Here is a 55,025-nt window from a genome sequence, read left to right on the forward strand (position 1 = left end):
TAGTGTGGGGTTACCCATGTGAGAGTAAGTCATCGCCAGCTCATTATTCTAAACACCCCCTTCAATACAAGGGGGTGTTTTTTTATATATAAAAATTGAATTTGAAAATAATTAAACCCTTGTAATTAAATAAGAAGCTCCATTCAGTTAATTTATGCCAAAAGATTGATGATTCTTGCAATTAAAAAAACAACAATAAATGTCAGTATGCCTATGAGGATTTAAATAATTTCAGGGACATAGTTGATGCAATACAATCCGATCTATTACACAGATGAACACTTTGCATTTGCAGATGCAGTAAAAAAATTTGTAGAAAAAGAAATTATTCCCTATGTAAATGAGTGGGATGAAGCCGAATCTTTTCCACGAGAACTCTACAAAAAAGCTGCAGAAGTTGGATTGATGGCATCAGGTTTTGATGAAAAATACGGTGGTATCCCTGATACAGATGCATTCTATACTTTATTGGGGTGTGTGGAGTTGGCAAAGGCTGCATCAGGAGGGTTAATCGCTTCATTACTTTCACATATGATCGGTGCACCGCCAATCAATAGCTTTGCAAGTGAAGAGGTGAAAGCAGAGGTTTTGCCACAAATCTTATCAGGTGAGAAGATTTCGGCATTAGCAATAACAGAACCGGGAGGGGGGTCTGATGTTGCAGCACTTAAAACAAAAGCAGTAAAAGAAGGTAATTACTATGTAGTCAGTGGCGAAAAAACCTTTATTACTTCTGGTATTCGCGCTGATTACTATACCGTTGCCGTTCGAACTGATCCTGAAGGAAAAGGACCCAATGGTATCTCAATGCTACTGATTGATGCCCATACACCAGGTATTACAAAAACGAAGTTAGATAAAATGGGATGGTGGGCTTCTGATACCGCTCATCTACACTTCGATCAAGTTAAAGTGCCTGCAAGAAATTTGATTGGTCCTGAGAATATGGGTTTCTTTGTTATCATGAATAACTTCAATATGGAGCGTTTTTTCTTGGCTGCGAGTAGTTATGGTTATGCAAAAGTTTGTTATGAAGAAGCTCTAGATTGGGCTCAACAGCGACGTACTTTTGGTAAACGCTTGGTAGATCATCAAGTTGTTCGTCATAAATTGGTAGATATGGCAACACGTTTACAAACGACTCGCGCTTTACTTGAAGATACGGCATATAAAATGGGGCGTCCTGAACTTCAAGGGAATGAAATGATTGCACAAATTTGTATGCTCAAAAACGTAGCAACGCAAACTATGCAATTCTGTGCTGATGCAGCCGTTCAAACACTAGGTGGCATGGGCTTTATGCGTGGCATGAAATCTGAACGTATATATCGCGAAGTTAAAGTGAATATGATAGGCGGTGGAGCTGAGGAAATTATGAAAGATTTGGCAAGCCGACAGCTGGGCTTCTAAAAGAAATAAAAAGGTGGATAAGCCACCTTTTTTAATTGATCAGATATAAAGTTAAGCATTCATTGCCATATCCCAGACGATATTGGTTAACTCATCAAGTGACATTTTCCCTTCTGGATTGTACCAAGTTACGGTCCAAGCGATTGAACCACCAATCAGTCTTCGCCAGATAAAAGGATCGTGCTTAATTTTGCCTTTGTCATGTAATACCTTGATGACACTCAGCCATATCCCTTCATAATCATTTCTTAATTTTAATAGTTTCTTCTGATTTTCCTCAGAAAGTGAAAACCATTCATAGACCAATACAGCCATAGCGGAACCTGTATCCCCAGAGATCGCATCGAGTTCAGCTTTAATCAGAGCCTTGAGTTGTTGCTCTGGATGGTCTGAAGTGGATATGGCACTTTCAAGGCAAGCGTGATTGTAAATGATGGTTTGTTCCATCACATGCGCCAAAATATCGTCTTTGGTTTTGAAATGATGAAATAAACTTCCAGATTGGATGCCAATAAACTGTGCGAGTTCACGAACAGTGGTTTTGGCATAACCTTGTTTATGGAATAAATAAGCTGCCCCCAAAAGTAAACGACCACGTGGTGTATCGTCAAAGCAGGCTATTGGTTGAATTTGGTCAATAGAGGTCGCGATCATCTTGTTATTTTATCCTATTTTGTTTTCTAAACGCGTTGCTTCCATGCAAATTTTAGCGCAATAAGCAGATTTGCAAATAATAATAACATTTTGCACTTTACAAACCAAGCGCTTGCTTGGTAGATTAAGCTCAAATTCTAAACAGAATAATGAGATGGTTATGACAAATATTCAGGACGAACAAAAAATTGTAAAAATTGGCTGTGCTTCAGGTTTCTGGGGAGATACCAACACAGCTGCATTTCAATTGGTACACATGTCGGATATTAACTATTTAGTATTTGATTATCTTTCAGAAATCACCATGTCTATCATGGCAAAAGCCAAAATGAAAGATCCTTCTCATGGATATGCATTGGACTTTGTTAGTCGTGTTATGACACCGCTCATCAACAAAATTGCGGACAAGAAAATCAAAGTTGTAAGTAATGCTGGCGGTGTAAATCCATTGGCATGCCGTGATGCACTTCAAGAAGTGATCAAAAATGCTGGTTTAGATTTGAAAGTTGCGGTGGTACTTGGTGATGATTTAATGGATCAGCACGTTGAACTTCAAAAACAAAATATAAAAGAAATGTTTAATGGTGAGGATCTTCCTCCACATGTCGCAAGTAGTAATGCTTATTTGGGTGCTGTAGGGATTCGTGACGCTCTGGATTTAGGTGCAGACATTGTGATCACAGGTCGTGTCGTGGATTCGGCTGTGGTGATTGGGCCTTTATTGCATGAATACAAATGGGATTTAGCGGATTACGATAAATTGGCACAGGCGGCACTTGCAGGTCATGTGATTGAGTGTGGTGCACAATGTACTGGCGGTAACTTCACAGATTGGCGTTTGGTTGAAGGCTTTGACAATATGGGCTTCCCAATTGTTGAAGTGAAAGCAGATTCATCATTTGTGGTGACTAAGCCAAATGGTACAGGTGGTTTAGTATCTCCGGGTACGGTAGGCGAACAAATTGTATATGAGATTGGTCATCCACAAGCTTATCTATTGCCTGATGTAACGGCTGATTTTAGCCAAGTCAAACTTGAGCAAGTGGGTGTGCATCGTGTACTTGTGACAGGTGCAAAAGGTACAGCGCCAACACAACACTACAAAGTAAGCACGACCTATCCTGATGGTAACCGTGTATTAGTCAGCTTCTTACTTGCAGGCCAAGATGCAGAAGAAAAAGCTTATGCCGTTTCTAATGCAATTTTAAATAAAGTTGAGCGTGTAATGGCGCTTCGTTCAATTCCACCATTTACTGAAAAATCTATTGAGATTTTAGGTACGGAAACAACTTATGGTGCAAACCGACGTGTGCAAAATCCACGTGAAGTTGTGGTGAAAATTGCAGTTAAACATATGTTTAAAGAAGCATGTATGTTCTTTGCTTCTGAAATTGCACAAGCTTCTACAGGTATGGCACCTGCATTAACAGGGATTGTGGGGGGGCGTCCAAAACCATCTCCAGTAATTAAATTATTCTCGTTCTTGGTAGAAAAATCGAAATTAAATATCGAGGTGGATATCAATGGCGAGCGTCATAAAGTTGATGTTCCGCATGGTGAAGCACCACAAGAAATCCCAACCATTCCAGCAGGTGAAGTGGCAACTTTAACAGGTAATGAAGTTGAAGTGCCTTTAGTACAAGTTGCACATGCACGTAGTGGTGATAAAGGTAACTACAGCAACATCGGTGTACTTGCACGTAAACCAGAATTTTTACCTTGGATTCGTGCATCTTTAACTGAAGCGAATGTTGCGGAATATATGAAGCATGTGTTTGAAGGTGGTAATGGTGGCGAAGTACGTCGCTATGAATTGCCGGGCTTAAATGCACTTAACTTCTTGTTAATTGATGCGCTTGGTGGTGGTGGTGTTGCAAGTTTACGTATTGACCCACAAGGTAAAGCCTTTGCACAGCAATTATTAGATATGCCAGTGAAAGTGCCTGCAGATTTACTGTAAGCATAAATTTGGGCATCGCCATGGTGCCCAATCTAAAACAATTTACATCAATTAAAAATGGAAATATGCGCAATGGGTTATCAATCAATTTTTAGAAATGATGCATTCGCTGGCAAAGTCGTGATTGTAACAGGTGGTGGCTCGGGCATTGGTCGTTGTACGGCGCATGAGCTTGCATCACTTGGTGCGCAAGTGGTGATTACAGGTCGTAAGATCGAAAAACTTGAAAAAGTGATTGCTGAAATCACTGAAGATGGTGGTCGTGCACATGGCATCGTGTGTGATAACCGCGAAGAAGAACAAGTTAAAAAAATGATTGCGGAAGTGATCGAAAAATTCGGTCGTATTGATGGTTTAGTGAATAACGCAGGTGGTCAGTTCCCATCAACATTAGAAAGTATTTCTGCCAATGGTTTTGATGCGGTCATCCGTAATAACTTACATTCGACCTTCTATCTTATGCGTGAAGCCTATAACCAGTGGATGGCAAAAAATGGCGGTGCCATCGTCAATATGGCAGCAGATATGTGGGGCGGTATGCCGGGTATGGGGCACTCAGGTGCAGCACGTTCAGGTGTTGATAACCTGACCAAAACGGCTGCGGTGGAATGGGGTAAATCAGGTGTGCGGGTAAACTGTGTGGCACCGGGTTGGATTATCTCATCAGGGATGGATACCTATTCAGGCCCTGTCGCAGAATTCATTATCCCAAACCTTTCAGGCAATGTGCCTTTACAACGTATGGGAACAGAATCGGAAGTGTCTTCAGCGATTGTGTATTTACTTTCTGAAGCGGCCAACTTTGTTTCAGGGATGACAGTACGTATCGATGGTGCGGCTTCACAAGGTACACGCGTATTCCCATTATCATCTGCAGAAAATAGTGAGTCTTATAACGGCTTCCACCGTGCATTTATTCCAGATGTACTAAAGAAAAAAGACGAAAAGAATTAATCCAGATTATAAGGAACAAGGAGGAAACGGAATGGCAGTGATTCAGTCCGAAGTTGCAGTAGGAAGCGAAGTATTTGAACAGAATAAAGCGAAATTGCTCGAGCAAATCGAAGAGATTCGAGCGATTCAAAAAAGTGCGCTAGATCGTTCTTATAAAGCTAAGCCTAAGTTTGATAAAAAAGGAAAGATTTTACCGCATGAGCGTGTGCGTATGTTGCTCGATGCAGATTCTCCATTTGTAGAGTTGTGTGGTCTTGTGGGTTACAAGATGCATGATGATAAAGATGGTTCAGAAGCAGGTGGCGGGATCATTGCAGGGATTGGTTTTGTAAACGGTACACGTTGTATGGTGGCTGCCAATAATAGTGCGATCAAAGGTGGTACGATTGCTCCAATGGGTGTACACAAAAGCCTTCGTTTACACCAAATTGCGTTAGAGCAAAAATTACCAATCATTACTTTAGCAGAAAGTGGTGGTGCAAACTTAAACTACGCAGCAGAAGTATTTACTGCTGGTGGTACAACCTTTGCCAACCAAGCACGTTTATCTGCAAAAGGGATTCCACAAGTCTCTGTAGTCCATGGTAATGCCACAGCAGGTGGTGCATACCAACCGGGTCTTTCTGATTATGTGATTACGGTACGTAAGCAAACTGAAATGTTGCTTGCAGGACCGCCATTGTTATTGGCAGCAACAGGGGAAGTGGCAACTGCTGAAGAATTGGGTGGTGCAGAAATGCATGCACAAGTGGCCGGTACAGCAGAATACTTAGCAGAAAATGATGCTGATGGTATCCGTATCGCACGTGAAATCTTTAAGCATTTAAACTGGAAAGAGCAAGTTAAGCTTGAAACACCAGAATATAAAGAGCCACGTTATTCAGCAGAAGAATTACTTGGCATCATTCCATCAGATCCAAAACAACCATTGGATATGAAAGAAATCATTGCACGTATTGTTGATGATTCTGATTTCTTCGAATTTAAAAATGAGTATGATTCACATACGGTATGTGGTTGGTCGCAAATTGGTGGTATGCACTTAGGTATCATTACTAATAATGGCCCGATTACGCCACAAGGTGCAGCAAAAGCAGCACAGTTTATTCAATTATGTGAACAAACCAAACGCCCAATTTTATTCCTGCATAACACCACAGGTTTTATGGTGGGTACAGATGCAGAACAAAACGGCATCATTAAACATGGTTCTAAACTGATCCAAGCTGTTGCGAATTGTACAGTGCCGAAGATTTCGATCATTGCACATGGTTCATACGGTGCTGGTAACTATGCAATGTGTGGTCGTCCACTTGGCCCACAATTTATCTTCTCATGGCCGAACTCTCGTGTTGCGGTAATGGGTGGTGCGCAAGCTGGTAAGGTACTTCGTATTGTTGCAGAGGCGAAACAACGTGAATCTGGCATGGAGCCAAATGAGCAAATGTTGGACTTCTTAGAACAATCAACAGCGATGAAATTAGAGTCACAATCTACAGCGCTATTTAATACTGCAATGTTGCATGATGATGGCATTATCGACCCACGTGATACACGTAAATTGCTGATTTTCTTATTGCAAACGATTAATGAATCACAAGCACGTGAACTAAATCCAACACGTTTTGGTGTACCAAGATTCTAATAAATCCCTCTTGCGGAATATATTCCTCATCCCTGTGAAAAGTGAGGAATTCCCCCTCTTTTTAAAGTGGTGAGAAGCATGGCTTCGCAAGGGAGATTAAAGATTAAAAAAAATATTGAAATTTTAAGGAAGACAAAAATGAAATTTACTGAAGAACATGAAGCGCTACGCCGTACAACACGTCAATTTGTAGAAAACGAAATCAACCCATTTACAGCAGAATGGGAAAAAGCAGGTCGTTTCCCAATCCACGAAGTATTCAAAAAAATGGGTGATTTGGGTTTATTGGGTATCTGTAAACCTGAAGAAAACGGCGGTTTGGCACTCGATTATTCTTATAACTTGGTGGTTGCAGAAGAATTAGGTCGTATCAATGTTGGTGGTGTTGCACTTGCGATGGGTGTACAAACCGATATGGCAACGCCTGCGATTGCACGTTTTGGTTCTAAAGAGTTACGTGATGAGTTTTTAACGCCAGCAGTTGCAGGTGAAAAAGTTGCAGCGATTGCAGTATCTGAGGTTCAAGCAGGTTCTGACGTTGCAGCACTAAAAACCACAGCAACTAAAGATGGTGATGATTACATCATCAATGGTCACAAAATGTGGATTACAAACTCTCTACAAGCAGACTTCTTCTGTTTATTAGCGAATACCTCTGATGGTAAGCCACACTTTAACAAATCAATGATTGTGGTTCCTGCAAATACACCGGGTATTACATTCTCTGAGCCATTAGACAAGTTAGGTATGCGTTCAAGTACCACTGCACAGGTGTTCTTTGACAACGTACGTGTGCCACAGCGTAACTTAGTGGGTCAAGAAGGCATGGGCTTTATGATGCAAATGCTTCAGTTCCAAGAAGAGCGTATGTGGGGTGCTGCTAACGCCATGGGTGGTATGTTGCAATGTATCGAAAAAACAATTCAGTACACTAAAGAGCGTACGACATTTGGTCAGCCATTAATTGATAACCAATATATCCATTTCCGTTTTGCTGAATTAATGACTGAGATCGAAGCGCTGAAAGCATTAACCTATCGTGCTTGCCAATTACATATCGAAGGCGAAAACGTAACGCAAATGGCGTCTATGGCAAAACTGAAAGCAGGTCGTTTAACGCGTGAAGTTGCGGATAGCTGCTTACAGTTCTGGGGTGGTAATGGCTTTATGGCAGATAACCCAGCAGCACAATTCTACCGTGATGGTCGTTTAGTATCGATCGGTGGTGGTGCGGACGAAATCATGCTTGGCATTATCTGTAAGATGATGGACATCCTTCCTGGTAAGAAAAAATAAACAGGAGATCTGATATGACATTATCAAGTTCAATTGCCAATTTAGAGGTTGATGGCAGCATCATCCTAGAGCAAGACGGTGGCATTTTAACGTTATGGTTAAACCATCCTGAAAGCCGTAATGCCATGAGCCTAAAAATGGTGGAATCCATTCAGGCTGTATTTACAGCAATTAAAGATGATGTGTCTGTACGTGCTGTAATTTTACGTGGTAAAGGTGGTCATTTCTGTGCAGGTGGAAACATCAAAGATATGGCGGGTATCCGTGCTAAAGCCATGGAAGTCGGCAATAACACACCTTATACCGATTTTAACCGTACCTTTGGTGCAATGATTGAGCAAGTGGATCAAGCACCGCAAACTGTAGTTGCTGTACTTGAAGGTGCTGTACTTGGTGGTGGTTTTGGTTTGGCATGTGTATCTGATGTAGCCATTGCTCATGCAGAAGCACAATTTGGCTTACCTGAAACTGGCTTAGGGATTTTACCTGCACAAATCGCACCGTTTGTAGTGACACGTGTTGGCTTAACTCAAGCACGTCGCTTAGCACTTTTAGGAATGCGTTTTAAAGGTCAAACTGCTTTAGAGGTGGGGATTGTGCATCAAGTGGTTGCAGATGAAGTTGAACTTGCATCGGCACTTGAAGAAACCATTACCCAAATCAAACGCTGTGCGCCATTGGCATCTCGTGCAACCAAAGCATTATTACATCGTACCACCAAAGAAGAATTGGGGCCGTTATTAGATGATGCAGCACGCCAATTTGCAGAAGCAGTGGCAAGTGCAGAAGGCATGGAAGGTACTATGGCGTTTATCCAAAAACGTCAGCCAAGCTGGGCAGAATAAACCACATTCCAACGCCTGTATGAATGTGAATTAAAAAGGATACGCTCCTCAAAACAAGAGGAGCCTAAAGAATATTGGTGGAACTATGGCGTTTACAAAAGTATTAGTTGCAAACCGTGGTGAAATTGCTGCTCGTGTGATGCGTACAGCAAAAGCCTTAGGTTACGAAACCGTTGCTGTGTATTCTGATGCCGACAAAAATGCGCGTCATGTACAAGTAGCAGATGAAGCTGTTTATATTGGCCCTTCAAAAGTATCAGAATCTTATTTGTCGATTGCAAATATCATCGAAGCGTGTAAGAAAACGGGCGCAGATGCCGTGCATCCGGGTTATGGTTTCTTATCTGAAAATACTGATTTTGCTGCAGCATGTGCAGAAAATGGCATTACCTTTATTGGTCCGCCAGCAGGTGCGATCGAGCTCATGGGTAGCAAGCGTTTGTCTAAAATCGCCATGATTGAAGCAGGTGTACCTTGTGTACCAGGTTATGAGGGCGACCAACAAGACATCGACTTTTTAGCAGATCAAGCGAAAAAAGTAGGTTTTCCATTGATGGTGAAAGCATCAGCAGGTGGTGGTGGACGTGGTATGCGTCTTGTACATCAAGAAGCTGATTTGCTTGAAGCCTTAAAAACTGCACGTTCTGAAGCAGAAAATGCGTTTGGTTCGGGTGAGCTGATTATCGAGAAAGCAGTCATTGCACCTCGCCATGTAGAAATCCAAGTCTTTGGTGATACACATGGTAACTACGTGTATTTATTTGAACGTGATTGCTCGATTCAACGTCGTCACCAAAAAGTAGTTGAAGAAGCACCATGTCCAGTATTGACTGAAGAAACACGTCAAGCAATGGGGAATGCCGCAGTTGCAGCCGCTAAAGCATGTAACTACGTGGGTGCAGGTACAGTTGAATTCTTACTTGACCAATCAGGTGAGTTCTATTTCTTAGAAATGAATACACGTCTACAAGTAGAGCATCCTGTAACAGAAATGATTACTGGTCTTGATCTTGTAGAATGGCAACTTCGTGTGGCAAACGGTGAAACTTTACCGCTTAAGCAAGAACAATTGACTATGAATGGTCATGCCATTGAAGTGCGTTTATATGCAGAAGACCCACGCCAAGACTTCTTACCACAAACAGGTAAAGTATTGCGTTGGCAACCTGCGGATTTAGAAGGCGTACGTATTGACCACGGCATGATGCCAACCGATGAAGTTAGCCCATTCTATGATCCAATGGTCGCAAAAATTATCGTACATGGTAAAACACGTACCGATGCAATCCGTTTACTTGCACGTGCGGTGAATGACTCTGTACTGCTTGGTGTAAACAGTAATAAGGAGTTTTTAGTTAACTTATTACGTCATCCACTTGTGGTGGAGGGTGATGTGAACACTGGTTTTATTCAACAGCATTTCCAAAGTGATGTGAGTTTGAATAAACAGAGTCTAAATTTAGAAAGCTTAGCATTGATTGCAGCGTTGTTGATAAATGCATCTGCGCAAACAGATTGGAACACAGGAGTTTCTTCAGCATTACCACTGAAACTTCGATATGATGATCAAAAGTTAGATCTCATTGTGCATCGTGATGGTCGTTCAGTGAGTGTTGAAACCTGTGGTGAAAGCCAGTCGATTGAGGTTGTAGCGCAAAATACACAGCAATTGATTTATAGCATTAATGGAATTCGACGTCGAATCGACTATGTTCTTGATGGTAATTTTGTTTATTTAGATCGCGCGAATGGCAACGTCATGGTGGAAAATATTACCTATTTACCACCTGAGACTGCCGATGTGGCAGGGGATGGTAAAATTCGTGCCCCAATGGATGGTGCAATTATAAATGTCATTGCTCAACCTGGAGAGCGTGTAACTAAAGGGCAAACATTATTGATTCTTGAAGCGATGAAAATCCAACAGCAAATTAAGTCAGATGTCGACGGTGTTGTGGGTGAAATCGTAGGACAAGTTGGTCAGCAAGTGAAAAAACGTCAAATCTTGATGAATATTGAGGTTGATGCTGAATAAGCAATAAAAAAAGCCATCTAACGATGGCTTTTTTTATGACCGGATTTATGCAAATACTGTTTGTACGGCACAGTAAAGCACCCAAAGAATTGCAATCGCAACTACAGGTTCTAAAACTTTTGCCCAAGTTGGTGTAGCCACTACTTCTGGCTCAGCAACATCGTGGTGATCATGTTGAACTTGATTGACCATGTCATGAAACTCCTTCATCGTTTGGTCTAATGATATCTCTTCTTGAATGACAGGTTGAGAACCAATCAACTCATTTAGGTTATTTGTTAGCCAAACCCAATCTTTTGCTTTACCAGAGAGATGTTCAACTTGACCCTGAAGTAATTCATTCATGCCTTGTAGTTGATAATGACCTGTTACATCAAGTTGTTTAAGTTCATTAAGCTGTAAGGTCAAAATCTCTGATGTCGCAGTTTCAAGTTCTTGATGAGACAGCGTAGACTGATTATGTTGAGATGTCGTCAAATGCCGTGCGACTTCTTGAATATAAAGTTGGTCAGCGGCATGAATTTCTTGGTATATTTTTTTTTCGTCTTTACGCCATAGGCTGATGAGTTTACCTAAAGCTAAGATATTTAATTCATTGAGATATTCATGCCGTTGTTCAGCTGGATACTGTTTCAACAGCTGAGGCTTTTGAATTTTGGTCTGCTCAACAAAATATTGTACTAAATCAAAAGCCATTCAACTCTCCTGTAAGTTTTTTCAATCCAAAATTCTTAAACTCGGTTTTTTCTTTGGTGCTTCATTTTCTTGATTTTGTTGCTGTTTAGATTCTATCGGATTTTCATCCGTTTGTGCATTGGCATATTCATCAGGATCAAAGAATAATCCTTGACCATTTTCTTTTGCATATAACCCGAGTACAGCATTGATTGGCACATAAATATCTTTGGAAACACCACCAAAACGTGCAGAAAAGGTAATCGCTTCATTGCTCATGTGTAGTTGATGCACAGCATGTGGCACGATATTTAAAACAATCTGACCGTCTTGAACGAACTGTGTAGGTACATCGGTATAAGGCTGTGTGGCATCTACCAGTAGATATGGGGTGAGATTGTTATCGCAAATCCATTCATAAATCGCACGTGCTAAATACGGGCGAGTTGGACTTAATTTGATTTCTTGATCAGACATGTGACTCACTCTTTTGCTTTTTTAAGCGGATTTTAATTCAGGACTATAACGTTTTTTTTCCTGAACCGTCATGGACTTAATGAAGGCTGGACGACTGAAAACACGCTGGCAATATAAATAAAACGGGCGGCATTGTTGCTTTGGAAGCTCAATACCCATCGTTCTTAACCGTATAAAAATCGGTGCCAACATGCAATCTAAAATTGTAAATTGTTCAGACATGAAATAAGGATAGTGCTGAAACAAAGGTGTCAGCGAGATAAGCGTATCTTTTAACTTTTTTTGGGCTGCCTTTTGTGCGTCAACATCAAGTGTGTCTGGGTGGCGCAACATATCATCTGCAAGTTTTAACCAGTCATTTTCAAAACGCCATATATATTGGCGTTGTTCTGCACGTGGAGCAGGAGCATCTGCATATAACTTATTCTGACGATAGCGATCATCTAAATATTCAGAAATGATGGATGTATTGAAAAGTTTTAACTCATTTTCAATCATCATCGGGAGTCGATTGTATGGATTTAAACTCGCAAGATCCTCGTTGTCTTCGTCGACAATAAATAAATTATGTTTAATTTGTTTTTCTGCCAGTAAGAAGCGAATCCAATGCGATCGAAAGTCATCTGCATGACTATAAATGGTGATGCCTTGTAATGGGGTGGTTTCGACTGACATATTCCAATCAAAGTATTAATGAATAGATAAGGATACTAAAAATGCACGCTAAAATCATCGTTTAATGAGCGATGCATATTAAAACACTTGAATTTTATATTGAGTCGTATTTATGTCTGGAACGTTTTTTTTTTAATTTTTATCCTTGCATTGTTGAAATTCAATCTTAAACTTTTTTATCCAAAGCGATGTAAAAAGCCGATCTTTAAATCGGCCTTGTGCACTAATGTATGATTCCACTCCACCATTGACGGACGTCGCGATTGTTAGTTAATGCACTTGTGTCGCCTGGTCTAAGTTTATAGCCACACTTGTAAACCACTGAGAATTTTTGACCTAAAGATCGATGTACCAGACTGTTATTTTGTACAGGATATCCATCTGAGCATCCAACTAACTCTAATGCTTTATTTATGTTTTCATATGAAGACATTAATCTTTGTATGGGTCCATCACAAACATGCTTACCCGTATTGGATTGCCAGCACACGGCTAAAGCATCTATTGATTGTGAGTTATTTGCTTGTGCAATATTGGATGTACCTAATATTGTAGCGGCTACGGCGAATGATAAACATATTTCCCTATTTAACATTTTTATCCTCTTAATTTAAAAAACTGCATGAAAGTATTTTTAATGAAGTTATAAAAAGTTAACAATCCTCAAATTGGGATAGATGATTAAGCATATGTTTGTTTAAGTCAGTCAAAATAGAGCAATAAAAACTAGCGTCTTTTTATTGATATCAGAGTTTAATATTCATTTTAAAGTATCGTGTACGACTGATTTTCATGAGTAAGGGAAAATATAAAGATGAAAAAAAAACCTTGGCATAAGCCAAGGTTTTTTTTGTCCGAATTCGGAAAACGAATTAACGTTTAGAGAATTGTGGACGTTTACGAGCTTTACGTAAACCAAGTTTCTTACGTTCAACTTCACGAGCATCACGAGTAACGAAACCAGCTTGACGAAGAGCAGGTTTTAAAGTTTCGTCAGCAGCGATCAATGCACGAGTAATACCGTGACGGATTGCGCCAGCTTGACCACCGATACCACCACCAGCAACAGTGATGTAAAGGTCATATTTCTCAGTAGCATCTAAAAGCTCAAGTGGTTGACGTACAACCATACGAGCAGTTTCACGACCGAAGTATTGTTCTAAAGAACGGTTGTTAATAACGAGTTTACCAGTACCAGCAGATAGGAAAACACGTGCAGTTGCGGTCTTACGGCGACCTGTACCATAGTTAGTAGCCATGTGCTGTATCCCTTAGATGTCCAAAACTTGTGGCTGTTGAGCTGTGTGAGGATGCTCAGCACCAGCATACACTTTCATTTTCTTGATCATAGCATAACCAAGAGGACCTTTTGGCAACATGCCTTTTACAGCGCGTTGGAAGATTTCTTCTGGCTTGTGAGCAACTAATTTTTCAAAGTTAGTTTCACGGATACCACCAGGGAAACCAGTGTGGCGATAGTATTTCTTATCAAGTGACTTATTACCAGTTACTTGAACTTGCTCAGCATTGATAATTACGATGTAATCACCAGTGTCAACGTGAGGAGTATAAGAAGTTTTGTGCTTACCGCGTAAACGACGTGCGATTTCAGTCGCAAGACGACCTAAAGTTTTGCCAGAAGCATCAACAACGTACCAGTCGTGTTGAACTTCAGCTGGCTTAGCGCTGAGAGTTTTCATTAACCACTACCTATTATAGTTGGTTTGGACGGTGGAATCTGTCCAAACAAAAAGGAGAGCGAATTCTAGCGGAAAAACACTAGAACCACAATCAAAATATTAAGATTTCGAGGGGCATATTCTATTTAATTTAGATTGAAAAGTATAGCGGTTTATTTAATCAATTTCTTTTAGAATGAGGAAATAATCATAATAATAGCTTTGAGTTTTGATGAGTTCACAAAATAATAATGATCGTTTCTCTCCTCCTGTTCATCATTCAGATTTATCTTCACGCCATGATCAAATCAAAGTGAGCAAGGTGACGAAATTTTTGACCGGATTTTTATTCATTTTTCTCGGAATATATTTAGCGTTAGGCATGGTGTTTGGCACTATTTATGGAATCGATGTTTTAAGTGTCATTCTTATATATTCAATGTATGCACATTTTATGATTTTCCCTTGGATCATCTATTTAATCGGTGGCTTTGGTTTCTTGTGCATTAAAGATTCAACATTTTATTCAGCGCGTTCAACGATTGGACAGATTCTTTTGTTGGGTTTGTTCTTCATCATCGTGATTGTATGTGTATCCGAAGTCGCTCATGCTTTTGGTCTATTAAATGCAAGATTTCGTATGGATTGGCGCTAAAAGACTCAAAAGAACGATTAAAAAAATCAGAGGGCTAAGATTTTACCATTTTGGTATTGTTGAACATCCTACATTCGATCTGTATTAAAATAATAAAAATCCTTGAATGATGATCGTTATGCTTCCTTTGTATGTCACCAGCGGTGAGCCTGCTGGAATTGGTCCTGATATCTGTTTAAGCCTTGCGCAACGTTTGGATGAGCGTCCACTCGTCGTGCTTGCTGATATACAAATGCTCAAGCAACGTGCAGAAAAACTTCATCTTGAAGTTGAAGTGATTGAGTATCAAGGGCAACAAACATCGTCAAAAGTGGGTCAGCTTTATGTGGAACATATTCCTTTAAATGAAACTGTAGTACTTGGTGAGTTAAATGCTCAAAATGCGAGTTATGTCTTAGAGCAACTCCGCCGTTCTGCAGACTATGCGATGTCAGGTAAAAGCGTTGGCGTGGCGACAGCACCTGTACAAAAGTCAGTGATCAATGAGGCAGGTATTCATTTCAGTGGTCACACTGAGTTTTACCAAGAGTTTGCTGGTGTATTACGCGTGGTCATGATGCTGGCAACCAAAACCTTACGTGTTGCACTTGCAACCACGCACTTACCCCTTCGTGCGGTTGCGGATGCGATTACAGCTGAGCGCTTGCATCAGGTCATCGACATTCTGATTCATGATTTAAAATCAAAATTTAAAATCGAATCTCCCAAAATTTTGGTGTGCGGTTTAAATCCTCATGCAGGTGAAGATGGTTATTTAGGAGTGGAGGAGATCGAAGTGATTAATCCTGTACTTGAACGCTATCGTGCGCAAGGGATAGACATGAGTTTATGTCTGCCTGCAGATACCTTATTTACACCAGAAAATTTAAAAGATGCCGATGCAGTTTTAGCCATGTATCACGATCAGGGATTACCTGTGTTAAAATCGCAAGGATTTGGTGAAGCCATTAATATTACTTTGGGCTTGCCGTTTATTCGCACCTCTGTCGATCATGGCACAGCACTCTCCCTCGCAGGTACTGGACTTGCGAAAAGCTCGAGCTTACATGTGGCTGTGGACTTAGCGCTCGATTTAGCGCGTCAGTGATCTTGTCTTAATTACACGTTGGAAATCTTTATGTATCAGATTAATGCCTTAAACCCGAAAGATGAAGGGCATCACACGCGTAAGCGTTTTGGTCAAAACTTCTTACATGACCAACGTGTCATTGCCAAAATTGTGCGTTCGGTGAACCCGCGTACTGGTGACAATATTGTTGAAATTGGTCCAGGTCTTGCTGCTTTAACATCGCCTTTAATTGGTGAATGTGATGCTTTGACTGTCATTGAATTAGACCGTGATTTAGCAGCTGGATTACCCGGTCGTGTACCGCATCCTGAACGTTTAACTATTGTGGAAACTGATGCTTTACGCTACGACTTCACTGAATTGTTTGATGGTCGTCCGTTGCGTGTTGTCGGTAACTTACCTTATAACATTTCTACGCCTTTGTTATTTCATCTCTTAGAGTTTGGTGACAAGGTCAAAGACATGCACTTCATGTTGCAAAAAGAAGTGGTCGATCGTATTACGGCATCACCAAATACCAAAGAATATGGTCGTTTATCAGTCATGATTCAGTACTACTGTAAACCGACATTCTTGTTTGAAGTGCCACCAGGTTCGTTCAACCCACCACCCAAAGTAACTTCTGCGGTATTTCGCTTAGAGCCGTATGATGTAAAACCAATAGTGGCGAAGAATGAAAAAGCCTTGGCACGTTTAGTCTCCCATGTATTTACACAACGCCGTAAGACACTTCGCAACAGTTTAAAAGGCATGTTGCAAGAGGAAGGATTTGAAAAAGCTGGTGTTGATCCAATGGCGCGTCCAGAAACATTAACACTTACTCAATTTGTTGCACTTGCAGATCAAATGGTAGATGCATAAATGGCTGGTGAAAACATTCGATATAATTACGTGATTGGTGATGTTCAGGGCTGTTTTGAAGCTTTGAAAATGTTACTCAAGGAAATCAAATTTGATCCTGATCAGGATTTTTTATGGTTTGCGGGTGATTTAGTCGCACGTGGTGAAAACTCGATTGGCGCTTTACGTTTCATCAAGAAACTGGTCGATCGAGGCGTTGCTGCGACAGTCTTGGGTAATCATGATTTGACCTTGTTAGCGGGCGCAAGGGGCATTAAAGAGATTAAAGAGAAAGACAATACTCGTGATGTGATTGATGCGATTGACAGTGATGATTTAATCGACTGGTTACGCAAACAACCCTTATGTTTATGTCCAAATGAAAATATTGTCATTACACATGCGGGTATTCCACATATTTGGACAGTAGAGCAAGTGAAACAGTTTGCTCAAGAGGTTGAAGCGGTTATTGCGCATGATGATTTTGATGTTCTGGATGCATTTTTGAAAGAAATGTATGGTAAAGAACCTACATTATGGTCAGATGATTTAACAGGACATGAGCGCTTACGATGTATCGTGAATTATCTAACCCGTATGCGTTTGACTGATCCAGAGGGACGACTCGAATTTAGTTTTAAAGATGCTTTAGATGAGCCGATGCCAGCTGGCTATCAGCCATGGTTTGAATATGAGTCAAAAGCTGCTCAAACTCATCAAGTCATTTTTGGACATTGGGCTGCCTTACAGGGCAGAACAATATCTGCGCATATTCAGAATGTTGACGGTGGTTGTGTCTGGGGCAATCAATTAATGGCGTATCGTCTTGAAGATCAGCAAATGTTTGCTGTAGATAATCCTATGTTTGCATAGAATCTACTTTAGGTCGTTTTCGTCTAATAAAAAAGCCACTCATCAGTGGCTTTTTTATTTTCAATCGTGGGTAAATCAAGAGGTCGCTTTTAAAAAGTGAATAAAAGTAGGGAGCCAAACGGCTGTAAACGTTGCATTTACCGCCATACCAAATGCAGCATAACGACCAGCTACACTGCCTCGTTGCCAAGCTTGAGCTGTCCCAATTGCATGAGCTGCTAAGCCGAGTGCTAAGCCTGAGGCACGCTCATCATTAATATGACGTAGTATGAGTGGTGAAAAAGCTGCGCCGATAACACCAGATAAAATGACGATTAAAATGGCTAAGCTAATTGGTGCATGGAGTAAGGTCGCAATATTAATTGCGATTGGTGTCGTCACTGCACGTGTAGCGAAAGCCATAATGGTCGAATCCGCCATATGCAGTAAATAGGCTAAGCCCATAGGCAATGCGACTGCACTGACACTAGCAAACACTAATATTCCTAAAATGCCTTTTAGTGGTAAATCGTCATAACGCATCGCTGCAAGAGGGATCGCGAGAGCCACTGTGACGTATCCTAATAAATGATCAAAAATCGGATTGACATCTTTCATGTAGTGATCATAAGGAATACCAATAATCAGTAAGATGACGATCACAAAGAACATCCCGAATACAATTACAGGAACCTGTGGTACGACACGGTTACAGGGTTTTGAAATTAAATAGGCGAATAACGTAATAGCAAAGCCGATTAAAATTGCGAGCATATTTCTCTCCTATAACCAGCGTTTTGCCATTTTGGCGTAAACCCAAAGTGGAATAAGTGTACTTAACGTGAGTACGAGTAAAAAAAGAGGAATTTCTTTACCCATATGAACCAACATAACCAATGCCCCAGCACTAATTGGTAAAAATGCGAAAGCACTTTCTTTCATGATTTTATTATTTACATCGACAACTCTGGTTGGAAGAGTGCCAAATCTACGCCAAGCAAACAGTACAAGTAGTAAGGAAAGCAACCCGACAAGATTGCCCAGTTCGGGATGATTCAATTGAGTCATAAGCCAAACTGAACCTTCTCGGAAGCCAATAATAAGCACTATGGTGCCAATCCATGCTGGCCAATCTATCGTTTTCATCCACTGCATCATGATTATACTTTTAACATTATTTATCACGTTTTAACTGATTTATGATTTGATTTCAAACTCTTCTAAAGGTCTTTTAAATTGTTGCGCCTTATCACCAAGAATTTGATCAATTGGTAAATGTGCTTGTTTTATAAGTTGCTCTAATTTATGTGGCGCAATTTGAATATTTAAAATCAAATGACCTAGATCATCATAATGTTCAGACTGAATCACATTTAATTCATACAGTTGATTGCGTAATTTGCCATATTCAGGTCTGAGTGTGAGTTCAAATTGTTGTATTTGCCCCATTAAACACGCTTGAACGGCTTGTCGCAGTAAATCTAAACCTTGACTTGAGTGTGCTGAAACATAGACTCGATCAGGCAAATTGGGAGAAGCATAAATGATTTTAGGTTTTTCACCCGTTTGATCAATTTTGTTGTATACGCGTAGTATTGGCACTTGAGCCCCAATTTCTTTTAGGACTTTTTCAACAGCATCAATTTGCTCAAGCTTTTCTGGACTATTTGAATCGATAACATGTAAAAGCAAAGTCGCCTCAAGTGTTTCTTCAAGGGTTGCTTTGAATGACTCTACTAACGAGTGTGCAAGATTGCGAACGAATCCCACTGTGTCAGCCAAGACCAATGTTCCAATGCCATCCCAATTTAATCTTCTTAAAGTTGGGTCAAGAGTTGCGAACAATTGATCTGCTGCATACACATCACTTTCAGCAAGAATATTAAATAGAGTGGATTTTCCTGCGTTGGTATAACCGACTAGAGACACTGTTGGAATAGACGCTTTTTGACGCGCTGCACGACCTTGAATTCGTGTTTGGCGGACTTTTTCAAGTTTGTCTTTGAGCTGGGTTATGCGGAGACGAAGTAAACGACGATCTGTTTCTAATTGTGTTTCACCTGGACCACGTAAACCAATACCACCTTTTTGGCCATCTAAGCCCATGCGACCACCCACTAAACGTGAAGCGAGATGGTCTAACTGAGCCAATTCAACTTGTAGTTTACCTTCATGTGTGCGTGCGCGTTGTGCAAAAATATCTAAGATAAGGCGAGTACGATCGATGACACGACATTTAATAACACGCTCGAGATTACGTTCTTGAGATGGTGTGAGGGAATGATCGAAAATGACAATATCAGCTTCTACCGCTGCAACAAATTCGGCGATTTCTTCAGCTTTACCCGAACCAATAAAAAATTTAGGGTCAGGTTTAATGCGTTGAGCTTGTATATGTTCAAGAATCTCTGCACCAGCAGATTTGGCCAATAAACGAAATTCTTCTTGATCAAGATCTTCTAATATTTGGACATTAACACTCACCAAGACCGCACGTTCATTTGCTTGATTTTGTCCAGTAACTTCCACTCAGCTAATACTCCACATCAAAACTCTAGTGTAGAGGAAATTGAACAATTGAGGGAAATAGATTTAAATTAACCTAAAGCAGTTTTGAACATAAGTATAAACGCCAGCATAAATAAAAAGACGCCACCGACAATTGATGCCAATGAGAAGAGTGCCGACCAGATGGGAATGACTTGATTTGATGGTGATTGAGTTGTAGTTTGCATAATTTTTAAATCTATAAATTCGATTTAAAAATTATATTTTATTGGGTATTTGAATTGAAATTGAATTTTCAAATCTATGTATACGGTTTTTATAATCAATGCATCTCTGGTGAGCTCAGTATAGAATGGAGCTATAGTGGATAACGCCTGTTATTATTTAGTGAAATAATTTATGACAACATTAAAGCCTAAAAAACTCAATTTATTTTCAAAAACAGCGCTATATAGCCAAAAAATCATCTCAGGTACTGCTGCTGTCACTGAAGGGTTTTATTTAATTTTTAGGCATCAAATGTATAAAAATCCGAATAATCCAAACAATACTCGCTATGTACAACATTTTTGCCGTCGCTTATGCAAAGTTTTTAATATCGATTTACAAGTACATGGCAACATTCCTCGTGAACCCGCATTATGGGTGAGCAATCATATCTCTTGGTTAGATATTCCTGTATTAGGTTCGAGTGCGCGTGTATTTTTCTTAGCAAAAGCAGAAATTGAAAATTGGCCGATTTTTGGGAAACTTGCCAAGGGTGGTGGAACACTGTTCATTAACCGAGGTTCAGGAGATTCGGTCCGTATTAAAGAGCAAATCACAGAATTTTTGAAGCAAAATATTCCTGTCTTATTTTTTCCAGAAGCAACCACGACTGATGGAACTAAAGTCAAAAAAGTGCATGGAAGACTTTTAGCTGCAGCTATCGAGGCTCAAAAACCAGTGCAAGTTTGTTTAATCTGTTATGTCAATCAAGAGGGGGAGTTAGATCAGGTTGCTCCCTTTATCGGAAATATTGGATTTACAGCGCATCTCAAAGCAGTATTGGAAATGCCTCAAGTCGTTGCACATTTAACAGCTTTGCCCACGATTGATGTTACTGGACATACAGTTGAAAGCTTAACGAGAGAAGTGCAAATCAGAATGCAGGAAGGATTGGAAGTATTACATCAAAAAGTACTCAAAGCTTAATCAGTAAAAGCAGGGATCATGATGATCCCTGCTTTTACATGAATCCTTCGATTGGCAACCAGGAGATAACTTTCAAGCTTGCTTTTTGCCACCATTTCATTTTTGGTTCTTTGGTATAGATTTTAATACCTTCAGGTGTCGCTTGTTTCCAATTAATATTATTTTGTGAATCTAGAACTAATTTATAGGCATATTTTTTTAGGTTCTGATCCATGGTTTTATGCACAGCTTGCGCTAGGGGCTGGCTGTTTAAAATGACGCCTATTTCAGTATTTAAATTGGCTGAACGTGGATCAAAATTAAATGATCCGATAAATACTTGCTTATCATCCAAAGCCATCATTTTTGCATGCAGGCTTGAGCGACTCAGCCCTTTAAGGCTCACTTTGGACTGCTTAGAAATTTCAATATTATTTTTATTTTGGAATTCTTCTGGCAAAGCAGGGAGGAACTCATATAACTCTACGCCGTTTTGCAGTAAATCTTGACGGTATTTCGCATAAAACGCATGTACAAGTGCAACATCATTGGCTTTAAAAGAGTTGGTCAGTACACGAACTTTAACGCCATCTTGTGCGATTGCACTTAAACGTTGCTCACCCTTGCGCTCAGGAACGAAGTAAGCGGAAATGATATCGACACTTTTTTCTGGTTTCTCTAAGCGTTCAACCAGTTGAAAGTTGAGATGTTCTTCTTTCTTAGCTTTCGCTTTGATTTTTTCAGGAGAATCTTTGATGACTTCTGCTTTCACCCAATCCAGCTTAATTTCTTGATTGAGCCAACGATCAAAATCATGAGATTCACGAGTAATTTCAACATAACTACGTACAGCACCATCATCAAAGTGCTCTTGCAGTTGCTGTTTTAAACCTTCATAGCGCAATGTATATTGTTGATGATTGACAATATTTTTAACTGGATAGGCATATTCATGATTCCAGTACTCATCAAATGAGTGTGTAATATCACTTACTGCATGACCGACAAGCATGACATCAACATCTGAAAATTGATATCGGTCACTGACATTGTAGTATTGATTACTCATATTTCGGCCGCCAATCAGGGTAATTTGATTGTCAGCTGTAAACGTTTTGTTGTGCATCCGTCGATTGATACGTTTCAGATCCAAAATCATATCAACGGGTCTAAGGCGTCGGAATTTATAAGGATTGAATAACTTTACGTCAATGTTTTGATGTTGATCCAGCGCGAGATAAATACTTTCCATCGTCTTAGCGTTATTATCATCCATTAACAATCTGACTTTTACACCACGATCAGCAGCTTGAATGATTTTATAAAGAGCCAATGCACCTACACGGTCGTTATCCCAAATGTAATATTGAAGGTCGAGTGTTTTTTCGGCTTTCTCAATTAATTGAAAACGTGCAGCTATCGCTTCGATTGGATCATATAAAACATGAAAACCTGTTAATTCAGGATTCTTAATTTTCAAAGGTTCGACAATTTGCGCCAATGAAGTGTCATGAGTGTCGATGTCATACGCATATTGAGGTGCAACAGCTTGTTGAGTGGGTAAAGTTGAGCATGCGGGTAAAGCAAGAATCAAACATGAACTCATGATGAAGCGCATTTTAAAAGATGTTTTCTTTTGGCGATTCAATTGTTGAGATTGATTCTTTTCCATGTGATTTGCTTGCATAATCTATTCTTTGAACTCAATGTGCTAAAGTATAAAGAGCACCATTTAAAAGATAAATGAACCACTCAGATTATTCGTCTGATTTAATGAAAGAGATTGAATATGTGGACAACAAATAACATCCTTGCTGCGTTCTATATTATTTTCTCGCTCTTCGCTATTTGGGGAGTCACGCAAGCATGGATGAGCCAATCTCGAACTGAAACCATACATCCATTTAAAGCCTTTGTTCATCTCTTGGCATTTTATCTTTCTTATTTACTTGTTCCGTTGTGGTTTTTTAGTATTTTTGCTACTTGGCAAGGTATATTTTCATTGCATGAAGGTGTGTTTATTTTCTTGTTGAGCAGTGTATTGATTTATGCACGTTTCATTGAGCCACATCGTGTAGTAGTGAATAACCTGAGTTACAAGTTAAGTTCGGCGCAACCCTTTAAACATCCGATTAAAGTGGCATTAATTGCAGACTTACATATTGGATTGTTTTCTGGGCATGAAAGACAACTGAAAATTATCGTGAATAAGATTAATCAAGCTCAACCAGATTTAGTGGTTGTGGCAGGTGATTGGACCTATGAACCAGAAAATAAGCTGGCAGAAGAGCTCCGAGTATTAAGAGAAATTCAAGCGCCTGTCTATTCTGTGAATGGTAATCATGATGAGCAATATCCAGGTCCACCGATTCAGGCATTATTAAAAGATGCGCTAGCTTCAAATCAGGTGATGGATATTGAAGGTAAGATTGTTGAGTTTGATGAGTTTAGATTGATTGGTGTGGGGGATTTGTGGGCAGGTAAGGCTGACATGCGGGATATGCCTGATTTACCACAAGATAAGCCGTGGTTAATTCTGTCACATAATCCGGATACGGTGGATATGGTGCCAAAATTGCCAACTCATCCGTTGATGTTGTCAGGGCATACTCATGGGGGACAAGTGGAGCTTCCGTGGTTGACAGATTACATCATGAAAAAAGTGTCTATCTTGGGTCATAAACGTGGTTTATATAAGCATGAACATGCCAATGTTTATGTGTCCGTAGGTACTGGCATGGTAGGTGTCCCATTCAGATTCAGAGTACCACCGATGATTGATATCATTGAGCTCAGCTAATAAAAAAACCGGCTTAAGCCGGTTTTTTTATTAGCTGAAAGCATCAAATTTGATTATTCACATCATCATGTTTCGTTTCGCGAATCATGAGGAAAGCAATCAGCGAAAGGATTGATGCAGCCGTCAAATAATAGCCTACTGCAGACAAACCATATTCAGTTGCCAATTTCGTTGCAATCAAAGGTGCGAAAGATGCACCAAAAATACCAGCAAGGTTAAATGTTAACGCCGAACCAGTATAACGCACCGATGTCGGGAAGATTTCTGAAAGTACTGTACCGATTGGACCATAGGTTAAGCCCATAATCGCAAGACCAATACATAAGAATAAGAACACAATCAGTGTGCTTCCTGACTCCAACATGTCCGCAAAGAAAATACCAAAAATAGCAGAAATTACACACACCGCGATCGAAGTGGTTTTACGACCGAACTTTTCCGCAAAAATTGCAGAAAGGGGAATAAATGCTGCAAAACAAAGCGTTGCAACCAACTGAAGTTGTAGGAACTCTTCACGAGAGTAACCTAATTGTTTTGTACCCCATTGCAAAGCAAATACAGTGGTTAAGTAAAAAACTACGAAAGTACAAATGGCTGCAATCGTTCCGAGTACAAGCATTTTTGAATGCTTTTTAAAAACTTGTACAAAAGGAACATTCACTTCTTTTTGTTTATCAAGCACGTTTTGGAATGCTGGCGTTTCATGCAACTTTAAGCGAATCCACAAGCCTACAATCACCAATAAGGCACTTGAAATAAATGGAATACGCCATCCCCATGACATGAATGCTTCTTCACTCATGAATGCCCCAAGCGTAAGGAAAGAGCCTGTGGCAAGGATGAAGCCGATAGGTGCACCAAGTTGAGGGAACATACCGTACCAAGCACGTTTGCCTTCTGGCGCATTTTCAGTTGCGAGTAGAACTGCACCTGACCATTCGCCACCTAAACCTAAGCCCTGACCTAATCGGCACAAAGCTAAAAGTAAGGGTGCCACAATGCCAATTTGCGCATAGGTTGGAAGTAAACCAATCGCAACGGTAGAAAGCCCCATGGTTAGCAAGGCTGCCACTAAGGTTGCTTTACGACCGATTCGATCTCCCAAATGACCGAATAGTGCGGCGCCGATAGGACGTGCGATGAATGCGATTGCAAAAGTTGCTAATGATTGAATCGTTGCTGTCATAGGATCTGTGCTTGTTGGAAAGAACAAGTAGGGGAAAATTATGACCGCAGCTGTTGCGTAAATATAAAAATCGAAGAACTCGATGGTTGTACCAACGAGGCTTGCAGTTAATACCCGAGTTTTAGAGTTTGCGGGCTGAGCTTGTTGTGATGCTGTATTAGACGCCATGAGAGACCTTACACTTACTAAAAATAAAAAACTTAGATTTAATAGCGTAATCTTTTTAAAAAAGGCGTAATTTCTTAAAAAAATACGAAATACCAGCTTGCTCTACGGTGTTAGGGTTGCTAGACGATGTAGTTAAAGTGGTTATAGCACGTAAAGATAAATAGACAGGAAATGTGATCCTGCACCTATCAATACAAAAATATGCCAGATAGCGTGAGTGTATCTTACCTTTTTTAAGGCATAAAACAATGCGCCTATGGTGTAAGCAAGACCACCAACAATAAGGAAGGTTAAACTTTGATCAGATAAATATGTGCGCATATCATCGATCACAAGTAATGCTAACCATCCCATTGCGAGATAGGCAAAAAGCGATATTTTTTGAAAATGGTGAATAAATACCAATTTAAATAAAGTGCCAATCGCCGCAATTACCCAAAGTGCAATTAATAAATAGTGAGCTTTTTGCGTTGGTAAAGCTATAGATAGAAAAGGCGTGTATGTTCCTGCGATGAGATAATAAATAGCCGTGTGGTCCAATTTTTTAAACCAACCCCGACGCTCAGGTGTTTCCGCAAAATGATAAAGACTAGACGCCGTAAAGAGTAGAACTAAACTAAGTCCATAGACCCAAAGCCCGATCCATTGTGCCATAGGATAAGCAGCACCTTTTATAATCAATAAAATGGCACCGATGACGGCCAAGACAGCACCAATGGCATGACTGATGAAATTAATTTTTTCTTCTAATGGATCATACGAAGCAGGAGATGCTTTCATTGTTCACTTACACATTTAATTATACATCTGTATCGTAATTGAATTTTGCTTTTCGCGTAAGACGCATTAAAATTTAATAGCATTTCTTTTTTTGGCACTGTTTATGACCGTTTCGGCATCCTCCACACCGCAAGAGCAACAATTTCTTGAAGCATTTCATCAAGCATTAGCTTCTCAGCGTTTTGATCGTATGATTCTGAGTCAGTATCAGGGCGAGATAGAAGCTTTAGAGAAGATGACTTTACGCATGATTCGATTACAAGATGAATGGATGCTGAATGTTCTGTATCGCTTTAAAACTCAAGATGTGACCAAAAATTTTCCAATTGATGAAGCTGATCCGTTGGTGAGTAAATTGGTCAGTGAATGCAAACAAGCCAATCTTTTTACATTGGACAGCGAGTTACAGCTCAAGAAAAATAAGAAAAAAGCGATCTTAACTCAAAGTAAAAAGGCTTCAGTCTCCAAGATCATTGAAAAATCACACGACCGTCAAAAACACCGTTTTGTTGAGCAAGAAAGTTATTTTCTTCAACCGTTGGGTATTACGGATCAAAAAGAACAAATTATTCCAAGCATGGCGCGTAAGTGGAAACAGATTAATAAATTTGTTGAGATTTGCTCAGGCGCATTAAACCAAATTCAAGTTGATCAGCAGCTCAACGTTGTCGATTTTGGCTCAGGTAAAGGTTATCTCACCTTTGCACTGTATGACTACTTACAAAAAAATGATTATAATCCTTATGTTACAGGTGTGGAACTGAACGAGAAAATGGTTCATTTCTGTGAAGATGTTGCCCGTAAATCAGATTTTAAGCATTTAGATTTTTTCCAAGGAGATGTACGAACTTACTCGCCTGAAAAACTCGATGTCATGATTGCGTTGCATGCCTGTGATGTAGCAACTGATTTTGCGATTCATACCGGTATTCGATTGAATGCGCAAATGATTATGTGCGCGCCGTGCTGCCACAAAGAGTTGAGACCTCAAATGCAAAGTCCCTCTGTATTAAAACCAATGTTGCAGTTTGGTATTCATGAGGGGCAACAAGCTGAAATGCTGACAGATACAATTCGAGCGCTATTGTTAAAAGCCTATGGTTACGAGACTAAAGTTTTTGAATTTGTGGCTTTGGAACATACTAGCAAAAATAAAATGATTTTAGCCACCAAGCGCAAAGATTTGAACGCACCAGATCAGCAAGTGTTAGATCAAATCATTGCATTAAAAAATATGTATGGTATTCAAAAGCACTCATTAGAGTTGCTTCTAAAAGGTGAGTGGGAGCAACAAAATATTGGTGAAAAGTGCTAACACCCCTTTGGGAATTAACATATGAGTAATGTCTTTGATGTTCAAGTAGGTTCATGGTCGCAATTAAAGTGCTACGCGATGCAGATACGAGAGCAAGTATTTATTCTGGAACAACTAATTTCACCTGAAGACGAATGGGATATGGAAGATGAGACATCGATTCATTTCGTTGTTTTTCATGAAGGTGAGGCAATCGCCACGGCTCGACTACTTCAAAACCATAGTATTGGAAGGGTAGCAGTCATAAAGGCTTATCGAGGAAAAGGTGTTGGGTTTGAGCTCATGAAATTTATAATTGAGTTTGCTCAAAGGGAAAAGCGACCAACCTTGAATCTTTCTGCTCAAGTTCATGCATTACCATTTTATCAACGTTTAGGGTTTGAGCCCCAAGGTAAGGAATACTTAGATTGTGGTATTCCTCATGTTTATATGACGATGCAGCTTGAATAAAAAAACGGAGCCAATGCTCCGTTTTTTCATCACAAATATCAATGACTATGTGAACCTGATTCACCATCATGTGTATGACTGTGTTCGCCCATTGCTGCGTGTTCATCTTCAGTCATATTGTGTTCAGTTGCACTAGCTTGAGCAGCTTTGTTGGCTTCTATTTTTGCTGCTGCTTCTTCAGACATCACAGGTGATGCTTTGAATGCATGATGTTCACTGGTTTCTGTTCGTTGTTTACTTGGCATATAGTCAGGTTCATTTTCAATGGCTATATAGAAAATCACCATAAATATAATACTTAAAATGATCGCGATAATTAGCGCTTTCCAACCCCAAGGAGATTTTTCTGGTGAAGAATGATCAGTCATAATGCTATACCAAGTTGGGTAAAATGAATCTGAGAATATGTTACTTTATAACACATATTTATCGACAAGACCGAAAAAAACCTCTCCGAAGAGAGGTTTTTAGTTTATATCAATCAGATCGACTGACCAGACTGAACTTTGTCCTTGAGGAGTTGAGGTGCTTTAAAACGCTCACCATACTTCGCTTCAAGCTGATTCGCGCGCTCAAGCGCTTGTGCGAGTCCATATTGATTGAGGAACTGTAAAGCGCCGCCAGTCCAAGGGGCGAATCCTATGCCGAAAATAGAACCGATATTTCCATCAATGACAGACTCTAAAACGCCTTCTTCCAAACAGCGCAGCGTATCCAAGGATTGAACAAATAGGAAGCGATCAATCATTTCTTGTTCAGAAATATCTGTTTCTTTCGTCCAATGGTTTAAACCATCCCAAAGGTATTTTTTACCACTTTCTGGATATTCATAAAAACCAGCACCAGCAGCTTTGCCTTTACGCCCAAACTCATGGATCATTTGCTTTAAAACATCTTCAGCAGGGGAGTGTGGTAAATCTTTGCCTTCAGCCTGAAGCGCTTTACGCGTTTCGTTGGTCACATGCTCAGACAAGGTTAATGCGACTTCATCTTGGATTGCTAATGGACCGACTGGCATACCTGCTTTTAAAGCAGCCATTTCAATTTTGGCTGGATGTACTCCCTCAGCCAGTAAACGCAAACCTTCGTTGACAAAAGTACCAAATACGCGGCTGGTGAAGAAACCACGACTATCATTAACAACGATAGGTGTTTTTCCAATTTGTTGAACATAATCATAGGCTTTAGCTAGTGTCTCAGCTGAAGTCTCTTTACCTTTAATAATTTCAACCAACTGCATTTTATCGACAGGGCTAAAGAAATGCAGTCCAATAAAGTTTTTCGCATCTTTACTTGCTGTTGCAAGACCTGTGATTGGTAAGGTTGACGTATTAGAAGCCATCACACCGCCGTCAACCAAATATTGCTCAGCTTCTTGAGTTACTTTGGCTTTGAGTTCTTGATTTTCGAATACAGCTTCAATGATTAAATCACAGCCTTGTAAATCGGATGCATTCGCTGTAGGGGTAATGAGAGATAAAATTTGTTCGCGCTTTTCAGCAGTCATTCGACCTTGTGAAACACGTTTATCTAACAGTTTTTGACTATATGCCTTACCTTTTTCCGCATTTTCAATCGATACATCTTTAAGGACGACTTGAATTCCCTTAATCGCTGTCGAGTAGGCAATGCCAGCCCCCATCATTCCAGCGCCTAAAACACCTACTTTGGTCGCTTGCCATTTTGCAGGCTCTTTAGGGCGGCTTTCACCTGATTTGATTGCATTCAGTCCATGCCAGAAAGTACCAATCATGTTTTTCGCAACTTGACCAGTTGCTAGATACGTAAAATAGCGAGACTCAATAGTTAACGCAGTATCAACATCTACCTGAGCACCTTCAACGGCAGCAGCCATAATGGCTTCAGGGGCTGGATAGCAACCTTTTGTTTTGTCACGCAACATTGCTGGTGCAATCGCAAGGACTTGAGCCACTTGAGGTGATGATGGCGTACCACCTGGAATTTTGTATCCTTTAACATCGAATGGTTGTTGAGATTTTGGATTTGCTTTAACCCAAGCAATCGCTTTATCTATGAGCTCTTGTTCAGAATCAGCCGTATCTTGAATTAAGCCTAAAGATTTTGCTTTTTCTACACCAAATTGTTTACCTTCCATCAGGAAAGGAAAAGCATTCTGCAAGCCGAGCAGTCGTACCATACGCACGATACCACCGCCACCTGGTAACAATCCTAAGGTAACCTCAGGTAGACCAAATTTCGCTTTAGGATCATTTAATGCAATACGAGCATGACAGCCTAGTGCGATTTCCCAACCACCACCGAGAGCTGTTCCATTTAATGCAGCAACAACTGGTACACCCAAGGTTTCAATATAGCGGAATTCCGCTTTCATTTTTTGGATCATGCCAAAGAATTCAGTGGCGTGTTCTGGTTGAGCTTGAATCAACTCATCCAAATCACCGCCTGCAAAAAAGGTTTTCTTTGCAGATTTAAAAATGATACCTGTAATGCCAGATTCGGCTTTCAGTTTTGCTACAGTCTCTTCCAAAGCAACTCGGAAATCTGCATTCATGGTATTGGCAGACTGATTAGGTGAGTCTAAGGTGAGAATAACAATGCCATCAGCATTTTTTTCAAATTGAATTGCACTCATTATTCTTCTCCTTATACCAATTCAATGATCGTTGCGATACCCATACCACCACCTACACACAGTGTAGCCAAGCCACGTTTTTTACCTTGACGCTCAAGTTCATCGAGCAACGTACCTAAAATCATGGCACCTGTCGCACCGAGTGGATGACCCATTGCAATTGCACCACCATTTACATTGACTTTTGCAGGATCGACATTGAGTTCATTAATAAAGCGCATTACTACAGCCGCAAACGCCTCGTTCACTTCAAATAAATCGATATCATCAATGGTTAAGCCAGCTTTTTCCAAAGCTTTACGTGCCGCAGGTGCTGGACCAGTTAACATGATTGTTGGATCAGTTCCGACAAGCGCAGTTGCTAATACTTTGGCACGTGGTTTTAAGCCTTGTTCTTGAACCGCTTTTTCAGATGCAAGTAGAACAACAGCAGCGCCGTCTACAATGCCTGAAGAGTTTCCTGCATGGTGAACGTGATTAATCTTCTGAGCTTCTGGATATTTTTGTAATGCGACTGCATCAAATCCCATACCACCCATCATTTCAAAGCTTGGATTTAATTTGGCTAAGCCTTCAACGGTAGTCGTTGGTTTGATGAACTCGTCTTTATCTAAAACGACAACGCCAGCTTTATCTTTTACTGGTACAACTGATTTATTGAAGTAACCATTCGCTTGAGCCGCTGCTGCTTTCTTTTGGGAATCTGCAGCAAAAGCATCTACATCAGCACGAGAGTATCCATCTAAAGTTGCGATTAAATCAGCACCAATCCCTTGTGGAACAAAGGTAGATTTCAGGTTTGTTTCTGGATCGAGTGCCCATGGCCCGCCATCGGAGCCCATTGGAATACGCGACATTGACTCTACACCACCTGCAACGACAACATCTTCCCAGCCTGAACGAACTTTCTGTGCAGCAAGATTGACAGCTTCTAGTCCTGAAGCACAAAAACGGTTGATTTGAACGCCTGCTACATCATCATTCCAGCCTGCAGCAATTGCAGCAGTTTTAGCGATATCACCGCCTTGATCACCAATTGGAGTTACACAACCCAGCACGATGTCATCGACTTTAGAAGTATCGAGTTGATGGCGAGTTTGAAGTTCATTTAACAGCGTTGTGAGTAATGTGATTGGTTTTACTTCATGTAAAGAACCATCTTTTTTTCCTTTTCCGCGTGGTGTGCGAATGGCATCAATGATGTAAGCCTCGCTCATAATAGTTCCTTTTTTATAGGTTGAAATTGTTATGGTGTTTTGAGTGTAGATGATCTATGTGATTGTGCAATGACGAGAACGGATGAGTCGTTTGATATTTTTGGTCACTGAAAAATTAAGTGTTTTAAATTGTGAAATGAAAGTTTTTGACGAATTAAAAAAAATTTGTATTGCGAATGCTTTGATTATAATTTTGCTATATCAAATCTTTGGCGCTTGATATGGCAAGCTTTACACCATAAGAACCTTCATCATCTTTATCAACATACCAACCACCGTTAATTACAGCGGGCACTTTTTTATTGATAATCTGCCCTTTCAGCTTTTCAGCTTCTAATTTACTTAAATAGCCAACTGTTAATCCGTTGATTTCAACTTTGATTGCATTTGGATCGTATTGGTTAAATGGTTCTGACAGAACATGAGCAGTACATTCATGAAATTTAGATACAGCTTTTTTTTGACCAGCTATTTTAAGTAAATTTTTTTGATATGCATTTTCTCCGACAATATTATAAGTGTACTGTATATCAGCTTGAGGTCGAGAGCTGTGCGATTTTACACTGTAAAAATAAATTGCTATTCCAATCAAAATTGAGATTAAGATTGCAGTAAGTGTCATCTTATTATTCCTTTAAATATTACGAATATTTTAATTTCAACTTGAATATTTTTGTTAAATAAGCACTTAAATCCATATGTAAAAAAAAGCCTGAACAATGTCAGACTTTTTTATGTTTGAATAAATTAATGATAACCATGTAATTGACGATACAGTCCTGGTGTTACCCCTGTCCACTTTTTAAATGCTCGGTGGAAGGTACTGGTTTCACTAAAGCCGACTTGTTGTGCCACATCTTCTAAAGTTAAAGATGGGTTTAACAGTAAGTGAATTGCAGCGTCTCGACGTAAGGCATCTTTTACACCTTGATAGCTCTTACCTTCAGCAGCTAAGCGACGGCGAAGCGTCTGTGGTGATAAATAAAGCATGGCTGCAACATCATTTAATGTTGGCATTTCTTCACCAATTTGGCTCTTCAATACTTCACGAATACGTGATGTGAGCGAATTGGTATTTTTGAATTTCACCAACAGTTTCGCTGGAGCACCTTTTAGAAACTCTTCCAAGGTGTTTTCATCTTGGCGAATTGGAAGATCTAAGTAGTCTGCAGCAAATGTGATTTCAGTACGAGCTGAATCAAATTGGATTACTGGCGCAAAAAATAACGCATCATATTCATCTGCATGTTGTGGGCGTGGATATGAAAAATGTACACGCTCTAACGGGATACGACGCTCAATGAGCCACGATGCCAAACCATGCCAGATCATGAGCATACTTTCAGTAATGAAATGGTCAGGATCCATTGTTTTTGGAATGAGTGGAACTAAGCGTGCTTCATGCTTATCGCGCTCTAAAGTCACAGACCACTCATCACCAAATAACTTGTAGAACTGTGATGATAACTCAAGCGCATCACCTAAAGTTTTGGCATGTATGATCAATTGACACATGATCGCAAAGGTCCCTAAGCGACGTGGCTGGATATCAAAACCAACGTGTTCATCTTGGGTGACCATCCACAGCATTTTAACAAAGCGTGTGTACTGCTCAGGAGAAATACGTGCTTTAGGTTGGCGGAGTAGTTCAGCTTCAATGCCGACATGTGAAAGTAAAGTGTCAACATCCATCCCTAGACGTTTTACCCCAGTCAGGGCTGCATTCACAAAATGGATACTTATCGTATCGCGACTCATGTTAAATCCTTCAGTCTCTTTGATGTTCACTGCTACTTGACCTAAATGACACAAAAAATAATTTAATTGGCAATTATCACTAGAGTAATTGCTCTTTTACATCATAAATTGCCGAAATGATCAAGGTAAATGGCTGAACATGACATTGTTAATCTTGTTTTATATTTCTATTATGGGTGAAAAATCAACATATTCTTGGTGAAAATAACAATGACAGCTGCATTAAAGGGATTGAAAGTTTTAGATTTTTCCACATTATTACCCGGACCCTTTGCGACCTTGTACTTAGCAGATCTAGGGGCAGAGGTGGTCCATATAGAGTCACCAAATCGACCAGACCTTGTCAGAATGTTGCCACCTTATGCAAATGGTCAAGCCACGGCGCACAGTTATTTGAATCGTAACAAGCAGTCGATTGCCCTAGATTTAAAAGATAGTCAGAGTATTGAACTCATTAAATCAAAAATTTCAGAATACGATATCGTCATTGAGCAGTTCCGTCCTGAAGTGATGCGACGTTTAGGACTCGACTATCAAACTTTATCTGAAATAAACCCACGTCTGATTTATTGTTCAATAACAGGATATGGGCAAACAGGTCCTTATAAAGATAAAGCGGGACATGACATTAATTATGTTTCGCTTTCAGGGATTGCTGGACATTCAGGTCGACAGGAAAATGGACCACCACCAATGGGGATTCAAATTGCAGATGTCGCAGGCGGTTCTTTACACGCAGTGATCGGCATTTTAACAGCCGTGATCGAAAGGCAACGAAGTGGTTTAGGTCAATATATTGATATCTCTATGACGGATTGTGCGGTGACTTTAAACAATATGGCCGCGGCAGCTGTACTTGCAGGTGGGCAGAATCAGTACCCTGAAAATGAACATCTGAACGGGGGAACATTTTATGACTATTATCAAACGCAAGACGGGCGCTATATCTCAATTGGAAGTTTAGAACCTCAATTTATGACAGGTCTGGCAACTGTATTAGAACTGCCTATCTTATTGGAAAAAGGAACTTCATTTGATGTTGAAGATCGAAAAGCAGTCAAGACTGCCATCGCTGATAAAATCAAGGAAAAAAGTTTTGATGTATGGCGTAAAACATTTTCTGAATTAGACGTATGTGTAGAACCTGTGTTAAATCTAGACGAAGCTCTGACGTCAGATTTGGCTCAACAACGTGCTTGGACAGTGGATGTACCTCTAAGGAAAGATGCAAATGAGGTAGAAAAACAGTTGGCTTGCCCAATTAAATTTTCAAGATCCAAGGCACAATATCATTATATTGGCCAAACACTGGGTGAAGGGAACTGGTAGTCAAAGTATTGAATATATGAAAAAAAAGAACCGATTTGTATCGGTTCTTTAATCTATGTTTTCATACAATAAATGAAATACTTTAGACTAAAGTCTATAATTGTCATGGAATGAAATTAGGCTGAGTCCCAATGGATTTAATTCAAGTAAATGGTCAACCGCGCTATGGGCGTTTTACAGAATTGCCAAGTGCAATTTCTGTCTCAAAATATATTTATAAAACGCCATATGGCAAAGTGCTCAAAGGATGGAGAAAAAAACTTAAATATAAGAAATTTAAGTTTTGTAGTATCCAACATGAGCATTACAGCATTGGGATGGCTATCGTCGATATCGCTTGGGCGGGACATGGTTTCATCTATATTTATGACCATAACACCGGACAAGTCGTCGAGTGGAATGCGATTAATGTATTGGCACACAGTACGGTTTTAGATGAACAGCCACTATTTAATCATAGCCATTTTCAACATGGAAAAATCCAACTCGATATCCAACATGCCAATGGTGTTCGTTATATCAAAGTGATCAAACATGGTGAAGAAAAACTGTCTGCACGAATCTTTTGTGCTGGAACAGATCCTTTGTCGATGTGCAGTCCTACTGGTATAAATGGTTGGACCTATACTCAGAAACTAACTACATTGGCCGTTGAAGGGTATTTCATTAATAAACAAAAAGAAAAAATTGAATTTAACTCACGAACTTTTGCTTCGCTTGATGATACTTGCGGTTTTCTAAGACCTGAAACGGCTTGGTTTTGGCTATCTTCTAATTTTTGGGATGCGCAAGGAAACCGTGTGGGTTTGAATCTTGCCTCTGGCGTGAATGAAAGCTTTGGCAATGAAAACTGTTTGTGGATTAATGGACGCCTTTATGCGTTGACGGATGTTCTTTTTGAAATGCAAAATGATCAGATGTGGACCATACGATCTATGGATGACAAATTACAATTGACCATTGAAACAGGCTGGCGCCGTTATGAAAATCTTAATCTTAGAATGGTAGGCAGCCAGTTCAGTCAGTGGCAATCTAAAATTACGGGTTTTATTATTTCAGATGATGGTCAGCATATTGAGCTTAATCAAGAGTATGGACTATTAGAGCAACATTACGCTAAATGGTAACGGCGTCATAACAACAAAAAAGTCCGATTGATCGGACTTTTTTTACATTCTTTTTTATATCGCAGCTTCCCAAAAAGCTGCACCTGCTTGAAGTGGATCTTGAGTTTCAGCGAGCGTATCAACCCAAACTTGGTATTGATGAATAATAGGGTGTTGATTTGGGTGAAAATCAGCTTTAAACCAGTCTAAATATTCTCGTTTTTTTGCCGTTAAAATGCCATCTTTTCCAAGCAACCATTTCAAGCCTTGAGCAAACATTTTTAACCTTTCAATTCGAGTAAAACCATCTTGTTTGAGAAGTCCATGTGTTCTTTGCATGGTAAATCCAAACATCATAAGCGTAACTAAAACCAAGGCGGTATAACGTGTAAGGTTTGAAGTCTGCGCTACCTCGATCATAACATCATAAGCAACATCGCGATGTTCCATTTCTTCAATACTATGCCATGCAAATAAACCCCGGACAAAAGGATGTGCATGGGCCATCGTACTTTTATGACTGAAAAATGTCGTTGCCATTAAAGCGGTTAAGTGTTCGCATGAAGCGGTGATCGCAATATTAAAACGATCAGGATACCTTTTTAACGCATGTTTGAAACGTTGATTGACTTGATGAATATATTTTTCAATCGGCATACCTTGCTCAATTAAAATTTTATTCATTTTGTCATGGGCAATACCGTGTTGCGCTTCTTGTTGAATAAAGTCTTTCACACGTTTGGCTAAGACAGGATCTTTAATATGCGGTTGAAATAGTCGGACACACTGTATGAAATATCGTTCTCCATCTGGAAATGTCAAACTCAAAGCATCAAATACACGTGTTTTAAAAGGATCGTTGTTAAACCAAAATCGTGGTACTTCGTTGAGTCGGAAATCAAGGTGCTTACGAATCACTGGATGGTATGTGGTAATTGCATTCATTTTATTTTTATCACTTATGCAGAAAGAACAAGTATGTAAAAAAATCACATTAAGGTCATTATCTCTACAGGACAAAAGAAGAGAGAAGGAGATTAAAACTGTAAGTAATGTTGGCTAAATCATCCGAATAAAAATGATTTAGCCAGTAATAGAAATACTATCGAGCTGCTTGCCAGAATGCTTCACCAGCTTGAATTGGATCATTGGTCTCGGCTAATGTTTTTACCCATACATCATATTGGGCAATCACAGGATGTTGGCTTGGATGGAAGTCTTTTTTAAACCAATCTAGGTATGGACCTTTCATTCTCGTTAACATGCCATTTCGACCGATAAACCATGGAAGTCCTTTGACGGTCATTTTGAAACGGTCTAAACGACTAAATCCGTCATACTTCAACATGATATTGGCACGATAAGTTGTAAATCCAAGCATCATGAAAGTTGTAAATGCCAAAGCAAATTGTCGAGTAAGTTCTGGAACATCACCGACTTGTTTCATGACATCAAAAGCCACATCACGATGCTCCATCTCTTCGATAGCATGCCATGCTAAAAGCGCGCGCACATAGGGGTGAGCATCTTCAAGGGTTGCTTTTTGACTATAAAAAGTATCAGCCATTAATGCAGTTAAGTGTTCGGCTGCAGCAGTCATGGCAATATTATATTGAGGTGAACGACGTGTCAGTTCGAATTTAAAAATTTTGTTAAGAACCTTAATAAATTGATCGACAGGCATACCTTGATCTTTCATGACCTGATTCATCTTGTCATGCGCAATTCCATGCTGTGCTTCTTGTCGAATAAAATCTGCGACGCGTTTTTGTAATTCAGGGTCTTTGATTTTATCTCTAAATAATCGAACTGATTCAATGAAGTAGCGCTCTCCGTCTGGGAAAGTTAGACTCAATGCATCAAACATACGGGTTTTGAATGGATCTCCACCAAACCAAAAACGAGGAATTTCTGAGAGCTTGAAATTGAGATTCGTGCGTACGACAGGATCAACCTGATATTTTACCAATGCGTTCATCTTATTTTCATTCATCCGCTTTAGATCGTTTAAGTATGTATGGCATTGGTCTGATTGTTTTGACAGTACTTGCCATTTTTTATACATTTTACGACAAATGAAAATGAATAAAGTCAATTTTGCCTAAAGGAATAGTGCATCGTGAAAGATATTCAAATACCCAATGGATATTTCCATTTATGGCAAACATTTATTCAAGTGAAACAGCTCGATAAAGAGATAAAGACTGCGTTAAATCAGGATGTTGATACGCTGAATAAAATTTTGGCAGCACCGATTGCCATGCAATCATCATATTCTTTTTTCTTAAAACTTAACTCTCTCACGCAGGTTTATTTGAATCGCGCCAATTATATTTTTGAAATGGCTCAATATGTGAAACCTGAGCATTTTGGTGTGCTTGGATATATGGCGACACGAAGTGAGACGGTGGCGGAAGCACTGAACTATATTTTAAGATTTAGCCGCTTGGTGATTGATGGTGAAGAGATTACACCCATGCAGATTCACCAGAACGGTGAAATACTGATTTTAAGCTGGCCGTTTATTTGTGATGACTATAATTTTATCAATGAGCTGACGAATGCCATGATGGTTTCATTGGCAAAGCAAATATTAGTGCATGATACCTTTCCACTGTATAAAGTGATCATGGCGCATGAAGCTATCGCACCATTGTATGAATATCAAAAGTTCTATGGTTGTCAGGTAGAGTTCAGCCAAGTTGAATATCAGTTTCAAATTCGCACTCAGGGGTTGCAGCTAAAACCCCAACAAGCAGATCCTTCACTTATGCAATTGTTGGTTCAACAAGCGGAAGAGGCGATTGCATCAAAACCCGTGCAATCGAGTCTTGATCGGCAACTCCACTTAATTATTGCTGAGTATTTGCGTATTCGTCACGAAGCGCCAAAGATTGAAGATATTGCGACAGAATTATGTTTGTCGGTGAGGACTTTGCAACGACAATTAAAAGATCGCGGAACATCATTTAAACGCATACTTGAGCAAGAGCGGATGTCACAATGTGAGCGCCTATTAAATCAGGGGCTAGAGTTAACGGATATCGCAGTGCAACTCGGTTACTCAGATCAGTCTGCGCTTGCTAGAGCATTTAAAATGTATAATGGAATAACGCTGTTGCAGTTTAAAAAACAACTTAAACAACGACCAACTCACCACCATAATCTAAGTTAGATTATGGAAATAAAAAAGGTAAGCATGTAGCTTACCTTTAAAGACTTCACTTTTATGCCAGTCTAAAATTGATTCATCTGTATTTTGGGATATCTAAAAGCAATGGAGAGTATAGCAATCACCGCTAAGATCCAGCAGTAATAAACGTTTTGGATCATTTCCATTGGCGATAATTTTGCAATTGAACATGCCAATAATAATTGTGCGCCAAACGGAATTAAGCCTTGAACAACACAAGAAAAAATATCCAACAAAGCAGCCGAGCGTTTTGGGTCAACACCATATTCTTTAGCAACTTCACGTGCCATATCGCCAGATAGAATAATGGCAACCGTATTATTTGCCACAAAGAAATTAGACAAGATTACCAGAAGGCAGATTCCGATTTCACCAGCTCTTTGCGTTCCCACTTTGAATAAACGCGTAAGTTGATAAATGCGTTGTATTAGCCACTCTAAGCCACCTTCTTTTCGCATAAGGGCAGAAATACCACCGAGTAACATTGAAAGCAATGCGACTTCAAACATGCCCAAAAAGCCATCGTAAATCGCAATATTTAATTTAAGTAGGTTAAAGTCGGGGGCTTGAATCAGACCGACGAGTCCAGACATAACAATGCCCAGCATAAGTACAGCCAACACATGTAATCGGGTAAAAGCCAAAGCAAATACAGCTAAATAAGGCAAAATCAGCCAAAAATTATAGTCATTGAAAGAAACTTGTTGCGTATCACGACTCATCACAAAATAAATCAAAATCGTGAAAAGTGCTGCTGGTACTGCAATCCATACATTGACTTTAAATTTATCTTTTAGTTCTACACGTTGACTACGAGTTGCGGCGATAGTGGTATCTGAAATCATTGACAAGTTATCACCAAACATGGCTCCTCCAACCACAGCACCAATCGCAACAACAGGATTTATATCGGTGACTTGAGTGAAGCCAAATGCGATCGGCGCACAAGCAGCGATAGTACCCATCGAGGTGCCCATCGCAGTAGCAATAAACGCTGAAATAACAAAGAGCATTGGCAGGACAAAAGCCGAAGGAATGAGAGATAAACCTAATTGTACTGTTGCATCAACACTACCAATGGCACTACTAATACTGGCAAAAGCACCTGCCAGCATAAAGACCATAAACATTAAAATAAGATTAGGATGGCTTGCCCCACGGAGAAACTCATCTATACCTGTATTTAATTTGCCACGATAAAGTAATACCGCAAGAATGAGGGCAGGGATAGCAGCAATGGGTGCTTTAATTTGGTAGAAGGCAAACTCAGTGCCAATCAGAGTGTGATAAATACCGCTGCCCAAAAAAATGGCTAAAAACACAATAAGCGGTAGAAGGGCAAGCGCTCGCGAAGAAGCTTTGCCTGGGGAGATTGTGGTCATAACATAAGAAATAAAAGAGTAAGCATGTATAGTATAGAACAGCTTTGGCTAATTCAGAAAAGTTAAAATGTAAGTGCTAAGCTATTTGTTTTTAAACATTTTTAATCAATAAACATAAGTTCATATAAATATTCATGATTTAGAAAAAACAGAAAAAATCGAGCTTTTTGATCATTGTTAAAAAAATCAAAACATTGATAAATATGCACTTGGAATACTTAACTGAAAAGAGTGTTTGGTGCTTTTCATCACACTCTGTTCAATGAGTAAAAAATAGCGTTACAATGGGCCGTCTTGTATTTTACAAAACCAACTCCTCAATTCTATACAATTCAAGGAAAGTACATCCCTATGTCACGTTTAGCCACACGATTTGCACAGCTTAAATCTCAACAGCGTAAGGCTCTAGTTTCTTATGTCATGGCAGGTGACCCTCATCCACACGTAACGGTTCCTTTGTTACATCAAATGGTGGAAGCAGGTGTGGATGTAATTGAACTTGGCTTACCATTTTCAGATCCAATGGCCGATGGTCCAGTGATTGCACTTGCGGCTGAGCGTGCATTGGCAGCCGGTACAAATACATTGGATGCATTGGAAATGGTCAAGCAATTCCGTGAAAAAGACACAGATACACCAGTGGTGTTGATGGGTTATTTGAATCCTGTAGAAGTCATTGGATATGAAAAATTTGTATCAACTGCTCATGACTGTGGTGTGGACGGTATTCTGTTGGTGGACTTACCACCTGAAGAAGCACAAGCGCTCGATGTTGTCTTGAAAAAGTTTGATATGGATCAGATCTTCTTGTTGGCGCCAACATCTACAGATCAACGTATTCAACATGTCGCTAATCAAGCGAGTGGTTTTATTTATTACGTGTCTTTGAAGGGTGTAACAGGTGCAGCGACTTTAGATGTGAATGAAGCTGCTCAACGCATCGAAAAAATCAAGTCGATGACGGATGTACCTGTTGGTGTAGGTTTTGGTATTAGTGATGCAGCCTCTGCAAAAGCAATCGGAAGCGCAGCGGATGCGGTCATTGTTGGTAGTGCTTTTGTTAAACCATTTGCACAGACAACTCCTGATCAAGCAGTTGAACAGGCGGTCAATAAAGTCAAGGAGCTTCGAGCAGCGCTCGATGAGTTAGTATGAATCAAGAAGTTAAATCAGGGAAAACTTTAGCACCTGCAACACCTTGGACAGATCGTTTAGTACCAGGTATTCAAATCCCTGATCAACAGCAATCGTTAAAAGCGACGTTTACTGAGCCTACGATTGAATGTCCAGAATGTCATGCTCTGGTGACTCGTACGGCGATGTCTTTCAATGCTTATGTTTGTCCTCAATGTGATGAGCATTTAAAAATGAAAGCACGTGACCGCTTAAATTGGTTCTTTGATCAAACCGCAAAAGAATTAGGTCAAGAGTTTGTTGCAAAAGACCCACTCAAGTTTGTGGATAGTAAAGCTTATCCTGTGCGTATGAAAGAAGCACAAGAGAAAACTGGCGAAACTGAAGCACTCGTGGTGATGGAAGGACAAATCAAAGGTTTATCATTAATCGCTTGTGCATTTGAATTTGATTTCATGGGCGGTTCGATGGGAACTGTAGTTGGTGATCGATTTGTACAAGCAGCAGAGCGTGCGATTGAAACCAAACAGCCAATGATTTGTTTTGCTGCCTCTGGTGGTGCTCGTATGCAAGAAGGAATGTTATCTTTAATGCAAATGGCACGTACGTCAGCTGCGATTCAAAAAATGAAAGATGCTCGTATTCCGTACATTGTTGTATTAACTCATCCAGTATATGGTGGTGTGACCGCATCTTTAGCCATGTTGGGTGATGTGCATATTGCTGAGCCTAAAGCAATGATTGGTTTCGCTGGTAAACGTGTCATTGAACAGACTGTACGCGAAAAGTTAGAAGAGCCGTTTCAACGTGCTGAATTCTTGCTTGATCATGGTGTAGTCGATCAAATTGTTCATCGTCACGCATTACGTGATACAGTTTATCGTATCGTAGCGAAATTGATGAATTTGCCTTGAACCTCACTGCTCCACTCAGTACAGATAATTTACAAACATGGCTCGATTATTGGAGCCATGTTCACGTTACAGGAATTGATTTAGGGCTTGAACGCGTCATTCCTGTGGCTGAAAAATTGGGCGTTACACACCCGCAAGCGAAAGTCATTACTGTCGCTGGTACGAATGGTAAGGGTTCAACAACCACAACCTTAGCTTCTATTCTGAATGCTCAAGGATATCAAGTCGGTTTGTATCAATCTCCGCATATCTATCGTTTCAATGAGCGTGTAAAACTCGCAGGTCAGGAAGTTTCAGATGAGCTTCTGATCGAAGCATTTGTTCAAGTTGATCAAGCACGACGTGAATGTGATTTAAGTTTATCTTTTTTTGAAGCAACAACCCTTGCAGCTTTTGTCATCTTCAAACAACAGAAATGTGATGTTTGGGTATTGGAAGTTGGACTTGGGGGACGTTTGGATGTTGTGAATGTCGTTAATCCAAATGTTGCGGTCATTACCAATATTGGATTGGATCACACAGATTGGCTGGGTGACACCATTGAAAAAATTGCTTTTGAGAAAGCGGGTATTATTCGTCCAGATATTCCAGTCATTTTTGGTGGGCAACAAATACTTCCAACATCAATTCAGGATAAAGTCATTGCATGTAATGCGACGCTGTCATGTCTAAATCAGGATTATTTTTATCAAGCAAATGGTGATGGTAAAACTTGGACATTTTCAAGTTCAGCACTGACCTTAAAATTACCATGTGGTCAGTTGGCCCTAGATAATGTTTCTACTGCCGTAGCTGCATTATTGGTCAGTGGATTGAAAATTTCTCAAACTGCACTAGAGCAGGGCATTATTCAAGCACATTTACCAGGTCGATTTGAAATAAGGGAAATCGCAGGAAAAACAGTGATTTTCGATGCGGGACATAATCCGCATGGTGTAGAATTTTTGTTAAAGCAATTGCGAAATTATTTAGAATACAATAAACAGTACACAGAAGTTATCGCTGTGTTTTCGATGTTAGCGGATAAAGATATAGATTCAGTCGTTAATTTATTGAAAAACACGGTATTTATGTGGAAAATTGCGCCGATGGATGTGCCTCGTGCAGCACCATTAAAACAATTAAAGTCAGCGCTTCAAGGTGAGACAGTACAACAGTATTCAAATGTACAGGTCGCATTTAAATCAGCACTTGAAGAAACAAAAAATAATCAGCTGATTTTGGTGTGTGGTTCGTTTCATACCTTAGAAGCGGTCTGGGAGTATTTAGAGAATGTCAATGAATAACAAACAACGCTGGATGGGTGGTGTTGTTTTATTGGGTGGTGGTGTTTTATTGGCAGCATTACTTCTAAAAGGCAAAGAAGAGATCCACCAAAATAATGTTGAACAACCGGTTGAAGCTGTTCAACAAAAAAAGAATGAACCTGAAGCAGTACAACTTCAACCTCTCACAGTTGATGTGGAAACTGAAAAGCGTTTACTTGAAGAGCAACGACGTGCTCGTGAGAAAGCTGTGGCAGAGCAAGAGGCGCGTGCTGCTGAATATTTAAGAATGCAACAAGAGGCCGAAGCTGAAGCCGCACGTCGCGCTGCTGAAGAATATGCTGCAATGAATGCTCGTCGAAACGCTGCTCAGCAAAGTTCAGACAATATTCCTCCTGAATTGGTTGAGGATGAAGCTGAAAAGAAAAAGCGTTTGGCTGAAGAAAAACGCATAGCTGAACAGAAGCGTTTAGCTGAGCAAAAAGAACAACAGGCGAAATTCTCAGAAGAACAAAAGCGTAAAGCCGAAGCAGAAAAACGTGCAGCTGAAAAGAAAGCAGCAGAGCAAAAAGCTGCTGAGGAAAAACGTAAAGCAGAAGAAGCGAAGAAGAAAGCTGAAGCTGATAAAAAAGCTGCAGAAGAGAAAAAACGCAAAGCTGCTGAAGAAGCGAAGAAAAAAGCTGAGGCAGAAAAAGCTCGTGATCTGCTGGAAAATGGAGATCGTCAATGGATGGTTCAAGTGGCATTGGCTGCGAATGAGGCGAATGCAGATGCGCTTGCGGCTAAGCTTCGTGCCAAAGGATATAAGGTAACGAAGAGTCCAACGTCGAAAGGTATTCGAATTATGGTTGGTCCATCTAAAGATCGTGATTCGGCAGATGCGTTACGTAAGAAAATTAACAGTGATGCAAGTTTAAATATGAAATCAGCATGGGTGATTGATTGGGTACCACTGGATAAGCGTCAATAGTTTCTTGCTTTGTTTTAGAAAAAAGGATTCAAACTATAATTTGAATCCTTTTTAAATCAATATGTTAAAGATTATAAGCCATAATCAAAAAAAGCCTATCTGAGGATAGGCTGAACGCTGAAACTTGATGGTTCGTCAAAATTAATCAAGATCAGGTTGAGGTGTTAAACGTAGATAAGGTGTCACTGCCTTGTACCCTTTAGGGAAGCGTTGTTGAATTTCATTTTCGTCTTTAATAGACGGAACAATCACAACATCTTCACCATGTTGCCAGTTTGCAGGGGTTGCCACTTTATAGTTATCTGTTAACTGTAATGAATCTATAACACGTAAAATTTCATGGAAATTGCGACCAGTTGACGCTGGATAAGTAATAATCAAGCGTACTTTTTTATTTGGATCAATGATCACAAGAGATCGGACCGTTAGGGTCTCGTTGGCATTGGGATGGATGAAATCATATAAAGTCGAAACTTTACGATCCTGATCAGCAATGATTGGGAAGTTCACCGTGGTAGACTGAGTTTCATTGATATCTTTAATCCAACCATGATGTGATTCAACATCATCTACAGAGAGAGCAATCGCTTTAACATTACGTTTTTCAAACTCGTCTTTTAGTTTTGCTGTAAAACCTAATTCCGTCGTACATACGGGAGTATAGTCGGCAGGGTGTGAAAATAAAACTCCCCAATGATCTCCTAGAAAATCATAAAAATTAATTACTCCTTCACTTGATTGCTGTTCAAAGTCTGGAGCGGTGTCACCTAAACGTAATGCCATATATACCTCTATTCTTATCAAAACCTTAATGTGCTGAAATTAATATGGCGGAAACTCTTTATAATTAAAAATAGTGTTTTTTTATTTGGTTATGAAAAAAACAGATTTATTTGAATGTCTGAAGGCAAATAAACGTTCGTAAATTTGAATTTGAACGATATATATTTCTGATCAAATTTGCTACATTAACTCGCCGTTGCTCATGCGTCATGGAAAATAATCCAGAAATTTTTTGATTGCATTTGTTTAAAACCCTTGTACTTCAAATTTCTAGCACCATAATAACGTTTGAGAAAAATCATTTTGATAAGTAAGTTTTAGAGAGTCTATATGTTGGCAAGTCTGATCGGAGGAATCTTCGGTACTAAAAACGAGCGCGAATTGAAGCGTATGCGCAAAATTGTCGAGAAGATCAATGCGCTCGAGCCGACGATATCTGTGTTAAGTGATGCAGACTTATCTGCAAAAACAGAAGAATTCAAACAACGTTATAAAAACGGCGAAAGTCTTGATCGCTTGTTACCAGAAGCTTTCGCAGTATGTCGTGAAGCTGGTAAGCGTATTATGGGTATGCGTCATTATGACGTACAGTTGATTGGTGGTATTACCCTACATGAAGGTAAAATTGCAGAAATGCGTACAGGTGAAGGTAAAACCCTAATGGGTACTTTGGCTGTATATTTAAATGCAATTAGTGAACAAGGTGTTCACGTTATTACTGTCAATGATTATCTGGCGCAACGTGATGCTGAGTTAAACCGTCCACTTTATGAATTTTTGGGATTATCTGTTGGGGTGATTTACTCCATGCAGAATCCTGTCGAAAAAGCAGAAGCTTATCGAGCAGACATTACCTACGGTACAAACAACGAATTTGGTTTCGACTATCTTCGTGACAATATGGTGTTCTCGTTAGCCGAGAAAAAACAACGTGGTCTTGCTTATGCGATTATCGATGAGGTTGACTCAATCTTAATTGACGAAGCACGTACTCCACTTATTATTTCGGGTCAAAGCGAAGATTCCTCACAACTGTACGCGGCAATGAATGCGATTCCGCCAAAGTTACATGCTCAAAAAGAAGAAAAAGTTGCAGATGGTGGGCACTTCTGGATCGATGAAAAGCAACGTTCAGTCGAAATCACAGAAGCTGGTTTTGAAGCCATTGAAAGTGAACTTATTGCGATGGGATTATTGGCAGAAGGTGAGAGTCTATATTCTGCAGCCAACTTAAATCTTGTTCATCATGTCACAGCTTCTATTCGTGCACATTACTTGTATCATCGTAACGTGCATTATATCGTCCATGACGGTGAAGTGATTATTGTCGATGAAAATACAGGTCGTACGATGCCTGGTCGTCGTTGGTCTGAAGGTTTGCATCAAGCGGTAGAAGCGAAAGAAGGTTTAGAAATTCAACCTGAAAACCAAACGCTTGCAACGACCACATTCCAAAACTATTTCCGTTTATACCGTAAACTTTCAGGTATGACAGGTACAGCAGATACTGAAGCTGCTGAAATGAAAGAAATTTATGGCTTAGATGTGGTGTTGATTCCAACCCATCGTCCAATGATTCGTAAAGATCTGAATGACTTAATTTATTTGAATCGTAATGGTAAATACAATGCGATTATTGAAGAAATTAAGAAAATTCATGAAGCTGGTGTTGCACCGATTTTGATTGGTACGGCAACAATTGAAGCTTCTGAAATCTTATCGGATAAACTGAAAGAAGCGGGTATCGCACACGAAGTGCTGAATGCCAAACAGCATGAGCGTGAAGCGGATATTATTGCACAAGCCGGCTCTCCACGTGCCGTGACTATTGCGACCAACATGGCAGGGCGTGGTACGGATATCTTGCTCGGTGGTAACTGGAAAGCGAAACTGGCGAAAATTGAAAATCCAACTCCTGAAGATGAAGCACGTTTAAAAGCAGAATGGGAACAAAATAACCAACTGGTGCTGAATTCTGGTGGTTTACATATTATTGGTTCTGAACGTCATGAATCTCGTCGTATTGATAACCAATTACGTGGTCGTTCAGGTCGTCAAGGTGATCCAGGTGTTTCGCGTTTCTTCTTATCGTTAGAAGATGATTTGATGCGTATCTTTGCGGGTGATCGTGTCGTCGCAATGATGCGTGCAATGGGTCTGCAAGAAAATGAAGCCATTGAACATAAAATGGTGTCTCGTTCGATTGAAAATGCGCAACGTAAAGTTGAAGCGCGTAACTTCGATATTCGTAAGAACCTGTTGAAGTATGATGATGTAAATAACGAACAACGTAAAATTATATACTCACAGCGTGATGAAATTCTGGCAGAAAGTACATTGCAAGAATACATCGAGTCAATGCATGAAGAAGTGATGAAAGGGGTGATTGAAACGTATATCCCACCTGAATCAATTCATGATCAGTGGGATGTACCAGGTCTTGAATCTGCATTACGCTCAGACTTTAATATTGATCTTCCTGTGCAGCAATGGTTGGATCAAGATCGTCGATTAGATGAAGAAGCATTAGCACGTCGTATCACTGATGAGGTTTTACAACGCTATCGTGCGCGTCGTGAACAAATGGGTGCTGAATCTGCAGCAGTGTTAGAACGAAACTTTATGTTAAGTTCTTTAGATCGCCACTGGAAAGATCATTTAGCAGCGATGGATTATTTACGTCAAGGTATTCATTTACGCGGTTATGCGCAAAAGAATCCTGAGCAGGAATATAAGAAAGAAGCATTCAATCTGTTTGTAAATATGTTAGCTGTCATTAAGTCTGATGTTGTGACAGATCTTTCATTAGTACGTTTACCAACGCCTGAAGAGTTGGCAGAAATGGAAGCACAGCAGCAAGCTCAAGCTGAAGCGATGCAACTTTCACTTTCTCATGCTGAAGTTGATGGTTTAACAGGTGAGCAAACAGTTAATACTCAAGAATTGGATCAGAATGAAGTTGAGATTACGCCACCTCAAAGCCGTAATGCACCTTGTCCATGTGGTTCTGGTTTAAAATACAAGCAGTGTCACGGTAAAATCTAAATTTCATGAAGCAGAACTTAGGTTCTGCTTTTTTTATTTTATTATAGTGCTTGGTCAGTTCATGTGAATAAGCATTGCCAATTTTCTCAGTTAATGCTATTTAATTTTGCATGATTGAATATATGGAAGCGACAATGAAAAAAATACTAAAACCGGCTTTATTTGCAGTTTTTGCTTTACCAGCTTTTGCATTTGCCAATACTGATACAAAAACTGTACCTCTAGCGAAAGTTCAAGCAGCTGCGGGTGTTACTCAAGCACAAACTGAAGTTAAAAATGACTCCACAACGGTGATAAGTCCACGCACTGGTATTCGTTATACACTTGGTAATACGGCTGGTCGACCAATTATTCTTCAAACAGCTGCAATAGCACCAGCAACACCAGCTACAGCAAATCGTATTGTTGCATCAAATCCAGCTCTTTCAAGTTCAAGTCAAGAAAAAGCAAAACAAGCTTTATTAGAACAAACTGTATCTAATTAATTTTAGAATTTCGTACTAAAGCCAGTCTTTGACTGGCTTTATTGTTTTTAGGGATCGAGATTTATTTCAAATCATTCATTTCAATCAACCCTAATGCCTTATTCACTCGATTTTTTTTCTAATTTCTAATAAGCTTAGCCATCATTTTTTTTAATTCGGACAATCAAAAATGGCGGTGGGTGACGTATCAATGCCACAAATGCATGTGGTAAAGGGTGTAAGAATTGGCTCAGCAGAAGCGTATGTACGTTACCCAAATCGACGTGACTTGGTTGTATTTGAATTTGCACAAGGCACTCAAGTTGCAGGTGTATTTACCCAAAATGCTTTTTGCGCAGCGCCAGTACATATTTCAAAACTGCATTTGTCTCAAACAAATCCACGTTACCTTGTAATTAATACAGGCAATGCGAATGCAGGTACTGGTCCTACAGGTATGAAAAATGCAAAGGACACTTGTGCTGAATTTGCCAAAATTGCTGGTGTAAATGAGAACGAGGTTTTGCCATTCTCAACAGGCGTAATTGGTGAACAATTACCCATGGAGCGTTTGATTGCTGGGTTAAAACCAGCATTTGAGAGTCTTGAAGATGATGTATGGCCTCAGGCAGCATCAGGTATTATGACGACGGATACTTTACCTAAGGGTGCTTCTGAACAATTTGAAATTGACGGGGTTGTTTATACAATGACGGGGATTTCAAAAGGTGCAGGAATGATCCGTCCTAATATGGCAACAATGTTGTCTTTCGTAGCGACAGACGCGCCTATTGCTCGTGAATTGGTTCAAAAACTATTAAAAACCACGGTTGAACAATCATTTAATCGCATCACGATTGATGGTGATACATCTACTAACGACTCTTGTATTTTTGCAGCAACTGGTCAAGCAGGTGGTGCTGAAATTACATCTAAAGAAGATGCTCGTTACTCTGTTGTTTTAGATGTACTTACACGTGTCATGAAGCGCTTGGCTCAGTTGATCGTTCGAGATGGTGAAGGTGCAACCAAATTTATAACTGTTTCAGTTGAAGGTGGTGCAAATACGCAAGAGTGTTGTGACATCGCTTACAGCATTGCACATTCACCTTTGGTAAAAACAGCGTTCTTTGCTTCTGACCCTAACTGGGGGCGTATCTTGGCTGCAATCGGTTATGCTGGTGTCCCAGATTTAAATGTCGACAAAATCCAAGTATGGTTAGATGATGTCCAGATCTGTAAAGATGGTGGTGCAGCGGCAGATTACACAGAAGAGGCTGGTGCTAAAGTAATGAATCAATCAGAAATTACTATCCGCGTTGATTTGGGCCGTGGTTCTGCCAAAGATACGGTTTACACCTGTGATTTGTCATATGATTATGTCAAGATCAACGCAGATTATCGTTCTTAAATAAATTAAGCCTCCCTGTTGAGGCTTTTTATTTATCAAATTTTAATGATTGGTCAAATCCAATCGGTGTGTAATTGCTTATATTGATAAGCGCTATGGATAGAGATGCAAATAATGAATGATGCAACCAATTTAATTGCAAATGATGCGAAAGCAATTGTTCAAGCTCATTTAGACCTGATTGGTGAATCTAACAATCAAGATTTAACACCAGAGTTAAAGCAGCAAAAATTTGCTGAGATCCAGGCTGAATTGGAAAAGCGTAATGCGGTATTGGTTGCTCATTATTATTGTGATCCGGTCGTACAGGAGCTTGCGGAGCTTACTGGTGGTTGTGTTTCAGATTCACTTGAAATGGCACGTTTTGGACGTGATCATGATGCGACAACACTCGTTGTGGCTGGTGTGAAGTTTATGGGTGAAACTTCTAAAATTTTATCACCTAACAAAACCATTTTAATGCCTACTTTAGAGGCAACTTGTTCACTCGATCTAGGTTGTCCTGTAGATGAGTTTACCAAGTTCTGTGATGCTCATCCTGATCATACTGTTGTGGTTTATGCAAATACCTCAGCTGCGGTAAAAGCACGTGCAGATTGGGTGGTAACATCAAGTTGTGCTGTCGAAATTGTTGAGCATTTAGATAGTTTAGGTGAAAAAATTATTTGGGCACCTGATCAGCATTTAGGACGTTACATTCAAAAGAAAACTGGAGCGGATATGTTGCTCTGGGATGGTTCTTGTATCGTACATGAAGAATTTAGAGCACGTGGCATCGCTCAGATGAAAGCCATCTATCCTGATGCTGCAGTTTTAGTACATCCTGAATCACCAGAATCGGTAATTGATGTTGCTGACGCAGTAGGAAGTACCTCACAATTGATTAAAGCTGCAAAAGAACTACCGCATGAAACAATGATTGTTGCGACCGATCGCGGTATTTTTTATAAGATGCAACAAATGGTGCCGAATAAGACTTTGATTGAGGCTCCTACGGCAGGTGAGGGGGCGACTTGTCGTTCTTGTGCACACTGTCCATGGATGGCAATGAATGAATTGGATGGCATTTTGCATGTTTTACGACATGGTGATCAGGAAGTGCATGTTGATCCCGCTTTAGCAGAGCGCGCTAAATTACCATTAGATCGAATGTTAAACTTTAGTGCGTCATTAAAGCGTTAATATTAGTCAAAATGCTTGATAAATATACATTTGAAGTGTTTTTTTGATTTTTTTTGAAGATAGGTGTTGACGTTATCCAGCGTCACGCCTAGAATGCACACCGTACCGAACGATACATCAAACGATAAGTTGAACGGTATAAAAGCTGAGATGAATCGGAGTATAGCACAGCCTGGTAGTGCACCTGGTTTGGGACCAGGGGGTCGTAGGTTCGAATCCTACTGCTCCGACCAATTCTTCAAGGCAAAGGTTTTCCAATGATCTCGCAATCATGGGTAATGCGCCTGTAGCTCAGTTGGATAGAGCATCCGCCTTCTAAGCGGATGGTCACAGGTTCGAATCCTGTCAGGCGCGCCATTGGTCGCTTGATTTTATAGAACCAAATTTTGTGATGGTGGATGTAGCTCAGTTGGTAGAGCCCCGGATTGTGATTCCGGTTGTCGCGGGTTCGAATCCCGTCATTCACCCCAACACAAACCGATGTAATCGGAGTATAGCACAGCCTGGTAGTGCACCTGGTTTGGGACCAGGGGGTCGTAGGTTCGAATCCTACTGCTCCGACCATTTATTTCATTATAAATGGTCAGATAAAATATACCGCGTTAAGCGGTTTTTTTATGTCTGATTTTTGCTGTTAAAAAAAGATCCTATCAGGATCTTTTTTTGTTGAATGTTTAAGGCACGATAATAACAGCAACGCGTCTATTTTCTGCATGGGCAGCGTCAGTATTTGCAGTATTAATAGGTTGGGTGGAACCGCGACCAATAGTTTGGATATGAGTAGGGTTAAAACCCTCTTCGATAAAAATAGTGCTTACGCTTCGGGCACGGCTTTCAGAAAGTTTAAAATTATAATCTGGATTGCCAATAAGATCGGTATGACCGACGATACGGACTTTCTTTAAATTGTATTTTTGTAGTTGTGCTGCGAGATGTTGAATCTGTTCACGATTTTTTTTAGAGATTTCAGCCTGATCGAAATCGAAAAGAAGTCGTTCGGGTAGTCCCAAACTCCAACCTTCCTCTGTGAGTACGAAACCTTGTTGTTTTAACATTTTTACTTGTTTATAGCTTAAAGATCCCATACCCAAGCATGCGCTTAATCCTATACAAAGAATGCTCATGATAAAAAGTTTGAAACTACGATTGAGCATAGGTATTAATCCTCAGTAAAAACTCTATTGTTGAAATATGTGCCAATGATGTTTTAGATTCTTCGCTTTGTACATCGGTTGGTCTGCTTGAGAAATTAAGTCCTCTGGGTTATGAGCTTCTTTAGCCAAAGCAATACCAAGACTAAAACTAAAATGAATTGATTGTCCGTTATATTTTAAGGGCTCATCAGAACATTTTATAAGATTTTCGGCGATCGAAATTAAGTGATCCACCTGACTGACAGGACTTAGGATAATTGCAAATTCATCACCGCTTAATCTTGCGACAAAATCATTTTGACGAGTGTTTTGTTTTAATCGTTTAGTCATTTCTTTCAACACTTCATCCCCTACTAAATGACCATATTGATCGTTAATAGACTTAAATTTATTGTTATCTATAAAAATCAAAACAGTATTTTCAAGTTTATCAGGCTGATCGAAAAGGCTACACAAAACTTTATAAAAGTAATGTCGGTTTGGTAATTGTGTTAATTCATCATGTTGTACTTGATAATTAAGCTGAGTATTTTCAGACTGTAACTGATTGTGCCAAGATTGAATTTCTTCTAATAGTTGATTAAATACTGAGTTTAGATGATGAAATTCTTGAATATCATTTTTTGGAAAGCGGAGATTATATGCTTTTTGTTGACTCACTAATTGTGCTGTATGAATAATTGGTGATATAGAATTCATAATATGACGATAGGTTGCATTAACCGACCACCATAAGGCGAAAATCATAAAAAGCATACCTAAAATCAAGGCTAAGCAAATCTTGATAATGAATAAAATGATATCTTGAGAACTGCCGAATAGATGAAGCTCACCGACCAATTGTCCATTGTGAGTAACTTCAATTTGAATCGGCTTAGAAAAAAATAATCCATCAAACCAAGTTTGAAGTTCTGAATGGCGATCTATCAGTTTACTGCTTTCAGTTATTTTAACTTTACTGCTATCCAATACTTGGATAAGGCGAATTGAATGTTGTTGTGTGTACTCGTGTAAAATATTGTCTAAAGTGTATTTATCTTGGAAAACAAGAGCAGGTTGAATGCGTTCCGCAATTGTGCGACTCACTAAGGTTAAGTTTTGATTGGCGTATGATTTCACCGTAAAAATTGAAATCGTTGCAAAAATTAAAGTGCAGATCAAAAAAGTAATCGCAAAAATTAAAAATTGTGATCTTCTAAATAGTGATTGGAGTGAAGTTAATCCAAAAAATTTATCAATCATCTGAATTACTCCATTTCTGTGCAAGAAGTAATACACGAGGATCAACGTGGATTTTGGTTTTTGCAAGACTGTCTAAATTGACTTTAAATTTTGTAATACCTGCTTTATTGCTATAGAGACAGAAAACACTTCCAACCTCGCAATCTTCATTATTTGTTGAAAATGAGAGAATTGACTTATTTAGTGATTCTCGGATGAGTTTTTGTTCGACTGTTGGAGAAGATTTAGAGAAAAATATAACATCACAATTGGTCTTGTTTAATTCATAATCATGAATATTTTGTGCTTTGATATTTGAATTTTGCTTTTGAATAGTTTGATTAAACTCTGCTAATGCCACAGTGTTATCAATTAGACATAAATCTGGTTGTGGAGATGAAATTTTGGCATAGCTCAAAATAGATAGAGTCATTTGATAAATGTTCTGGTTGGAATTGGCATGGCTAAAGCTGCACATCAAAAGCAGTAGGGAGATCAATACGGCTTTTTTGATTTTAAATATAGCCATTTAGTAACATAGTTCTAGTCAGTTAAATAATAGTGACTATTCTAATCTAATTTTAATAAAGTTAAAGTGTTCGATTTTTTATCAATATCATACTGAATGATGTGAATTTGACTATTAAATGCCCACTCAAAACTCATAATTTAAAAAAATACTAAAATATTGAAAAAAGAGGTTGCATTGGGGGAGGAATACTGTAGAATGCACATCCATCGGCGGTGATGTTGATTAAAACTTGTTGAAAAACAAGGGTTTA

General features: G+C 39.7%; 51 protein-coding genes and 4 tRNA genes. 30 read left to right on the forward strand and 25 right to left on the reverse strand.

Features of this window, described 5'->3' with window-relative positions:
• Positions 1 to 246 precede the first annotated feature (246 nt).
• Positions 247 to 1,410, forward strand: a complete 1,164-nt coding sequence (locus tag AC1M9L_RS12510) for an acyl-CoA dehydrogenase family protein (protein ID WP_481592314.1) — start codon at positions 247 to 249, stop codon at positions 1,408 to 1,410.
• 51 nt (positions 1,411 to 1,461) lie between these two features.
• On the opposite strand, the gene AC1M9L_RS12515 is transcribed toward AC1M9L_RS12510, so the two are convergent.
• Positions 1,462 to 2,064 (reverse strand): TetR/AcrR family transcriptional regulator, encoded by a 603-nt coding sequence (locus AC1M9L_RS12515; protein WP_035269534.1) that lies wholly within the window; start codon positions 2,062 to 2,064, stop codon positions 1,462 to 1,464.
• Between the two features lie 154 nt (positions 2,065 to 2,218).
• Between AC1M9L_RS12515 and AC1M9L_RS12520 the strand changes: the two genes are divergently transcribed.
• From AC1M9L_RS12520 to AC1M9L_RS12545, 6 genes are all read left to right on the forward strand, one after another.
• Entirely contained in the window at positions 2,219 to 4,024 is a 1,806-nt protein-coding gene (locus tag AC1M9L_RS12520; protein ID WP_481592315.1) for an acyclic terpene utilization AtuA family protein, read from the forward strand.
• Between the two features lie 72 nt (positions 4,025 to 4,096).
• On the forward strand, positions 4,097 to 4,978 hold the full coding sequence (locus tag AC1M9L_RS12525) for an SDR family oxidoreductase (protein ID WP_481592316.1): 882 nt from the start codon (positions 4,097 to 4,099) through the stop codon (positions 4,976 to 4,978).
• Positions 4,979 to 5,009: 31 nt separating this feature from the next.
• Positions 5,010 to 6,623: an acyl-CoA carboxylase subunit beta gene (locus AC1M9L_RS12530; RefSeq protein ID WP_481592317.1), complete on the forward strand. Its 1,614-nt coding sequence runs from the start codon at positions 5,010 to 5,012 to the stop codon at positions 6,621 to 6,623.
• Between the two features lie 138 nt (positions 6,624 to 6,761).
• Positions 6,762 to 7,919, forward strand: a complete 1,158-nt coding sequence (locus AC1M9L_RS12535) for an acyl-CoA dehydrogenase family protein (RefSeq protein WP_481592318.1) — start codon at positions 6,762 to 6,764, stop codon at positions 7,917 to 7,919.
• A 14-nt stretch (positions 7,920 to 7,933) separates the two neighbouring features.
• The gene (locus AC1M9L_RS12540; RefSeq protein WP_481592319.1) at positions 7,934 to 8,764 is read left to right on the forward strand and encodes an enoyl-CoA hydratase/isomerase family protein; all 831 of its coding nucleotides are present in this window, start codon (positions 7,934 to 7,936) and stop codon (positions 8,762 to 8,764) included.
• A gap of 85 nt (positions 8,765 to 8,849) precedes the next feature.
• Positions 8,850 to 10,799, forward strand: coding sequence for an acetyl/propionyl/methylcrotonyl-CoA carboxylase subunit alpha (locus tag AC1M9L_RS12545; RefSeq protein WP_481592320.1), 1,950 nt, complete (start codon positions 8,850 to 8,852; stop codon positions 10,797 to 10,799).
• A gap of 45 nt (positions 10,800 to 10,844) precedes the next feature.
• Here the strand turns inward: AC1M9L_RS12545 and AC1M9L_RS12550 are convergent, their stop codons facing one another.
• The 6 genes from AC1M9L_RS12550 to rplM all read right to left on the reverse strand — a co-directional run bounded on the left by AC1M9L_RS12550 (position 10,845) and on the right by rplM (position 14,326).
• Positions 10,845 to 11,495, reverse strand: coding sequence for a hypothetical protein (locus AC1M9L_RS12550; RefSeq protein ID WP_035269490.1), 651 nt, complete (start codon positions 11,493 to 11,495; stop codon positions 10,845 to 10,847).
• Positions 11,496 to 11,516: 21 nt separating this feature from the next.
• Entirely contained in the window at positions 11,517 to 11,951 is a 435-nt protein-coding gene (locus tag AC1M9L_RS12555; protein WP_035269488.1) for a ClpXP protease specificity-enhancing factor, read from the reverse strand.
• A 21-nt stretch (positions 11,952 to 11,972) separates the two neighbouring features.
• Positions 11,973 to 12,626, reverse strand: a complete 654-nt coding sequence (locus AC1M9L_RS12560) for a glutathione S-transferase N-terminal domain-containing protein (RefSeq protein ID WP_481592321.1) — start codon at positions 12,624 to 12,626, stop codon at positions 11,973 to 11,975.
• 223 nt (positions 12,627 to 12,849) lie between these two features.
• Entirely contained in the window at positions 12,850 to 13,221 is a 372-nt protein-coding gene (locus AC1M9L_RS12565) for a hypothetical protein (RefSeq protein ID WP_481592322.1), read from the reverse strand.
• Between the two features lie 277 nt (positions 13,222 to 13,498).
• Positions 13,499 to 13,885 carry a 30S ribosomal protein S9 gene (rpsI, locus tag AC1M9L_RS12570; RefSeq protein WP_035270019.1) on the reverse strand — a complete coding sequence of 129 codons (387 nt, stop codon included), beginning with the start codon at positions 13,883 to 13,885 and terminating at the stop codon, positions 13,499 to 13,501.
• 12 nt (positions 13,886 to 13,897) lie between these two features.
• A complete protein-coding gene (gene rplM / locus AC1M9L_RS12575; protein ID WP_035270016.1) occupies positions 13,898 to 14,326 on the reverse strand; it encodes a 50S ribosomal protein L13 in 429 nt (142 codons plus the stop codon).
• Between the two features lie 211 nt (positions 14,327 to 14,537).
• Here rplM and AC1M9L_RS12580 point away from each other — a divergent pair, with 211 nt between their 5' ends.
• From AC1M9L_RS12580 to AC1M9L_RS12595, 4 genes are all read left to right on the forward strand, one after another.
• Positions 14,538 to 14,960: a hypothetical protein gene (locus tag AC1M9L_RS12580; RefSeq protein ID WP_481592323.1), complete on the forward strand. Its 423-nt coding sequence runs from the start codon at positions 14,538 to 14,540 to the stop codon at positions 14,958 to 14,960.
• 118 nt (positions 14,961 to 15,078) lie between these two features.
• Positions 15,079 to 16,047 (forward strand): 4-hydroxythreonine-4-phosphate dehydrogenase PdxA, encoded by a 969-nt coding sequence (gene pdxA, locus AC1M9L_RS12585; RefSeq protein WP_481592345.1) that lies wholly within the window; start codon positions 15,079 to 15,081, stop codon positions 16,045 to 16,047.
• A gap of 30 nt (positions 16,048 to 16,077) precedes the next feature.
• Positions 16,078 to 16,890 carry a 16S rRNA (adenine(1518)-N(6)/adenine(1519)-N(6))-dimethyltransferase RsmA gene (gene rsmA, locus AC1M9L_RS12590; RefSeq protein WP_481592324.1) on the forward strand — a complete coding sequence of 271 codons (813 nt, stop codon included), beginning with the start codon at positions 16,078 to 16,080 and terminating at the stop codon, positions 16,888 to 16,890.
• Positions 16,891 to 17,742, forward strand: coding sequence for a symmetrical bis(5'-nucleosyl)-tetraphosphatase (locus tag AC1M9L_RS12595; protein ID WP_481592325.1), 852 nt, complete (start codon positions 16,891 to 16,893; stop codon positions 17,740 to 17,742).
• A gap of 75 nt (positions 17,743 to 17,817) precedes the next feature.
• Here the strand turns inward: AC1M9L_RS12595 and AC1M9L_RS12600 are convergent, their stop codons facing one another.
• From AC1M9L_RS12600 to hflX, 3 genes are read right to left on the reverse strand one after another with little or no spacing between them, the layout of a single operon-like run.
• On the reverse strand, positions 17,818 to 18,495 hold the full coding sequence (locus AC1M9L_RS12600; protein WP_481592326.1) for an LrgB family protein: 678 nt from the start codon (positions 18,493 to 18,495) through the stop codon (positions 17,818 to 17,820).
• A 9-nt stretch (positions 18,496 to 18,504) separates the two neighbouring features.
• Positions 18,505 to 18,876: a hypothetical protein gene (locus AC1M9L_RS12605; RefSeq protein WP_092768555.1), complete on the reverse strand. Its 372-nt coding sequence runs from the start codon at positions 18,874 to 18,876 to the stop codon at positions 18,505 to 18,507.
• Between the two features lie 42 nt (positions 18,877 to 18,918).
• Positions 18,919 to 20,250: a ribosome rescue GTPase HflX gene (gene hflX, locus AC1M9L_RS12610; protein ID WP_481592327.1), complete on the reverse strand. Its 1,332-nt coding sequence runs from the start codon at positions 20,248 to 20,250 to the stop codon at positions 18,919 to 18,921.
• A gap of 378 nt (positions 20,251 to 20,628) precedes the next feature.
• Here hflX and AC1M9L_RS12615 point away from each other — a divergent pair, with 378 nt between their 5' ends.
• Positions 20,629 to 21,423 (forward strand): lysophospholipid acyltransferase family protein, encoded by a 795-nt coding sequence (locus AC1M9L_RS12615; protein WP_481592328.1) that lies wholly within the window; start codon positions 20,629 to 20,631, stop codon positions 21,421 to 21,423.
• A 34-nt stretch (positions 21,424 to 21,457) separates the two neighbouring features.
• On the opposite strand, the gene AC1M9L_RS12620 is transcribed toward AC1M9L_RS12615, so the two are convergent.
• Complete coding sequence (locus AC1M9L_RS12620; protein WP_228143135.1) at positions 21,458 to 23,020, reverse strand: phospholipase D family protein; 1,563 nt, start codon at positions 23,018 to 23,020, stop codon at positions 21,458 to 21,460.
• Between the two features lie 171 nt (positions 23,021 to 23,191).
• On the opposite strand from AC1M9L_RS12620, the gene AC1M9L_RS12625 reads away from it, so the two are divergent.
• Positions 23,192 to 24,202 carry a metallophosphoesterase gene (locus tag AC1M9L_RS12625; RefSeq protein WP_035270000.1) on the forward strand — a complete coding sequence of 337 codons (1,011 nt, stop codon included), beginning with the start codon at positions 23,192 to 23,194 and terminating at the stop codon, positions 24,200 to 24,202.
• Between the two features lie 43 nt (positions 24,203 to 24,245).
• Here AC1M9L_RS12625 and AC1M9L_RS12630 read toward each other — a convergent pair whose 3' ends face one another.
• Together AC1M9L_RS12630 and trhA are read right to left on the reverse strand one after the other, a co-directional pair.
• Entirely contained in the window at positions 24,246 to 25,556 is a 1,311-nt protein-coding gene (locus tag AC1M9L_RS12630; RefSeq protein WP_035267948.1) for an MFS transporter, read from the reverse strand.
• A gap of 141 nt (positions 25,557 to 25,697) precedes the next feature.
• Positions 25,698 to 26,336 carry a PAQR family membrane homeostasis protein TrhA gene (trhA, locus tag AC1M9L_RS12635; RefSeq protein ID WP_092768508.1) on the reverse strand — a complete coding sequence of 213 codons (639 nt, stop codon included), beginning with the start codon at positions 26,334 to 26,336 and terminating at the stop codon, positions 25,698 to 25,700.
• Positions 26,337 to 26,439: 103 nt separating this feature from the next.
• On the opposite strand from trhA, the gene AC1M9L_RS12640 reads away from it, so the two are divergent.
• Together AC1M9L_RS12640 and AC1M9L_RS12645 are read left to right on the forward strand one after the other, a co-directional pair.
• The gene (locus tag AC1M9L_RS12640) at positions 26,440 to 27,651 is read left to right on the forward strand and encodes a class I SAM-dependent methyltransferase (protein ID WP_481592329.1); all 1,212 of its coding nucleotides are present in this window, start codon (positions 26,440 to 26,442) and stop codon (positions 27,649 to 27,651) included.
• Between the two features lie 21 nt (positions 27,652 to 27,672).
• Positions 27,673 to 28,101, forward strand: coding sequence for a GNAT family N-acetyltransferase (locus AC1M9L_RS12645; RefSeq protein ID WP_481592330.1), 429 nt, complete (start codon positions 27,673 to 27,675; stop codon positions 28,099 to 28,101).
• Positions 28,102 to 28,139: 38 nt separating this feature from the next.
• Here AC1M9L_RS12645 and AC1M9L_RS12650 read toward each other — a convergent pair whose 3' ends face one another.
• The 5 genes from AC1M9L_RS12650 to AC1M9L_RS12670 form a co-directional block, all read right to left on the reverse strand.
• A complete protein-coding gene (locus tag AC1M9L_RS12650) occupies positions 28,140 to 28,469 on the reverse strand; it encodes a hypothetical protein (RefSeq protein WP_481592331.1) in 330 nt (109 codons plus the stop codon).
• 113 nt (positions 28,470 to 28,582) lie between these two features.
• Complete coding sequence (locus AC1M9L_RS12655; protein WP_481592332.1) at positions 28,583 to 30,715, reverse strand: 3-hydroxyacyl-CoA dehydrogenase NAD-binding domain-containing protein; 2,133 nt, start codon at positions 30,713 to 30,715, stop codon at positions 28,583 to 28,585.
• Between the two features lie 11 nt (positions 30,716 to 30,726).
• Positions 30,727 to 31,932 carry an acetyl-CoA C-acetyltransferase gene (locus tag AC1M9L_RS12660; RefSeq protein WP_035267939.1) on the reverse strand — a complete coding sequence of 402 codons (1,206 nt, stop codon included), beginning with the start codon at positions 31,930 to 31,932 and terminating at the stop codon, positions 30,727 to 30,729.
• Between the two features lie 196 nt (positions 31,933 to 32,128).
• Positions 32,129 to 32,554 (reverse strand): hypothetical protein, encoded by a 426-nt coding sequence (locus AC1M9L_RS12665; protein ID WP_481592333.1) that lies wholly within the window; start codon positions 32,552 to 32,554, stop codon positions 32,129 to 32,131.
• 125 nt (positions 32,555 to 32,679) lie between these two features.
• Complete coding sequence (locus tag AC1M9L_RS12670) at positions 32,680 to 33,690, reverse strand: AraC family transcriptional regulator (protein WP_092768523.1); 1,011 nt, start codon at positions 33,688 to 33,690, stop codon at positions 32,680 to 32,682.
• A 210-nt stretch (positions 33,691 to 33,900) separates the two neighbouring features.
• Here AC1M9L_RS12670 and AC1M9L_RS12675 point away from each other — a divergent pair, with 210 nt between their 5' ends.
• Positions 33,901 to 35,019, forward strand: coding sequence for a CaiB/BaiF CoA transferase family protein (locus AC1M9L_RS12675; RefSeq protein WP_481592334.1), 1,119 nt, complete (start codon positions 33,901 to 33,903; stop codon positions 35,017 to 35,019).
• 131 nt (positions 35,020 to 35,150) lie between these two features.
• Positions 35,151 to 36,146 (forward strand): DUF2804 domain-containing protein, encoded by a 996-nt coding sequence (locus tag AC1M9L_RS12680; protein ID WP_180028606.1) that lies wholly within the window; start codon positions 35,151 to 35,153, stop codon positions 36,144 to 36,146.
• Positions 36,147 to 36,200: 54 nt separating this feature from the next.
• Here AC1M9L_RS12680 and AC1M9L_RS12685 read toward each other — a convergent pair whose 3' ends face one another.
• Positions 36,201 to 37,070: a metal-dependent hydrolase gene (locus AC1M9L_RS12685; RefSeq protein WP_481592335.1), complete on the reverse strand. Its 870-nt coding sequence runs from the start codon at positions 37,068 to 37,070 to the stop codon at positions 36,201 to 36,203.
• 157 nt (positions 37,071 to 37,227) lie between these two features.
• On the reverse strand, positions 37,228 to 38,103 hold the full coding sequence (locus tag AC1M9L_RS12690; protein WP_035267930.1) for a metal-dependent hydrolase: 876 nt from the start codon (positions 38,101 to 38,103) through the stop codon (positions 37,228 to 37,230).
• Between the two features lie 141 nt (positions 38,104 to 38,244).
• Between AC1M9L_RS12690 and AC1M9L_RS12695 the strand changes: the two genes are divergently transcribed.
• The gene (locus AC1M9L_RS12695; protein WP_481590896.1) at positions 38,245 to 39,300 is read left to right on the forward strand and encodes an AraC family transcriptional regulator; all 1,056 of its coding nucleotides are present in this window, start codon (positions 38,245 to 38,247) and stop codon (positions 39,298 to 39,300) included.
• 62 nt (positions 39,301 to 39,362) lie between these two features.
• Here AC1M9L_RS12695 and AC1M9L_RS12700 read toward each other — a convergent pair whose 3' ends face one another.
• Positions 39,363 to 40,700, reverse strand: coding sequence for a Na+/H+ antiporter NhaC family protein (locus AC1M9L_RS12700; RefSeq protein ID WP_481592336.1), 1,338 nt, complete (start codon positions 40,698 to 40,700; stop codon positions 39,363 to 39,365).
• Positions 40,701 to 41,051: 351 nt separating this feature from the next.
• Here AC1M9L_RS12700 and trpA point away from each other — a divergent pair, with 351 nt between their 5' ends.
• From trpA to AC1M9L_RS12720, 4 genes are read left to right on the forward strand one after another with little or no spacing between them, the layout of a single operon-like run.
• Positions 41,052 to 41,855, forward strand: a complete 804-nt coding sequence (trpA, locus tag AC1M9L_RS12705) for a tryptophan synthase subunit alpha (RefSeq protein WP_035267926.1) — start codon at positions 41,052 to 41,054, stop codon at positions 41,853 to 41,855.
• Positions 41,852 to 42,748 carry an acetyl-CoA carboxylase, carboxyltransferase subunit beta gene (accD, locus tag AC1M9L_RS12710; protein ID WP_481592337.1) on the forward strand — a complete coding sequence of 299 codons (897 nt, stop codon included), beginning with the start codon at positions 41,852 to 41,854 and terminating at the stop codon, positions 42,746 to 42,748. The genes trpA and accD overlap by 4 nt, the downstream gene beginning before the upstream one ends.
• Positions 42,745 to 44,034, forward strand: coding sequence for a bifunctional tetrahydrofolate synthase/dihydrofolate synthase (gene folC, locus AC1M9L_RS12715; RefSeq protein ID WP_481592338.1), 1,290 nt, complete (start codon positions 42,745 to 42,747; stop codon positions 44,032 to 44,034). Before accD ends, folC begins: the two co-directional genes overlap by 4 nt.
• Entirely contained in the window at positions 44,021 to 44,983 is a 963-nt protein-coding gene (locus AC1M9L_RS12720; protein WP_481592339.1) for an SPOR domain-containing protein, read from the forward strand. Before folC ends, AC1M9L_RS12720 begins: the two co-directional genes overlap by 14 nt.
• A gap of 141 nt (positions 44,984 to 45,124) precedes the next feature.
• Here the strand turns inward: AC1M9L_RS12720 and AC1M9L_RS12725 are convergent, their stop codons facing one another.
• The gene (locus tag AC1M9L_RS12725) at positions 45,125 to 45,766 is read right to left on the reverse strand and encodes a peroxiredoxin (protein WP_481592340.1); all 642 of its coding nucleotides are present in this window, start codon (positions 45,764 to 45,766) and stop codon (positions 45,125 to 45,127) included.
• Positions 45,767 to 46,096: 330 nt separating this feature from the next.
• Between AC1M9L_RS12725 and secA the strand changes: the two genes are divergently transcribed.
• The 8 genes from secA (at position 46,097) to AC1M9L_RS12765 (ending at position 52,432) form a co-directional block, all read left to right on the forward strand.
• A complete protein-coding gene (gene secA, locus AC1M9L_RS12730) occupies positions 46,097 to 48,811 on the forward strand; it encodes a preprotein translocase subunit SecA (protein ID WP_092768537.1) in 2,715 nt (904 codons plus the stop codon).
• 134 nt (positions 48,812 to 48,945) lie between these two features.
• Positions 48,946 to 49,296: a hypothetical protein gene (locus AC1M9L_RS12735; protein WP_092768561.1), complete on the forward strand. Its 351-nt coding sequence runs from the start codon at positions 48,946 to 48,948 to the stop codon at positions 49,294 to 49,296.
• Between the two features lie 169 nt (positions 49,297 to 49,465).
• A complete protein-coding gene (gene argJ, locus AC1M9L_RS12740) occupies positions 49,466 to 50,686 on the forward strand; it encodes a bifunctional glutamate N-acetyltransferase/amino-acid acetyltransferase ArgJ (RefSeq protein ID WP_481592341.1) in 1,221 nt (406 codons plus the stop codon).
• A gap of 114 nt (positions 50,687 to 50,800) precedes the next feature.
• A complete protein-coding gene (gene nadA, locus AC1M9L_RS12745) occupies positions 50,801 to 51,868 on the forward strand; it encodes a quinolinate synthase NadA (RefSeq protein ID WP_481590904.1) in 1,068 nt (355 codons plus the stop codon).
• A 156-nt stretch (positions 51,869 to 52,024) separates the two neighbouring features.
• Positions 52,025 to 52,101 (forward strand) — tRNA-Pro (locus AC1M9L_RS12750).
• A 47-nt stretch (positions 52,102 to 52,148) separates the two neighbouring features.
• Positions 52,149 to 52,225, forward strand: a tRNA-Arg gene (locus AC1M9L_RS12755).
• 37 nt (positions 52,226 to 52,262) lie between these two features.
• Positions 52,263 to 52,338: transfer RNA gene (locus tag AC1M9L_RS12760), tRNA-His, on the forward strand.
• A 17-nt stretch (positions 52,339 to 52,355) separates the two neighbouring features.
• Positions 52,356 to 52,432 (forward strand) — tRNA-Pro (locus AC1M9L_RS12765).
• A gap of 110 nt (positions 52,433 to 52,542) precedes the next feature.
• Here the strand turns inward: AC1M9L_RS12765 and yfiB are convergent.
• The 3 genes from yfiB to yfiR are packed head-to-tail and all read right to left on the reverse strand — an operon-like array spanning position 52,543 to position 54,772.
• Positions 52,543 to 53,022 carry an outer membrane lipoprotein YfiB gene (gene yfiB / locus AC1M9L_RS12770; RefSeq protein ID WP_481592342.1) on the reverse strand — a complete coding sequence of 160 codons (480 nt, stop codon included), beginning with the start codon at positions 53,020 to 53,022 and terminating at the stop codon, positions 52,543 to 52,545.
• 24 nt (positions 53,023 to 53,046) lie between these two features.
• Positions 53,047 to 54,264: a diguanylate cyclase DgcN/YfiN gene (gene dgcN / locus AC1M9L_RS12775; protein ID WP_481592343.1), complete on the reverse strand. Its 1,218-nt coding sequence runs from the start codon at positions 54,262 to 54,264 to the stop codon at positions 53,047 to 53,049.
• Positions 54,257 to 54,772, reverse strand: coding sequence for a regulatory sequestration protein YfiR (yfiR, locus tag AC1M9L_RS12780; protein WP_481592344.1), 516 nt, complete (start codon positions 54,770 to 54,772; stop codon positions 54,257 to 54,259). The genes dgcN and yfiR overlap by 8 nt, the downstream gene beginning before the upstream one ends.
• Between the last annotated feature and the right edge of the window lie 253 nt (positions 54,773 to 55,025).

This window comes from Acinetobacter sp. ANC_7511 (genome assembly GCF_056779975.1).

What these genes read in the sequence shown, in the direction of transcription:
- rplM (WP_035270016.1), bottom strand. Translation starts at nt 14,326, where the DNA reads ATGAAAACTCTCAGCGCTAAGCCAGCTGAAGTTCAACACGACTGGTAC.
- AC1M9L_RS12675 (WP_481592334.1), top strand. Translation starts at nt 33,901, where the DNA reads ATGACAGCTGCATTAAAGGGATTGAAAGTTTTAGATTTTTCCACATTA.
- AC1M9L_RS12625 (WP_035270000.1), top strand. Translation starts at nt 23,192, where the DNA reads ATGTGGACAACAAATAACATCCTTGCTGCGTTCTATATTATTTTCTCG.
- AC1M9L_RS12530 (WP_481592317.1), top strand. Translation starts at nt 5,010, where the DNA reads ATGGCAGTGATTCAGTCCGAAGTTGCAGTAGGAAGCGAAGTATTTGAA.
- AC1M9L_RS12525 (WP_481592316.1), top strand. Translation starts at nt 4,097, where the DNA reads ATGGGTTATCAATCAATTTTTAGAAATGATGCATTCGCTGGCAAAGTC.
- rsmA (WP_481592324.1), top strand. Translation starts at nt 16,078, where the DNA reads ATGTATCAGATTAATGCCTTAAACCCGAAAGATGAAGGGCATCACACG.
- AC1M9L_RS12565 (WP_481592322.1), bottom strand. Translation starts at nt 13,221, where the DNA reads ATGTTAAATAGGGAAATATGTTTATCATTCGCCGTAGCCGCTACAATA.
- argJ (WP_481592341.1), top strand. Translation starts at nt 49,466, where the DNA reads ATGGCGGTGGGTGACGTATCAATGCCACAAATGCATGTGGTAAAGGGT.
- trpA (WP_035267926.1), top strand. Translation starts at nt 41,052, where the DNA reads ATGTCACGTTTAGCCACACGATTTGCACAGCTTAAATCTCAACAGCGT.
- AC1M9L_RS12520 (WP_481592315.1), top strand. Translation starts at nt 2,219, where the DNA reads ATGGTTATGACAAATATTCAGGACGAACAAAAAATTGTAAAAATTGGC.
- AC1M9L_RS12595 (WP_481592325.1), top strand. Translation starts at nt 16,891, where the DNA reads ATGGCTGGTGAAAACATTCGATATAATTACGTGATTGGTGATGTTCAG.
- AC1M9L_RS12605 (WP_092768555.1), bottom strand. Translation starts at nt 18,876, where the DNA reads ATGCAGTGGATGAAAACGATAGATTGGCCAGCATGGATTGGCACCATA.
- AC1M9L_RS12670 (WP_092768523.1), bottom strand. Translation starts at nt 33,690, where the DNA reads ATGAGTCGCGATACGATAAGTATCCATTTTGTGAATGCAGCCCTGACT.
- yfiR (WP_481592344.1), bottom strand. Translation starts at nt 54,772, where the DNA reads ATGGCTATATTTAAAATCAAAAAAGCCGTATTGATCTCCCTACTGCTT.
- AC1M9L_RS12640 (WP_481592329.1), top strand. Translation starts at nt 26,440, where the DNA reads ATGACCGTTTCGGCATCCTCCACACCGCAAGAGCAACAATTTCTTGAA.
- AC1M9L_RS12645 (WP_481592330.1), top strand. Translation starts at nt 27,673, where the DNA reads ATGAGTAATGTCTTTGATGTTCAAGTAGGTTCATGGTCGCAATTAAAG.
- dgcN (WP_481592343.1), bottom strand. Translation starts at nt 54,264, where the DNA reads ATGATTGATAAATTTTTTGGATTAACTTCACTCCAATCACTATTTAGA.
- nadA (WP_481590904.1), top strand. Translation starts at nt 50,801, where the DNA reads ATGAATGATGCAACCAATTTAATTGCAAATGATGCGAAAGCAATTGTT.
- AC1M9L_RS12535 (WP_481592318.1), top strand. Translation starts at nt 6,762, where the DNA reads ATGAAATTTACTGAAGAACATGAAGCGCTACGCCGTACAACACGTCAA.
- AC1M9L_RS12735 (WP_092768561.1), top strand. Translation starts at nt 48,946, where the DNA reads ATGAAAAAAATACTAAAACCGGCTTTATTTGCAGTTTTTGCTTTACCA.
- trhA (WP_092768508.1), bottom strand. Translation starts at nt 26,336, where the DNA reads ATGAAAGCATCTCCTGCTTCGTATGATCCATTAGAAGAAAAAATTAAT.
- rpsI (WP_035270019.1), bottom strand. Translation starts at nt 13,885, where the DNA reads ATGGCTACTAACTATGGTACAGGTCGCCGTAAGACCGCAACTGCACGT.
- AC1M9L_RS12600 (WP_481592326.1), bottom strand. Translation starts at nt 18,495, where the DNA reads ATGCTCGCAATTTTAATCGGCTTTGCTATTACGTTATTCGCCTATTTA.
- AC1M9L_RS12650 (WP_481592331.1), bottom strand. Translation starts at nt 28,469, where the DNA reads ATGACTGATCATTCTTCACCAGAAAAATCTCCTTGGGGTTGGAAAGCG.
- AC1M9L_RS12630 (WP_035267948.1), bottom strand. Translation starts at nt 25,556, where the DNA reads ATGGCGTCTAATACAGCATCACAACAAGCTCAGCCCGCAAACTCTAAA.
- secA (WP_092768537.1), top strand. Translation starts at nt 46,097, where the DNA reads ATGTTGGCAAGTCTGATCGGAGGAATCTTCGGTACTAAAAACGAGCGC.
- AC1M9L_RS12615 (WP_481592328.1), top strand. Translation starts at nt 20,629, where the DNA reads ATGACAACATTAAAGCCTAAAAAACTCAATTTATTTTCAAAAACAGCG.
- AC1M9L_RS12720 (WP_481592339.1), top strand. Translation starts at nt 44,021, where the DNA reads ATGTCAATGAATAACAAACAACGCTGGATGGGTGGTGTTGTTTTATTG.
- AC1M9L_RS12660 (WP_035267939.1), bottom strand. Translation starts at nt 31,932, where the DNA reads ATGAGCGAGGCTTACATCATTGATGCCATTCGCACACCACGCGGAAAA.
- AC1M9L_RS12550 (WP_035269490.1), bottom strand. Translation starts at nt 11,495, where the DNA reads ATGGCTTTTGATTTAGTACAATATTTTGTTGAGCAGACCAAAATTCAA.
- yfiB (WP_481592342.1), bottom strand. Translation starts at nt 53,022, where the DNA reads ATGCTCAATCGTAGTTTCAAACTTTTTATCATGAGCATTCTTTGTATA.
- AC1M9L_RS12580 (WP_481592323.1), top strand. Translation starts at nt 14,538, where the DNA reads ATGAGTTCACAAAATAATAATGATCGTTTCTCTCCTCCTGTTCATCAT.
- AC1M9L_RS12545 (WP_481592320.1), top strand. Translation starts at nt 8,850, where the DNA reads ATGGCGTTTACAAAAGTATTAGTTGCAAACCGTGGTGAAATTGCTGCT.
- AC1M9L_RS12620 (WP_228143135.1), bottom strand. Translation starts at nt 23,020, where the DNA reads ATGCGCTTCATCATGAGTTCATGTTTGATTCTTGCTTTACCCGCATGC.
- AC1M9L_RS12680 (WP_180028606.1), top strand. Translation starts at nt 35,151, where the DNA reads ATGGATTTAATTCAAGTAAATGGTCAACCGCGCTATGGGCGTTTTACA.
- AC1M9L_RS12700 (WP_481592336.1), bottom strand. Translation starts at nt 40,700, where the DNA reads ATGACCACAATCTCCCCAGGCAAAGCTTCTTCGCGAGCGCTTGCCCTT.
- AC1M9L_RS12510 (WP_481592314.1), top strand. Translation starts at nt 247, where the DNA reads ATGCAATACAATCCGATCTATTACACAGATGAACACTTTGCATTTGCA.
- AC1M9L_RS12555 (WP_035269488.1), bottom strand. Translation starts at nt 11,951, where the DNA reads ATGTCTGATCAAGAAATCAAATTAAGTCCAACTCGCCCGTATTTAGCA.
- AC1M9L_RS12690 (WP_035267930.1), bottom strand. Translation starts at nt 38,103, where the DNA reads ATGAACGCATTGGTAAAATATCAGGTTGATCCTGTCGTACGCACGAAT.
- accD (WP_481592337.1), top strand. Translation starts at nt 41,852, where the DNA reads ATGAATCAAGAAGTTAAATCAGGGAAAACTTTAGCACCTGCAACACCT.
- AC1M9L_RS12515 (WP_035269534.1), bottom strand. Translation starts at nt 2,064, where the DNA reads ATGATCGCGACCTCTATTGACCAAATTCAACCAATAGCCTGCTTTGAC.
- AC1M9L_RS12560 (WP_481592321.1), bottom strand. Translation starts at nt 12,626, where the DNA reads ATGTCAGTCGAAACCACCCCATTACAAGGCATCACCATTTATAGTCAT.
- AC1M9L_RS12665 (WP_481592333.1), bottom strand. Translation starts at nt 32,554, where the DNA reads ATGACACTTACTGCAATCTTAATCTCAATTTTGATTGGAATAGCAATT.
- AC1M9L_RS12540 (WP_481592319.1), top strand. Translation starts at nt 7,934, where the DNA reads ATGACATTATCAAGTTCAATTGCCAATTTAGAGGTTGATGGCAGCATC.
- AC1M9L_RS12725 (WP_481592340.1), bottom strand. Translation starts at nt 45,766, where the DNA reads ATGGCATTACGTTTAGGTGACACCGCTCCAGACTTTGAACAGCAATCA.
- pdxA (WP_481592345.1), top strand. Translation starts at nt 15,079, where the DNA reads ATGCTTCCTTTGTATGTCACCAGCGGTGAGCCTGCTGGAATTGGTCCT.
- AC1M9L_RS12685 (WP_481592335.1), bottom strand. Translation starts at nt 37,070, where the DNA reads ATGAATGCAATTACCACATACCATCCAGTGATTCGTAAGCACCTTGAT.
- AC1M9L_RS12655 (WP_481592332.1), bottom strand. Translation starts at nt 30,715, where the DNA reads ATGAGTGCAATTCAATTTGAAAAAAATGCTGATGGCATTGTTATTCTC.